A 57671-nucleotide genomic window follows, 5' to 3' on the forward strand; every position below is an offset into this window, starting at 1 on the left:
CAACTGTTGTCCCCCTGTACAAGGCAGGTTACCCACGCGTTACTCACCCGTCCGCCACTCAGTCAACAAATCGTCACCCCGAAGGGATCGTAATAAGTTGCTTCGTTCGACTTGCATGTGTTAAGCACGCCGCCAGCGTTCATCCTGAGCCAGGATCAAACTCTCATGTTAAAAAGTTTAATTCCGAATCAGTATAAAACTGACTTGTTTACTAATAAAGGTTTCGTTTCATTAAGAAACTTAAATGAATTTCAAGGATACATGTTTTAAAAACTTGTATTAATTCAAGGTTTGTTTCACTGTTCAGTTATCAATCTTCTCTTTGTTGTTGCCCTCAGCAGCAACTCGTTTATATTATCACGATTGAAGCTTTTTGTCAACAACTTTTTTATTTATTTTTCTTGAATTTCTCAGAAAACTCAAGTGCTGAGCTCTTGTGAGTCAGCTTGTAAATAGTAACATCTGGATGACTGTTTGTCAAGCACTTTTTACTATTTTTGTTGTCGCTTTTTGGTCATATTCACAGTCTTGTTGACCGCTTGCTATGCCCTTACGACAGCTTGTTTATAATATCAAACGGACCATAACCTGTCAACATCTTTTTGCAATTTTTACAAGATTTTTTTCAGAGCTTCAACAGCGTCATTTTGAGTGGCCCAACTAGTTGCAATTCTGATGACTGTATGAGTGTCATCATACTTCTCCCAGAAGCCATAAGCCACCTCTTTACCAAAGGCTTTTAACTTCGAATTATCCATTACAACAAAGATTTGGTTAGTAGGGTTTGGTACATATAGTTGATAGCCTTTTTCAACCAATGCTTTTCTAATAGAAGAAGCACATTCTACAGCATGCTTTCCCATCTTCATGTATAAGTCATCTGTAAACAAAGCTGCAAACTGTATTCCAAGCAATCTGCCCTTAGCAAGCAGTGCACCGTGCTGTTTTATTTGAGTGATCATATGCTTAGGTGTATTTCCTTTTGTGAAAACTACCGCTTCTCCAAAAAGAGCTCCAACCTTTGTGCCTCCAATGTAAAACACGTCAGACAAAGCTGCTATATCTTTCATGGTTATATCATCAGCTGCTGCAAGCCCATAGGCGAGTCTGGCTCCATCTATGAATAATGGTATTTCATATTCTCTACATATAGAAGAAATATCCTCAAGCTCTTGTTTAGAATATAAAGTACCGTATTCTGTTGGGTATGATATGTATACCATTCCAGGATTAACCATGTGCTCTGCGCTCTCGTCAGCATAATGATCTATAAGCATCTGCTTTAATTCTAATGGAGCTATTTTGCCATCGTGGCCTGGTATAGTAATAACCTTATGCCCGCTATATTCGATTGCACCTGCTTCATGGACTGCAACATGACCTGTAGCAGCTGCAACTACACCATCACAGTTTGATAGTATAGAATCAATTACAGTTTGGTTAGTTTGGGTTCCTCCTACCAAAAAGTAAATATCTGCATTAGGGCAATTGATATATTGTCTTATCTTTTCTTTCGCTCTATCACAATAATCGTCCTCGCCATAGCCAGGTGTGGATTCCATGTTAGTTAATGTAAGCGCTTCTAGCACCTTAGGGTGGCAGCCTTCTGCATAATCACACGAAAAATACAACATAACAAAACCTCCTCAAATATACATATATACAAAAATAGGCAACCGCTTTCGCGATTGCCTTATGTAACGCAGAGGGTGGGATTCGAACCCACGCGCCCTTGCGGACAAACGGTTTTCAAGACCGCCTCGTTATGACCACTTCGATACCTCTGCATGTGTATCTCTCGAACACGAATAGTATAATATCATCCCACACCTTGGATGTCAATAAAAAACGGGAAGTTTTTTCGAAAAAATATATATTCAGAAAATTGCGACAACACTAGGGTTTTACTAGCGTTATCGCTTCTTCATTTATCGTTTGTTACGAAGTATTGCCTCACCAAAAGCAACATCCTCTGGAGTAGTGACTTTTATGTTAAGATAAGAGCCTTCAATCATGTGTACATCATGGTTAGTAGCCTTTTCTACAACCATTGCATCATCAGTAATTGAAGTATCTGCATCAGCAATAACTTTATCGTATGCACCACGAATAAGATTATATTCAAAGCACTGTGGAGTTTGAACAATCCACACGTTGCTTCTATCAGGTGTATCTAATACCTTTCTGTGGCTATCAGTTATCTTAACTGTATCCTTCGATGGCATACCAACAACACAAGATTCATAAAGTGCTACAGCAGACATGCATCTATGGATGATGTCTATAGATACAAAAGCTCTTGCACAATCATGAATCAAAACATAACCGTCATTTATAGCCTGTAGGCCTGCGTATACTGAGTTGTAACGTTCTTCTCCGCCCTCAACTATGGCTATACATTTATCTATGTGATAGCGCTCAATGATTTCCTTTCGACATTTTTCTACATCTCCAGGGGCAACAACTAACACTATCTGAGTAACCTTACTTTCCTGAAAGGTTCTTAGACAATGCACCATCAGAGGAGCCCCTCCCATATTCATGTATTGTTTTGGAATATCCTGTTCCATACGCTTGCCACTACCGGCTGCTAAAACTATTGCTGTGAATTTGTTCATTTTATCTTTCGCCTAATTTTAAATTTGGTATTGCGTTTAGATCCCAGCCATCACGTTTGCCAGCTAAAAATTCATAGTATGCTGCTGCACCAATCATAGCTGCATTATCTGTACATAGTATTGGAGATGGGTGGTAGAATTTAACGCCCTTTTCTTCACACATCTTTTCCATTGCCTGACGTAAAGTTTGGTTAGATGCAACGCCACCTGCAATGGCAAATTTGTCCATGCCAAACTCATCAATAGCTAAAGCTGCATGGTCACATAATGTATCGATTACAGTCTGCTGGAATGAAGCTGCAATATCTTTATCGTTTATTGTTTCGCCCTTCATTTGAGCGCCGTTGATGTAGTTGAGTACCTGTGATTTAAGTCCACTAAATGAAAAATCATAGACTCCATCTGATACCTTAGGTCTTGTGAAGGTGATAGCCTGTGGATTGCCTTCGTGGGCAGCCTTTTCAATCTTTGGACCACCTGGATATCCCAAGCCTATTGCACGTGCCACCTTATCAAAAGCCTCACCTGCTGCATCGTCTCTTGTACGTCCTAAGATTTCGTATTTACCATAATCTACTACTCTTACAAGATGAGTATGACCACCTGATACTACAAGACATAAGAAAGGTGGCTCTAAATCTTTGTTTTCGATATAGTTAGCACTAATGTGTCCTTCGATATGATGTACACCAATAAGTGGTAATCCCTGTGCAAAAGCAATAGCCTTCGCTTCAGCTACACCTACTAAGAGTGCACCAACCAAACCAGGGCCATAGGTAACAGCTATAGCATCCATGTCTTCTAAGCCCATGTCTGCATCTTCAAGAGCCTGTTCTATAACCTGATTAATTCTTTCTATATGCTTTCTTGATGCGATTTCTGGAACAACTCCACCGTATAGAGTGTGGAGCGGTATCTGAGTAGATATGACGTTACTTCTAACATCTCTTCCGTTAACAACAACTGCTGCTGCGGTTTCATCGCAGGAGCTTTCTATTGCAAGTATTTTTATTTCTTTAGTATCCATTTACTTCGTCCTCTGTAGACAGCCTCCATGTAAGGATTTTCCAATTACCGTTGGAATCCTTTCTAAGGCAAAAATCTTCGTAGGTTCTATCGTAAGTGCTGCCTTCCCTGATGAAATAGTAAGTAGAAAGGAAAGCGCAGTCGTATCCATTAACCTTTTTGTATTGAACCTCGTTTGAATCACTTACTGTGCTAGAAACGATGACTCTGTTACGATTTTTATAATCCTCTATCTCAAGAGAAAGTGATGCGAGATAAGTATCCTTTGGATTGTATTTAAGGAGCTCATCATCCATAAGCATTCTAGCCTGTTCGGCCATTTTTTCAAGTTCCTCTTGAGTATAATCCTCTGCATAATAGGCTGAAATTATTCGGTTGTACCATTTTACCACTGCCCTTGGTGTGGCAGGATATTCCTTAGTAAAATTCTTTGATGTAATAGCTTGAACTTCTGAAAGTTCAACGTTTGATTCTGATGAAGCAGAATCGTTTCGGCGTGACAAATACGCATAGTACCCCACAATAAGTGTCACCATACAGATTATTGCAATTCCTATTCGTATCGCCTTTTTCATATTACTCCTCCGCAAAATCAAGTTCTAAGAACTTGCCGTCTTCCCCCAAATAAGCCTGTGGAAAAATATCACAGACTGCTTTCATGTATCTTTTATGCCCCGTCATTGATGGCGAAAAATGTGTAAGCCAAAGCTCTTTTACATCTGCATCCTTTGCAACTTTAGCTGCCTCGTAGAAAGTCATGTGCTTGTTCTGACGAGCCTTTGCAAGCTTATCTTCTTCGGCATACATGCCTTCGCAGATAAATAAATCCGATTTCTTAGCTGCTTCCACCAGCGATTTAGTTGGTCTGGTGTCTGTGCAATATGTAACCTTAAGGCCCTTTCTGGCGCTGCCCATAACCATATCCGGTGTATAGGTTTTGCCTTCAAACTCAACTGTGTTTCCTTTTTGAAGTGGATTCCAGAGAGTTACTGGAAGGCCAAGGTCTCTAGCTGTTTCTACATCGAATCTTCCCTTTCTAGGAATATCGACTGAATAACCATAACATAAAACATTATGGTTAACCTTAAATGCATGAATATGATAGCCTAGGATTTCGAAATATTCTTCATCCTGCTGCAATTCATGAAACTTTATCTCAAAGGGTAGCTCTGGGGCAATCACTCTTAAGGAGTTGACTACTCGCTCTAGCCCTTTTGGACCGACAATTGTTACCGGCTCTGTTCTATCGGAGTTACCCATAGAAAGTAAAAAGCCTGGTAAGCCGCTGACGTGGTCTGCATGATAATGGGTGAGACAAATCAACGAGATTGGATTTGGGGAGAAGCCTGCTTCTCGCAGTGCTACCTGTGTTCCCTCGCCACAATCTATAAGTAAGCCTTCGCCATTAAATCTTAATAAGCATGAGGTCAGCCATCTATTAGGAAGAGGCATCATGCCTGCTGTTCCCAACAAACAAACATCTAACATCTATAAATCCTTTCAAGTTACTCAAATAATTAGTCTTTCTCTCGCTTGTTACGCTCACAATATTATATACTCTTTCAGTCGCTAAGATGCTCCTTACAGAGTATATAATATTGTGAACTACAAGCTATTTTTACTCTTCTAATGTAGGCAGAATTTAATATACGCTCAGTCGCTAAGATGCTCCTTGCAGAGTATATTACATTGTTAGCTACAAGCTACTTTTACACTTCTTATGCAGGCACAAATTTTGTTTACGCTTTATTCCTCCATACGGTATGACATGCAGATTGCATCCTCGATGGGGTTGGAATAGAAGTATTTGCGTTTGCCGATTTCTTCGAAGCCTAGACTATCGTATAGGGTGCGGGCTGGGGTGTTGGAAACTCGGACTTCTAAAAATACTGTGTCTACTTTTTGGGATTGTAGTTGGTCAAAGGCGTAGTGCAAGAGAGCTTTAGCTATTCCCCTTTTGCGATAGGCTTCGGCCACTACAATATCTGGAAGTTCCGATTCTGGTGGTGTTAGGTAAAACACTGCAAAGCCTGCTATAGCATCATCCTCAGAGGCCACGACTACAAATGCGTGGTCTGAGTGAATCGCTTCTAAGTAATTATCCTTGTGCCATGGGTTTGACATGGCTGATTCTTCTATAGCAACGATTGCATCTACATCGGAATCGGTAGCGTATCTATATGTAAGAGCCATTAGGCTTTTCCTTCCTTTTCAAGACGCTCTCTTTCTGCCTGAGATAATCTAAGGTATTCAGGGCGGTGTTCAGCTGCTGTATCGCATTCGCCGTTCTTGTAATAAATCATACCAAGTGAAGCAACTGATGAAGCGTGCTGTCTGTTAAGATGTGCTGGTGCAAATCTGTATGGAACAGTAATTAATTCTGCGATGAGATCCTTGAATACAGGAACTCCATCGCCAAGAAAAGTAACCGCCTTACCTCTTTCGTTAATATCTGCAGCTATTTCATGGAAATCTACTGCACACTGAGGGCGCTCAACCTTAAAGCTTCCATCCTCTGCAAAGGAATATAAGCCTGTGTAGACCTGGCCCCTTCTGGCATCCATGATAGGGCAGATTATTCCACTGTTTCCCCACATGTTAAATGCTATGGCATCAACTGTTGGAACGGAAACGATAGGAAGTCCTAAGGATAATCCTATTCCCTTTGCAGTAGCTGATGCTATACGAAGTCCTGTGAATGAACCAGGGCCTGCTGCAACTGCTATTGCATCTATCTGGTTTAAGTCTAATTCAATCATTTTAGAAAGCTCATCTAGCATTGGAAGCAATGTCTGAGAATGAGTCTTTTTGTAGCCAGTAGTGTATTCTCCTACTAAATTATCATCCTCTACAACTGCAACTGATGCAACTAAGCCTGAACCGTCTATTCCTAATATCTTCATTTTAAATGCTCTCTATCGTAATCTTGCGATAGTCAAATCCTTTTTCTAAATTTTTCTCTATGGTAACACGTGTATAGCTTTCTGGCAAAATATCTTCAATGAGGTTAGCCCATTCGATAAGAGATACGCCGTCACCATAGATGTAATCCTCATATCCGATTTCATCCATCTCTTCGATATCGCCTATACGATATACGTCGAAATGATAAAATGGCAATCTGCCTGTGTCATACACCTGAACTATTGTAAATGTAGGGCTGCAGATTGGTTCGTCAATCTGAAGACCTTTAGCAAAGCCCTGGGTGAAGACTGTTTTGCCAACGCCTAAATCTCCTATGAGAGTGAACACCTGACCAGGTACTGACTGTTCAGCAAGCTTAATGCCAAGTGCTTCTGTTTCTTCTGGTGAATTGGTTTCGATTATTTTAGTCATTTTATTTGTAATTTATAATCCTCTACATGTGATTTGATAAAGTTAACTGTTTCATCGTATTGAGACTGGATGTCTGTTATAGGGATGATGTATGCATTAACTCTGTTACTGTAAATTAAGAGATATCCCTTCCAGGTGGAAATCTTGTAAACATATTCCCATGGCAGAACCGCTGGTTCGTCAGCCGATGGAGAAGAAATGTAGATTCCATCATCTTTGAGTTCGTATGTAATAGGATATGAAAAGACCTCCTGCTGCATCTGAGCCTTTACTCGAAGCTTTAAAGAAAGAGGTATATACATCAAAAAGATGATAGCTAAAAGAGGATAAAACACCTTATATAATGGTGATAAAACTGAAAATCTAAGTATCCAAACTACAATCAGCAGAACGAATAAAACTACTGATAGGATTCCCTGCGAACCGCTGTAGGAATGGTGTAGATTGAACCTATATAAGTCTTCCTCTTTTATTTTTACACTGAATTTAATATTCTGTCCCATATTCCATTAATCTCCCAATTATTTTTTATTTTATCATATTTTTGAAGAAAATAAAAATAGAGCGAGTCGAAACCCCTAACGACTCGCTCTTATCCCATTTCTCCTAAAAAGCACATTGGCTGTAACTTTCTCTAACTGATATACAGTATAGGAGTATTGGTGATAATTGTCAATCAAAAAGACTGTTTGCATACACATTTTGTTGAATTGTAACAATTTCAACATATTATTTATGTATATGATTACAATAAGGATACACCCTCATCCGTCTGCTGCGCAGACACCTTCTCCCAGAGGGAGAAGGCTATTTTTTATTAAGCTTCATAGTGAGGGCGATGCGACCCTTCTTTTCATCTACAGAAATAACCTCTACATCTACGATATCTCCAACGGATACAACCTCAAGTGGATGCTTGATGTAACGGTCTGTCATCTGTGAGATGTGTACAAGTCCATCCTGGTGAACGCCTATATCTACGAAGGCACCAAAATCGATTACATTTCTAACTGTTCCCTTAAGCTGCATGCCAGGCTTAAGGTCCTTCATTTCAAGAACATCACTCTTTAAGATTGGACGTGGCATATCTTCACGTGGATCACGTCCTGGCTTTTCTAATTCTTTGATGATATCCTCCAAAGTCATCTCACCAATGCCAAGTTCTGTTGATAACGCCTTGATATTTTGGATGCTCTTGTGGATATCCTTTAATGTGCCTGCTGCAATATCCTTTGTATCAAATCCAAGCTTTTCAAGAAGTGCTTTTGCAGCATCGTAGCTTTCTGGATGAACTGCAGTTGCATCAAGAGGATTTCTTCCGCCTGTGATACGCATGAAACCAGCGCACTGCTCGAAAGCTTTTGGTCCAAGCTTAGGAACCTTCTTAAGCTCTGCTCTGGAATTGAAGCGTCCGTTTGTTTCACGGTATTCAACAATGTTCTTTGCAAGTGTTTTGTTGATTCCTGAAACGTATTCTAATAGAGATGCTGATGCTGTATTTAAATCTACACCTACAGCGTTAACGCATGTTTCTACTACTCCTGCTAATGTTTCATCAAGCTTCTTTTGATTCATATCGTGCTGGTACTGACCAACACCAACAGACTTAGGGTCAATCTTTACAAGCTCAGCAAGTGGATCCTGAAGTCGACGAGCCATTGAAGTAGCTGAACGCTGTCCTACATCAAAGTTAGGGAACTCCTCTGTAGCAAGCTTGCTGGCAGAATAAACTGATGCACCTGCTTCGTTAACGATAACGTATTCTACCTTCTCTGGAATCTCCTTTAGCATATCAACGATGATTTGCTCTGATTCACGGCTGGCTGTACCGTTACCAAGTGAAATGAGCGAAACGTTGTACTTTTTAATAAGCGCCTTGATTACCTTTTTAGTTTCCTCGACCTTATTCTGTGGAGCTGTTGGGTAAACTACTGTTGTATCAAGTACCTTTCCTGTTGCATCTACAACAGCAATCTTACAGCCTGTTCTGAAAGCTGGATCCCAGCCAAGTACATTACGGCCAGCGATTGGAGGCTGCATAAGTAACTGAGTTAGGTTCTTTCCGAATACCTTGATTGCGCCATCCTCTGCCATCTCTGTAAGATTGTTACGGATTTCGTTTTCAATAGATGGTGCGATAAGTCTTGTATATGCATCTTCGATTGTTGCTGTTAATGCCTGATTCGTATTTACGTTATCACGGCTGATAACCTTCTTTTCAAGATAGCGTAAGATATCATCTACTGGTGCTTCGATAGAGACCTTAAGAATCTTTTCCTTTTCGCCACGGCTAAGGGCAAGGATACGATGGCCTGGAAGCTTAGCAATGGCTTCATCATAATCGTAGTAATTTTCGTAAACTGATTCAGCTTCTGCATCCTTTGCCTTAGATACGATTCGGCCGTTTTTGAAAGTCTTTTCTCTAATCCATGTACGATAATCCGCATCATCAGAAATAGCTTCTGCGATGATATCGCAGGCTCCGGCTATAGCATCTTCTGGAGTATTAACATCCTTTTCAGGATTGATGAAAGCCTTAGCCTCTTCTTCAAGAGACTTGTCTGTCATCTGTAACATAATTATATTTGCAAGAGGCTCTAACCCCTTTTCCTTTGCGATGGTTGCACGGGTACGTCTCTTTGGACGATATGGACGATATAAATCGTCTACTGCAACCTGTGTTGTTGCCTCTAAAATAGCCTTCTTTAATTCTTCTGTTAAAAGTCCCTGTTCCTCGATTGAAGCAAGACATGTAGCCTTCTTCTCTTCGAGATTACGTAAATACGATAATCTTTCTGAAAGAGTACGAAGCTGTTCGTCATTAAGACCTCCTGTAGCTTCCTTTCTGTATCGAGAAATAAATGGAACTGTGTTTCCCTCATCAAGCAATTTAATCGCAGCATCAACCTGCGCAACTCGAACCTGAAGTTCTGATGCAATCTGTTTAGTAATATCCATGTTGTAACTCCTGTATTTTATTTATTAAACAAAAAAGCTTTTGTTTTATTTGATATAAATCTAGCTGCTAAAGATGCAAGCCATGTGATAATGACACAGGCAATAAACAATGCAGCAATATCTCTATGATTATATTCGCTTACATCTAATTGTGAGTAGAACAAAATCATGATTCTGTGATGAGTAAGTATTACATACCAGCTGATACCAGACAGATATGTAACGGCATTATAAAATCTACTGCCCTCTTTAAGATTTACATCTTTTAGTGCAATAAACATAACTACGCTCCACAGAAAATATATAACTTCCATTGGTGCTTCCGCTACTCTGATGAATGCCAATGATTCAACATAGCCGTATAGGCAATGATAGACAAACACCAATACAGAAAGTATTGCGCATACTATTCTTACTGGTTTTGATATCGCTTTATCTTTTAGTTCTTCATGAAGAAGCATGCCCACATAAAAATACACAATGATCAAAAGAGGATTCATCAACTGTGTATATGCAAATGGATTGTAGAAGAACATAAAAATGATGTACCAAATAGTTAATACAGCCAATGTGATATATCTAAATTTCTTAAGTAGCCATGCTAAAACAGGGAATAGTAAATAGCAAATTACTATACATGACATAAACCATTCACCGATAAGGTAAAAGTTTGGCATAATTAGCTGCTTTATTCCATCCATACCAAGTAAGGTCCATATGAACAGCTTAAGTGGTGTATGTCTTCCAATGACTTCATTGTTAACTAAGAAATGTGCAACAAACATTAAGGTATAGGTTACATAAAATGGAATAAACAAGCTCTTAAATCTTCTGATATAGTATTTTTTAACGGGAATTTCGTCCTCTTTGTTATACATAAGAGCATAACCAGAAATGATAAATAAAAACAAGCTGGCTGGACGAGCCAAAATATTAAAGAAAAAATTATAGCCCAAAATAGCACCGTCAGTGCCTTGAGCAGTTACAATATACTCTACAAAAAAGTGGTATATAAAAATAAATACCACTCCTATATCTCTTAAAATATCTAATCCGATGATTCGTTTTTTCATCATTACACTCCTAGAATAATTATTCTAGATAAGTATATATAAAATTTAATTTGTTAGCAACTTTGTAAAGACACCTCATCCGCCCCTGCGGGGCACCTTCCCCTCAAGGGGAAGGCTTTTTTTGTTTATACTGCTTCTACGTTTCGAGTTGCTACTACGTCTACGCCAGTGCCGCAGACATCTTTTACTACTACATCACCGATGTGGATTGGTGCATGCATTACTGCTGCATCGATTTCTTTCATTACTGCATCGATTTTATCCTTTGGGATATTGCTTGCAGTTTTTACTGATACACGTGGTTTATCTCCACCAAGTATAATTGCTGTTGAAGTAACTGTTCGCTCTGGATGAGTTACCTCGTTCCTTGCGTATTTGTCACCAATACCACAAGTGTTTCCTGTTACAGAAACTACCTCACCGTTTTCTAATTCTACTGTTATCTGACATCCCATTGGGCAGCCGATACAGGTTAACTCTCTCTTTTCCATTATCTTCGCCCTCCTTTTACTCGTTCTCAATCTTTACTGTGATTTTCTTTAATCCTGGCTTTTCGGCAAGCTTGTCCTTAAGAAGGATTACCTGCTCCATTTCGCCTGGTGCCATGATTCGTTTTTTGTTATGCATTACTCTTTCATCGTCAAAGTAAACACTTACATAAGAATCCTTGAAGACTGCCCCTACTCTGAATCTTACTGTGAGCTTGTCGTCCATTCTATCTACATCGATTGTAGATGGAACTGTGTAGCGGGCACCTTCTGTTGCAACGATTTCGATTTCATTTGAAGAGCCTTCTGAAAGCTCACCCTTGATAAATTTGGCAGCATTCTTGCCTGCTCTGTCTGCTTCCTCTGAAACGTAATCAACAAGGTCATGTACGTGAAGTACGTTGCCGCAGGCAAACACGCCTGGAATATTAGTTTCAAGGGATTCGTTTACAACTGGGCCGCTTGTGATTGGGCTCATCTCTACCCCTGCATTTCTTGAAAGCTCGTTTTCTGGAATGAGTCCGCAAGAAAGAAGTAAAGTATCACAGGTGTATCTTTCTTCTGTTCCCGAAATTGGCTTTCCGTGATTATCAACCTCTGCAATAGTTACAGCGGTAAGGTGCTCCTTGCCCTCAATATCTACAACAGTGTGGCTAAGCTTAAGTGGAATACCAAAGTCATCCAGGCACTGTACGATATTTCTCTTTAACCCACCTGAGTATGGCATAAGCTCGGCAACAACCTTTACCTTTGCCCCCTCAAGTGTCATACGACGAGCCATGATAAGTCCGATATCACCAGAACCCAGAATAACTACCTCACGGCCTGGCATATAGCCTTCGATATTAACAAGGCGCTGTGCTGTACCTGCGGAGAAGATTCCTGCTGGTCTGTAGCCTGGAATGTTTAAAGCTCCTCTTGGACGCTCTCTGCATCCCATTGCAAGGATTACTGCACCAGCCTTAATCTGATACATTCCATCTTCACGGCTCATGGCTGTGACAACTCTATCCTCAGAGATGTCCATTACCATTGTGTTTAATTTATATTCGATTTTTGCATCAAGTACTTTTTCAATGAAACGATATGCATATTCTGGACCTGTAAGCTCCTCCTTGAAGGTATGAAGACCAAATCCGTTATGAATGCACTGATTTAGGATTCCTCCTAATTCCTTATCTCTTTCTAAAATAAGAATCTTTTCAACACCAGCATTTCTTGCTGATATTGCGGCTGCGAGACCTGCTGGGCCACCGCCTACGATTACGATATCATAATTAGTCATTAGTTGTTGCCTCCCTTCTGATTCTTGGTGCGTTCCATTACGATATTTGAACGTCCACCACTCTTTGTAATCTCCTCATAAGGAAGACCTAATTCTCTGTGGAGAATTTCCATTGTCTTTGGTGAGCAGAAGCCTGCCTGACATCTTCCCATACCAGCACGTGTTCTTCTCTTAACACCATCTAGAGAACGAGCGCCAAGTGGTCTGTGGATGGCGTCTAAAATTTCTCCCTCTGAAATTGATTCACATCTACAAATAATATTTCCATAAGCTGGATTTTTCTTTATTAGTTCATTTCTTTCTTCAATTGATAAATCTGCTGGATTTAATATATCCTTTCTAGTGCTAATCCAATTAGCCTTCTTTGAAAGCCCCATCATATCCTTTAACATATTTCCTACCATCTCACCGATTGCTGGAGAAGATGTTAGGCCTGGAGATTCGATAGCTGCGCAGTCGATAAAGTGTGGTGCACCATCAACCTCGCCAATGATGAATTCGTGTCTTGCCTCGTGAGCACGAAGTCCTGCAAATGATGTGATAACCTTTCTCATAGGAAGATTCTTTACGTGATCATTTGCCTTTGCAATTAAATCTCCAATACCCTCTGCTGTTGTATTTGTTCCTTCTTTGTCATCAATATCAATAGCAGTTGGTCCAACAATAAGGTTGCCATGAACAGTAGGTGATACAAGTACGCCCTTACCAAGATTTGTTGGCTGTGGGAAGATTGTGTGGGATACATGATTGCCGACCTCTTTATCAAGTAAGCAGTAATCACCTCGTCTTGGAATGATTTCGATTTTGTCATCATCCTTGCTTACCATATTGTGGATTACGCCTGAATAAACACCTGCTGCATTAACAACATATCTTGTCACATACTCGCCATTGTTGGTGCGAATATGCCATAAACCTTCTTCATCTTTTTTAACGTCTTCGACCTTAGTATTAAATCTGAAATCAACACCGTTCACGTTAGCATTCTCAGCCATTGCAATGTTTAGCTTGAATGGGCAGATTATGCCACCTGTCGGTGCAAGTAAAGCTCCTTCAACATTATCAGAAAGGTTTGGCTCAAGCTCCAAAGCCTCCTCGCGAGTTAGGATTTTCATATCCTTAACGCCGTTTTTGATTCCTCTGTCGTAAAGGTCCTGAAGTCCTGATAATGCTTCCTTGTGAATGCATACAACCATGGAACCATTTCTTTTGAACGGGATGTCCAAATCACGGCAGAGGTCATCCATCATTTCGTTTCCACGTACATTTAATTTTGCCATCAAAGATCCTGCAGCTGCGTCAAAGCCTGCATGTACAATTGCTGAATTAGCCTTTGATGTTCCTTCGCAAACATCCTCACATTTTTCTAGAACACAGACGTTTGCTTCATATCTAGAAAGCTCTCTTGCAATTGCGCTGCCAGAAACGCCTGCGCCTATGATTATGACATCATACAACATAATTTAATCTCCTAACTTTAAAAATTTTATAAAAAAAGGAGTCGGCAATTAGACGCATCTCATCATGCGTTCAATACCGACTCCAATCCTCAGTGTATACAATAGTTTAGTTTTAAAATGGTTCCAGTATTGAATACTGAAAAACAAACATGGTTAAATTGATTAAGCTAATCTCTTAGCCAAACATCTGAGCTGCTGCAAGTGCATTGTAAAGAAGTGATGCAACAACACCGCCGCAGATAGGTGCTACTAGTGGAATCCAACCATATCCCCAGTTAGCGTTCTTCTTACCAAAGTTTGGAGCAAGAAGCTGATATGCTAAACGTGGAGCAGAATCTCTTGCTGCGTTCATTGCGTATCCTGTAAGGCCACCAAATGAAGCACCACAAGCTACGATTACGCCATATACAAGTATCCAAGATACGTTAGACTCGCCAGCTGCTCCTGGAATAAGAGCAAGTGTAAATACAAGTACAAATGTAGCTACAAACTCTGAAAGGAAGTTAAGTGTTGGGTTTGGAATTGAAGGTGCTGTACAGAAGCATCCTCTAACTGTATCATCGTTGCCTGTAGCATTGATGTGGTCATGATAGAGAAGGATAAGAATAGCTGCTCCAACAAAACCGCCAAGAAGCTGTGCAACAATCTGTCCTGGAACTGTACTCCAGTCACCTGTTCTAAGTGCGATTCCAATTGTAACTGCTGGGTTGAATGCTGAAGGGCATCCTGTGAATCTGCTCATTGCAAATGCAGGAACCATAACTGCCATTCCCCAACCGATAAGGATATGGACTGCTCCGCCGCCCTTAAAGCCTGACTTCTCCAAATTCACATTACAGCAAACGCCATCACCAAGTAATACTAGAATAATTGTACCAATAAATTCTCCCAAATATACTGACATATACATTTACCCCCTAATATTTAGTTTTTTATTAACTACGCGCCCTCATCAGTCACCTTCGGTGACAGCTTCCCCCGAAGGGGGAAGCCTATTATTCCTTAGCCCATCCGCGGGTTGCGGCTACGGCTTGTGACCAGCCTTTGATGCACTTGTTACGTGTCTCATCTGACATTTCTGGCTTGAATTCTTTATCAACGGCCCAGTTCTTGATAACGTCTTCTTTGCTCTTCCAGTAGCCTACTGCAAGACCTGCCAAGTATGCTGCTCCCATAGCTGTTGTTTCTACACAGCTTGGGCGAAGTACGTTAGTGTTGATAATATCTGACTGGAACTGCATCAAGAAGTTATTGTTTGATGCACCACCGTCAACCTTAAGTGATGTAAGATGCTTTCCTGAGTCAAGCTCCATAGCATGAAGTACATCATATGTTTGATATGCAAGTGATTCAAGTGTTGCTCGGATGATGTGATATTTGTTAACACCACGAGTAAGACCTGTGATTGCTCCACGTGCGTATGGATCCCAATATGGAGCACCAAGACCTGTAAATGCAGGTACAACGTAGCATCCGTTTGTATCCTTAACACGAGTTGCGAAGTATTCTGAATCTGGTGAAGAATCAACAATCTTTAATTCATCACGGAGCCACTGGATAGCAGCACCAGCAACGTATACAGAACCTTCAAGTGCGTATGTAACCTTACCATCTAATCCCCATGCGATGGTTGTAAGAAGGTCATTCTTAGAGAAGATAGGCTTCTCACCTGTGTTCATAAGCATGAAGCAACCTGTTCCGTATGTGTTCTTTGCTTCGCCTTCGTTGTAGCATGTCTGTCCGAAAAGAGCCGCCTGCTGATCACCAGCAGCACCAGCGATACGGATAGGACCACCGAAGAACTCTGGGTCAGACTCACCATAGATGCAGCTAGAAGGCTTAGCTTCTGGAAGCATGCTCTTTGGAATCTCAAGAATCTGGCAAAGCTCATCATCCCACTCAAGTGTGTTGATGTTGAATAATAATGTTCTTGAAGCGTTAGAGTAATCTGTAACGTGTACCTTGCCCTTTGTAAGCTTGTAAATTAACCATGAATCTACAGTACCGAAGCAAAGCTCGCCTTTTTCCGCTCTTTCTCTAGCACCTTCAACGTTGTCAAGTATCCAGCGAATCTTTGTACCTGAGAAGTATGGGTCAAATTTAAGACCAGTCTTCTGCTGGAATTTCTCAACGATTCCTGGGATCTTTCCCTTCATCTGCTCAGCAAAATCTGCTGTACGACGGCACTGCCAAACAATAGCGTGATGTATTGGCTGTCCTGTTGCTCTATCCCAAACAATAACAGTCTCGCGCTGGTTTGTGATACCGATTGCTGCGATATCTTCAGCTGAAGCGCCTACCTTCTGCATAGCTGCACGAGCTACAGAAAGCTGTGTCTGCCAAATTTCGTTAGCGTCATGCTCAACCCAACCTGGCTGTGGGAAATACTGTGTAAACTCCTTTTGTGCAACAGAGCACATCTCACCTTTTTCGTTGAAAAGGATACATCTGTTACTTGTTGTTCCGGCATCTAATGCCATTACGTATTTTGCCATTATTTCTCCTCCTTCTTTTGCCTTATGGCTATAGTTAAGTTATAGGAGTTACGAATTGCATCTAAAGCTGCCATACTGCCTCGTTAGTGGTTGATACGGCAAGCACCCCATTATTTAGTGCATTCATAACATCATCACGGTCGCTTACAAGCCCTCCAGCAAGAACTGGAACTCGGCTGGCTGCATTTACCTTCTTTATTACCTTTGGAAGAAGAATTCCAGGTAGTATTTCGATGACGTCCGGCTGTGTAACACCATGCTTATCCTGCTTTTCGATATTAACTAGCGCCATGCTGTCAATAACAAAGTATCTAAGCACTGTGTATAAGCCTAACTCCTTTGCCCTTCCGATGAGATTCCCCTTGGTGGTGATAATACCATCCGCCTTGGTATTATTTTTTATGAAATCGACTGAAATTTCCTTGGAATTATTAAGGCCTGTTATAAGGTCTATGTGAACCATTGCGATTTTTCCTGAATCCTTTATACGTTTTACGATTCCCTCTATCGTACAAACGTCCCCATATAATATAAAGATTATTTCACAATCTGTTTCAATGGCTTTTTCTAATCCCTTGTCGTCCTTTATGGCTGCAATAACTGGATTAGCTTCCAGTTTTTCGATGAAAGCTCTATGCATTATTTATACTCCTTTGGATACCCCTATCTCCTGCCTTAAGGCACAAAAAAAGAACATGCCTATAGACCAAAGAGCTCATCTCTTTTTCACAGCCACATTCTCATCTCTCACGGGCATTTATTAACTTTTGTAAATAAATAATAACGCACATGTAGGTGAATTTCAACATATATTTTTCACAAATTGCACATTTTCTGTACATATTTACCATTTTTGTCACTTTCAATAATTCCGGAGTCAAGATTAAATGCACAATGCACAAAAAAGCTCTGACATGGTATATACCACATCAGAGCTTCTATTTTAATCATTATTTCTGTGCTGAAATTATAGTGTCATAAAGATCTGTGTATTCTTCAAAAGCCTGTAGATTTGGATATTTTGCTTTAATTTCATCTGTTGTTCTAAACAAAAATCCTGCCTTTGAATTTTCAATCATTCCCAAATCGTTATAGCTATCGCCGCTGGCAATAGTCTGGAATCCGCATGACTGAAGTGCCTTTACGGTTGTAAGCTTTGTTTTATCACAACGCATTTTATAGCCTGTGATTTTGTCATCATCTGAAACTGTAAGCTCGTTGCAGAATATGGTTGGGTAGCCAAGCTTCTTCATAAGAGGCATAGCAAACTGTGAAAATGTATCACTAATAATTATGACCTGACCATTTGCTCTAAGCTTGTCTAAGAAATCCTTTGCACCAGGCAATGGGTCAATCTTTTCGATTGTTTCCTGAATTTCCTTTAAGCCTAGGCCATGCTCATTCAAAATATCTATACGATACTTCATAAGCTTATCGTAATCAGGCTCATCTCTTGTAGTCTTCTTAAGCTCTGGAATGCCTGCGGCATCCGCAAATTCAATCCAGATTTCTGGAACTAAAACTCCCTCTAAATCCAAACAAGTAATATACATAACATCTCCTTATATATTATACGGCGCACATAAGTACTACATGCTCCCGGAGGCCACCTTCCACACTTTCGTTCCGGTCCAGTAGGTCCTCACTCGGTATGGAGCCTTCCTCCTCGCGCTTGCCAATACTATGTTGCGCCTTACATATCAAAAATGCTCATTTAAATTTTACAGTTACAAAAATATACTTCCTAGAAGAAACGGATAACGCTTTTGACGCCGCCAAGGGCTGCCTTACGTTCGTTGAATTCAGATTCAGTCATTTCTTCAGTAACGAATGCTGTTTCGTCATCTAAATCTAAATCTGTATAATGTACGTTTTCAAATTCGTTTTCGATATTAGACTGAAGAGCTGATGTACGAACGAAATATTTAAAGCGCTGTTCGTTTGGATTTGCTAATTCAAGATGTTCATTAGCCCATCCAATTCGTACATGCTTGTCTGTATTTCTTGCTAAGAATACAAGATCGCCTACTACTGCTGATGCTGTAGGGAGCGCCCCTGCTCCAGCACCATAATAAAGAGATTCGCCAAGCATATTACCGATTACAGCAACTGCATTCATAACCCCTGATACATGATAAAGCATCTGCTCTGGCTTAACCAAAAACGGTGCTACTCTACAAGAATAGGTGTCACCCTTTTTGACTGAACGCGCCACAAGCTTGATGCTGTAGCCCATAGATTTAGCATATTTAAAATCAGTAGCGGAAATCTTACTGATCCCCTCTGTAGGAATTTCTTTATAATCAACATTTTTGCTAGCAATTATAGATGTAAGAATCGCAAGCTTACGGCAGCTGTCGTGTCCCTCAACATCGGCTGTAGGGTCCTTTTCAGCATAGCCTAATGACTGAGCTTCAGAAAGGATTTCATCATAGTCACTGCCAAACTGCTCCATGTTTGTAAGCATGTAGTTAGTTGTTCCGTTGCATATAGCTGCGATTTCTTCGATTACGTCGCCTGTAAGACATGCTGTAAGTGTACGAATTATTGGGATTCCACCGCCTACAGCTGCTTCGAACACGAAGTTGGTGCCATGGTCTTTGGCAATTTTCATAAGCTCAGCGCCTTTATCAGCTACAAGCGCTTTGTTAGAAGTGGTTACTGATTTGCCGGATTCTAACATCGCCTTAACAAATGAAAATGCTGGCTCAACGCCGCCCATAGTTTCAACAACAAGCTTTACTTCTTTGTCCTTAACAATATCCTTGTAGTCCTTCACAAAACAATCTGCGTGTGGGTCATCAGGGAAATCTCTTAAATCCAGGATATATTTTAAATCCAATGATTCTCCTAGTCGTTCCTTGATGATGTCTCTGTTAGTGTCTAAAACTTTCGCTACACCAGAACCGATTGTTCCATATCCCATAATTGCTACTTTCATGCTGTCACTCCCTTGCTAAAATTTTTACATAATGAACACCTTCAACATTTTCAATGGCACTTACCAAATCTGCATAGTCCACTCCTGTTTCAGGAATCTTTACAGATAATGTAAGTGATGCTGAACCGCCAACAGGTACACTTTGATGTATGGTGAGTATATTAACTTTAAACTCTGCGATCTCGTCCAAAACTCTAGACAGGATACCCGGTTCATCAGTTAATTGAATAACAACATTGACCGTCTTTCCTTTTGTATCTTCATGGAAAGGGGTAATATCGTCCTTATACTTATAGAAGGAGCTACGACTAATTCCTACTAATTCAGTAGCTTCCTGAACAGAACATTTCTTTTCTTCTATAAGTTTTTTTGCTGCAACCACTCTAAGCAATACATCGGGTACAGCCTTCTCTTTCAAAACATAATAGGTTGTTTTGTCTGCCATAATCCCTCCGGTGTGTCTGTCTGACAAGCACATTTGTCCTTGTTCAGAAGATAATAACATTTATCAATATATAAAGCAAGTTAATCTGTATCCATTGTTCCTCTATCTGGACAACCCAAAGAGAGCCACTTTAGATACGCATTCATGAACGGTGTGAGCTTTCCATCAAGAACTGCATCGGCATTTCCTGATTCCTCACCTGTTCGCAAATCCTTAACCATTTTATATGGTTGTAGTACATAAGATCTAATTTGATTTCCCCAGCCTATTTCCGATACTTCGCCTCGGATTCCACTGGCAATCTGAGCGTTTTCCTCCTGCTTCAAAAGAAGGAGCTTAGTTTTCAACATCTGCATAGCTTTATCTTTATTCTGATGTTGACTTCGTTCATTCTGGCAAGTAACAACAATTCCTGTAGGGAAATGTGTAATACGGATAGCCGAGCTGGTCTTGTTGATATGCTGACCACCTGCACCTGATGAACGATATGTATCAATTCGGATATCGTCATCCTTTATTTCTACATCTACATCCTCCTCAATATCTGGCATTACATCGCATGACGCAAAGGATGTTTGACGTTTGCCCTGAGCATTGAATGGCGAAATACGAACCAATCGGTGGATACCCTTTTCAGATTTCAAAAATCCGTAGGCATTTTCACCATTTACCTGGAAGGTAACGGATTTTATTCCAGCTTCATCACCTTCAAGATAATCTAATTCTTCTACCTCGAAGCCTTCGTCAGCGGCCCATCTTGAATACATTCTATAAAGCATCTGTACCCAATCGCAGGCCTCTACGCCACCGGCACCTGAATGCAGTGTTACGATAGCGTTATCTCCATCATATTCACCAGAAAGTAATGTCTTCATGCGTAGCTTATCAAGGGAATCTTCGAATTCCTCAATTAATACTGCTACTGTATCTACTATTTCCTGGTCTTCTTCTTCATTTCCTAATTCAATATAATCTTCTACTTCCTGATACAGCTCTTCTATCTTATCCATTACAGATACATCATCCTTCATGGACTTTAGTTCTTTCATCTTAGTTGTAGATACTGCTGCATCTAGCCAAAAGTCAGGAGCTTCCATTTCTCGCTCCAGTTCCTCTATACGAGCTTTTTTGGCTGCGACGTCAAAGTGAATCCCTCACTTCCGTCATAGAATTTTTTTGCGACAATAGTCGCTGTTTGAACTGATCTAGTTCTATCACGAAATCACCTCTTTTCTCGCCTGTTATGCTCTCAAGCAACCCTAGTCTTTGGCTCGCCCGTTACGTTCTCAAGCAGCCCCAGTCTTTGGCTCGCCCGTTACGCTCTCAAGCCTTAGTATTACACGCTCGACTAGATGTCTCGCTTAGTAATACTAATGCTTGATAGCTACGGGCTACTTATAATACTTAGATGCTTGATAGCTACAGGCTATTTATACATGTTTAGATGCTTGATAGCTACAGGCTACCTTACATATTTGCCGTGCGACTTACTTTGACAATACCTCTAATGCCTTTTGGATTTGGTTGTCGAGGGTTACGTCGTATTTGTCGTCTGGGGTGCCCTGGAATTCGTATTCTAATTCGATGTCTGGGGCGATGCCTTTGCCGTGGATGCTATCTCCACTTGGAGTGTAATAGGTTTGTGTTGTAAGCTTTACAGCCGAACCATCACTGAGTGGAATTGTTGATTGAACAATTCCCTTTCCAAATGTATTAGTGCCAATGACTGTACCGTAGTTAAAATCACGGATAGCACCAGTAAAGATTTCTGCAGCTGAGGCTGTGTTACCATTTACCAACACAACTACAGGAATGTTCTTTTGACTCTTGTCGTCAGATGTGTAATCTTCTCTGTTTCCTGCTTTATCCATTGTATATACTACAGTGCCCTCTGGAAGAATGTAGTCTAACATATCTACTACTGAATCTACAAGACCACCGCCGTTATTTCGCATATCATAAATAACAGATGTCATACCCTGCTTTTCCAAATCCTCGTATGCTGCTACGAAATCATCATAGGTATGTTCTGTGAACTGCGATACTGCAATATATCCAACATTGCTATCTAACATTTGATGCTCAACAGTAGGTGTTGAAATAGATGCTCTTGTACAGGTTACATCCTTTTCTTCTCCATCTCTGTTGATTACAAGCTTAACGTCTGTACCTTCTTCGCCTCGGATGTGCTGTACAAACACATCTAAATCCAAATCAACTGCCATTTTCCCATCTGCAGAAACGATTAAATCCCCTTCCTTAAGGCCGGCCTTTTCTGCTGGAGTATTAGCATATACCTTTGTAATGGTAACCTCTCCGGTCTTTATATCCTTTTGAAGAAGAGCACCGATACCAGCGTAATTACCAGTAAGAGTCTGCATTAAATCCTCGTATTCTTCTGCTGTATAATATGCAGAATATGGATCATCCAAGCCCTCTAAAAGGCCTTTGTAAACACCATTTACAAGATCTTCATTATTAATATCTTTATAGTAATAGTTTTGAAGAATGTAGATAAGCGTCTCAAGCTTTGTTGCTGAACCATTCTGAAGAGCCCCTGATGCTTCAGTGAGCTTATCATTGTTGATTTTTTCAATAACATCTGTTGATGATTCATTAATTGTTGAGGTTCTTGATGAAACAATGCACAACAATCCTACAAATGCTAAAGCAGCGCCAAGCATTACGCCAATAATAAGACTTACAACTACTGGCCACTTCTTTGGCTTCTGCTGAACTTCTGGTATGATTTCTGAGTCGAATTCTGTATTCATCTTAATGCCTTTCTTATCTCATAATATTGACAAAGTGCCAAAGCATACGCCAAGGCACTTTAAATCATAAACAGTATACTAAACTCTAAGGTGCTTATGCAATGTCACCCTTGAACCAATCCAGCCGATTCCTATACCAAGTAAAAGTGATATTGGTACCAATGTTTTGAATATAGTTTCAACTGGAATGAATGTAACCATGTTGCTAAGGAAATTGAATTCAGAGGCTGCATATTTAATTACTCTTCCATATATAAAATATAGAAGAATAAGTGGTATAGCAGAACCAATCAATCCAATGAAAATACCTTCGACAACGAATGGTTGTCTAACGAAGGCATCCTTTGCTCCAATCAGTTTCATAATTGCGATTTCTTCTCTTCGAACGGAAATACCTACCATAACTGTGTTGCTAATCAAGAATACTGATACAGCAAGAAGTATGATAACTATAGCCATCGAAACTATTGTAATAGCTTTATTTATATCAGTAAGTGTCTTTGCAGCCACTTCAGATTTATTAACCTGTCTAACTCCGTCTAATCCTTCCAAATAAGAAACAAGTGTAGATTGCATTGCTACATCTGAAAGGTAGATTTCGTAGTTTGCTGAGTTTGCTAATGGATTATCATCAGTAAAACCAGCTGCAAGCTGTGGATTATCTCCGAAATATTCTTCCTGATAATCAGCCCAAGCCTGTTCAGCAGATATGAAGTCGTAACGTGCTACCTCAGGTCTTTTGGAAATTTCCTTTCCAATTTCTTCAATACGTGCCTGAGATGTTCCTTCTTTAAAGAAAACAGTAACTGCAACACCCTCTTCAGCTGTCTTAACCATAGCCTGGAAATTAGTTCCCAAAGAATAGAAGATACCAAATAAGAAAATACAGGCTGTCATAGTTGCTATAGAAGCAAGGGAGAACATTTTATTACGCCAAACATTCTTTAGGCCTTGACCTACATTATAAATATGAGTACTAATCTTCATAGTCATCACCTCCAACGTCGCTGACTACCACGCCCTTTTTGATGGTGATAACCCTTTTATTCATTGTTCTTACGATTTCCATATTGTGAGTAACAACAAGAACCGTTGTACCCCTTTGATTGATTTCCTCAAGGAGCTTCATAATTTCCCATGTGTTGTCACTGTCAAGGTTTCCTGTAGGCTCGTCTGCCAAAATGATTTTGGGCTCGTTTACGAGAGCGCGGGCAATAGCTACACGCTGCTGTTCTCCACCAGATAACTGGCTAGGACGAGATCTGTATTTAGCTGCCAAGCCAACCATTGAAAGAATATTAGGAACCTTCTTTTTAATATCTCTGTTGGATGACTCAACTACCTTCATTGCAAATGCAACATTTTCATAAACATTACGGTCTGGAAGAAGTCTAAAGTTCTGGAACACAACTCCAACGTTTCTTCTGTACATTGGAATCTTTTTATGAGTTACCTTCTTTAAATCCTGTCCATTTATATAAATCTTACCTTTAGTAGGTTCTAATTCTTTAAGGAGCAATCTGATAAGGGTAGATTTGCCCGAACCACTATCTCCTACTATAAAAACAAATTCGCCGGGATCAATATGAATAGTCACATCTTCTAGGGCTGGCTTGCCAACCTCATATGACTTACTAACGTGATCTAATCGTATCATTAAAACTTCTCATCCTCCATATACTTCATGTACTTAACTACCATAAGAGCAATCTTGAATGTGATAGCATCTTCAAATACTCTTAAATCAAGGCCTGTACTCTTCTCTAACTTATCAAGACGATATACTAAAGTATTACGATGTATGTATAGCTGTCTTGATGTCTCAGAAACGTTAAGACTGTTTTCGAAGAATTTGGCAATAGTAGTAAGTGTCTCCTCATCGAAATCATCTGGAGACTTGTTATCAAATATCTCTGAAATAAACATTTTGCAAAGTGGTATAGGAAGCTGATAAATAAGACGGCCAATTCCAAGTGCTGAATATGCAATGATACGCTTATCACTAAAGAATATCTTTCCGACATCCATTGCCATATTAGCTTCTTTGTATGAACGAGATACTTCCTTTATTTCACCAACAACTGTACCATATGAAACACGAATATTCTTAGAGTCCTTATCGTGGAATGCATCAATAATAACTGCTGCAATCTTTTCTACATCTTCGTAAGTATCGTTTTCCCCAAGTTCCTTTACTACGATTATATTGTGCTCATCAACAGCAGTAACAAAATCCTTTGTTTTGCCACCGAAGACAGAACGTACTCTATCTAATTCATCCCCGTCCTTGTCAGGACCTACTTCTACAATCATAACAACTCTTCGTGCGTTAATATCCACATGAAGCTTCTTAGAACGATTGTAAATATCAACAAGAAGCAGATTGTCTAAAAGAAGATTCTTAATAAAGTTATCCTTATCGAATCTTTCCTTGTAAGCAATCATTAATTCCTGGACATGGAATGCTGCTATCTTACCAACAGTAGATGCCTCCTCACTATCCCCATGTGCAAGAATTACAAATTCAAGCTGAGTATCATCAAATACTTTGAAAAAATGATAGCCTAATGCTACCTGACTATCAGCTTCAGATGCCGCAAATACAGCAACTGCATCTGACAACTGCGCCGTGTCATTAAATGTGGATGCACATACAACTCCATCTGCATCAGTAACCGCCAAATCTATTTTTGTAAGCTGATGTAAGCCTTCGATTGTATTTTGCATGATTTGATTAGAAATCATATGGATTACCTCCCGATTATATATGCAATATTAACAATGCCAAAACTGTTTTTTGCATACAAATTCACATAACCTATGCCCATTTTAATATAAATAACCAAAAAAGGGAATAGCAAACTGAGATTTATTTATGCAAATTCACAAGTCTCAATATATTTACATATCCGTGAAGCTTTTGTGAAAAGATATTTAAATCAGATTATTGTCTGATAATAGACACTATTTTCTGATAGGTGTATCGCGCTTTTAAAGTCAAGCTTTTTTAGCAATTTGCTCAGTTTTGTCGATTTAGTCCAAAACATACGTTTCTATAAATTGTGGATAACTTTTCCTAATTTTTCACATTTTCTGTGGATAAAGTGGATAAAAGGTTTACAAGTCCGTTTTTTCGCATTATTTTTATAAACTATTGTTGAAAAATAATTACATTTCCACACTTTTATAAATTATATCTCTTTTTAACTTGTAACTTTTTTGTGCACTTTTTAAAGAAATGCTATTAAACTATTTTATATTATTTTCAGACAATTGTTCATACTTTATATCAGATATTATTATAATACGTATTTGCTACAACTTAAAGGTTTTCGTAACTTTATTATGTTAAAAAAAGGCGCCGCTTCTGCGACGCCTAATAATTCGTTTATTAGAAGATTCTTCTGATTGCAAGAATCTGCTTGTAGTTAACATTTGAGTATGTGATACCAGTTCTTGCATTTGAAGCATGAAGTAATGTTCCGTTACCAGCATAGATACCAACGTGACCTGAGTAACATACGATATCACCTGGCTGCATCTGATCATAAGATACACCATAACCTACGCTACGCATTGCGCTAGATGAATGAGGAAGACCAACACCGAATGCTGAGTAAACGCTCATTACGAAACCAGAACAATCTGTACCACCTGTAAGTGAAGAGCCACCGTAAACATATGGGTTACCAACGAACTGTGCACCATAATTAACAACTGAGCTTCCGTTTGAACCAGATGGAGCTGAATAATGCTTTCCTTCTGATGATGAAGACTTAGAAGACTTTGCTGCAGATGCTGTAGCCTTTTCTGCTGCTTCCTTAGCTGCCTTCTTATCAGCCTCTTCCTTAGCAAGACGAGCTTCCTCGTGTGCCTTAGACTCAGCTACTGTAAATTCTGTTGAAATATCAACATAATCTGTACTGATGTAACCATCACCTGCATCACAGGAAACCTTAACCCAGCCTGAATCTTCCATTGACTCATCGATGATTGTAAGATCATCACCTAATGGAAGTAAATCTATAACGGCTGAATCTGTGCTAGCCTGCTCTCTAACATATAATGTCTGAGTATTAACTGTAGCAACTCTTCGTGACATTTCCTTAGCAAGTTCTTCGTTACCCTGTACTACGAATTCGCTCTTAACATATCCTGTTACATCACCAGATGTGATGCAAACCCAAGTACCATCTTCAGCTTCAACTGTTTCTGAAACTGTACCTGCAGATTTGTTATAAAGCTTTCCGACATATTCGCTATCAGCTGAAGCGCTTTCACGAATATATACATAATTATCAACCTGAGCGATTGCTATGTTAGCGTATGGATTTTCTGCTGTGGCAACCCACTCTGACTCATTCTCAGCAAGCTGAGTTTCGGTAGAGATATTAGTTGCGTTAGCAAGCATATCATTAACTGAAAGCTGTGCGCCAGCAAATGCTGTGAAGTTGGTGGTCTCAAGAACACCAGTAGCACTTGAAAGAGCGCTGACACCTGATGTAGCGCTAGCAGCATCAGAGCAAAGTGAAATGCTTGATGCGACAACACATGCAGCAAGTGCATAGCTTACAGACTTTGTAATCTTAGAATTCATTTTGTAAAAAACCTCCGAATTTGTTACAAACTTATTACAACTGTTTTAAATTATATAGGTTAAATGTATATATGTCAAGTTTTACTTTACCTAGACTTTATATATAAAAACAGCTTATTAAGATTTGTAATAATTTGGTAAACTAATTATTTTGAAAAAAGTTTTGAATAGATGTAATAGCATTAGCTCCATCTGCAGTGGCTGTAATAACCTGTCTAAGCTGTTTTGTTCTCACATCACCAGCGACATATATACCTTCCTTAGATGTTTTACAGGTTTCATCAGCGACTATATATCCCTTAGAATCCATGTCTACTAAATCAGATAGGAAGCCTGTATTTGGAACAGTTCCAACAGCTATAAATATTCCATCGACTTCAAGCTTACTGTTTTCTTCAGTCTTTTTATTATGAAGATTAATTGCAGAAACAGCGGTTGCTCCCTCTATAGATTCAACTACAGTATCATATATTATTTCTATATTATTTATAGAATTAACTTTGTCCTGTAGAACCTTAGCACCTCTGAATTCATCTCTTCTATGAATAAGGTATACCTTGGTACAGAATCTTGATAGATAAATGGCATCTTCTAAAGCAACATCGCCGCCACCTACAACAGCTACTGTCTTATCCTTGAAGAATGCCCCGTCACAAGTAGCACAATAAGAAACGCCCATTCCAGAAAACTCTTCTTCTCCTGGACAGCCCAGCTTCTTATTTGAAGCTCCTGTTGCAATTATTATTGTTTTCGCTTCGAAAGTCTGCTTCTTAGTGATAAGCTCTTTTGTTTCACCCTTATCTACAATAGAAGTAACTTTTCCTCTTGCGAACTCTACCCCAAGCTTTTCACAGTGATTTTTCATGGCGTCAGCAAGCTCTGTTCCTGATGCTCCTGGAAAACCTGGATAATTATCGATTTCGTAAGTATTAAGAATCTGTCCACCGCTGATTGAGCTGGTATCAAGAACTAATATATCAAACCCCGCTCTTTTCCCATAAATACCAGCAGCAAGCCCTGCTGGGCCTGCCCCTATAACTATCACATCATAAATCATTATTCTTCTCCGATTTTATTACTTTATTGCTATAGCTTCTGCCTCTAGCAAAACGTCCTTTGGAATACGTGCAACTTCGATGCAAGAACGTGCAGGAAATGGCTCTGGAAAATATTTTGCATATACTTCGTTAATAGCTGCAAAATCATTCATGTTTTTGATGAAAACTGTAGTCTTAACTACGTTTGACATAGATGTGCCAGCTGCCTCAAGAAGTGCGCTCATGCTCTTGAATACTCTGTCTGCCTGTGCTGCTGCACCTTCAGGTATTTCTCCTGTGGCTGGATCAACTGGAATAATTCCTGATGTATAAACCATTCCATTTACCTCAATAGCCTGTGAGTATGGGCCGATTGCTGCTGGTGCTGATGTTGTAGAAATCACATTTTTCATTACATTTTCCTCCTGCTTTACGCCAAATCTAATTGTCTGCTTTACGTATTTTACCACCCTCTAAAGTGATTTTACGTTCCTTATAGAGTCTTCCTATTGCACGCTTGAAAGCAGCCTTTGAAAGACCTGTTTCTCTTTTTATAACCTCTGGAGAAGCCTTTTCTGTAAATGGCAATACTCCAGCATAGCTATCAATTAAATCTAAAAGGGCATCTGCATCATCTTCCATCTGAATATATGCCTTATCGCGAATAGTAACATCGCACTTACCATCTTCTTTAATGCCAGTGATTCTGACCATGATTACATCGCCGATTCTGTATTTGCTAACATCCTCGTGACGTGGAATCATAGCTGAATATTTATCCTCTAAGGCTACGAAGGTTCCAAAATCATGACCGAACTCATAGATTCTTGCTTCTACCTCATCTCCAACCTGATATGGTGGCTTCTTAGAAAGCATTTCGTATAAGCCCTTCATGCTTGCGCATAATCTTTCGCTTTTATCGATGTAAACTCTGACTAAGATTTCATCGCCCTCTGATGGCTGTCTGGTCATTTCCTTGAATGGAAGGAATAAGTCCTTTTCCAATCCCCAGTCTAAGAAGGCGCCTACCTTATTAAGTTGGCTGACAGTAAGCACCCCCATCTGCCCCAATGTAAGCTTTGGTGTAGATGTTGTAGCTATGAGTCTGTCCTTTGAATCCTTGTAGACAAATACCTGGATTTCATCTCCAATAGAAAAGTTCTCTGGTACCTGCTTTTTTGGAAGCAGTACTCTCTCCTCTCCATCAGATAGATATACTCCGAATTCTACCTTCTTTTGTATTTTAAGTTTTTGAATTTCACCTAATTTCATTATTTGTACTCCACAATTGTAAATACTTCGTCATCCTTTTTAAGAACGACTTGATAACCTGTTTCTAATTTTACCAAATATACATCTAGTTCATCAAATAATAATGCAGCTTTTTTATAGCTGATATTGATATTAGAAAATTCCTGGCTTGGAAGGAATCTTCTGGTGACATCTATATAGAAGGAGTTATTCATATGGCCGTTAGTATCAATGTGTGTTTCCCCTACAGTAAATGTACCGACCTTTTCGCCTTCATTGTTATAGTGAAGCTTAGGTCTCTTGAAATCAAATTGAGGTCTATCTGGATCCTCCGGATAAGCTGCTGCAATTTGTTCGTTTATTCTGGCAGGTCTAAGATTTTTGATATCCATCAATACCCAGAGGGAATCAGCGTATATTAATACTTCTCCTGCTTCATCACATATAGTGTAAATACGGCGAGCCATCATTCCCCTAACCTGATATGGGTATGTAGCAATGGTAATCTTTTCTAAATACTTAGGCAACCTATTGATATGAATTTCGTAACTGGTAACAAACCAGCCTCTATCTAAAGGTGCAAGATAATTAACACCAACGCCTACATCGTCAGAATGAAAGCAACTACAATCCTGCATATAATTAACAAGACTGAAATATGTAAGGTTAAGATTTGAATCCACTTCACTATAGCTAACTCTGTCTCTGTATTTATACATATGTGCTCCTTTATCATCTAATGAAAAATTGTAAAAAAAAGACCTAAGCAAATAGCTGCTTAGGTCTAGCTGGCCCACAAGGATTCGAACCTTGAAATGACGGAGTCAGAGTCCGTTGCCTTACCATTTGGCGATGGGCCAATGTCTTTTGTTTTTTTGCCGCTTTGCCGCGTCAACGAATGTTATTATAAGGCCTACTTTTGAAAAACGCAAGCATTTTTTTCATATTTTTTTCACTTTTTTAAAATTTTATTAGCGAGCCCTCTAAAATCGCGTATTTTACGGCATTTTCCCATTCGATTTTTGCTGCTCCAGCAGTCTTGTCTGCGATCTTTTTTTCAATTTCTTCAATTTTTTCTGTTGGAACCACCGAAAAAATTTTTACGTCAGCACCAAAATCTGTATTCAAAATCGGAAGATCTCCTTCGCGAAGAACATATTCTATTTTTCCGTAGCCATTATAGTCGGTAGAAATTGTACATGGCTTACCATCCTGAGGCTCAAGAATCTGGCACGCCTTAAGTCCTTCCTGCACTGCACCCTGATATGCTCTTACAAGTCCGCCTGTACCAAGAAGAACGCCACCAAAATATCTGGTGACGACCACAACGCAATTATGAATGTTCTCTCTAAGTAAAACGTCTAACATTGGTCTTCCAGCAGTCTGCGCTGGTTCCCCATCATCATTACATCTGGTTATTTCATTATTAGGACCAATCACAAAGGCAGAGCAATTGTGTCTTGCATCCCAAAATTCCTTTTTCTTAGCTGCGATAAAATCTGTAGCTTCCTGTTCTGTTTTAACTGGACAGATGTGAGCAATGAATCTGGACTTCTTTTCCTCTATCTCTCCCACTCCGCCTTCATATATTATTTTATAGCTCTTATTTTCCATAGGTTTATTATAATTGATAATTTTGGTATAATGAAGTCTAAATTGGAGGTTATTATGAATTACGGAAAAGAAAATGCAGCTAAGCAAACCGCCAAACTTACAGGACGTAAGAAACGTAAGCGACATAGTGCAGGTCTTGCCATTATTCGCTTATCACTTATATGCATCGTTTCTGTTGTTTTAGCTGGTGGTATTTTTGCTTACCTCTATGCAAAAGATTTAATAGACCAGTTACCAGACGTATCTACTATAGATATATCCCCTACTGGTTACATGAGTACAGTTTTTGATTCAGATGGAAATGAGATTGAAACACTGGCTTCTACAGGTGCAAATAGAACCTATGTAACTTTAGACGAAATACCTATTGATTTGCAGCATGCTTTTGTTGCTATCGAGGATTCACGTTTTTATGAACATAACGGTATCGATCCACAGGGTATTATAAGAGCAGCCGTTGATGGCGTTTTAAATGGTTTTCATTTTTCACAGGGTGCTAGTACTCTTACTCAGCAGTTATTGAAAAATAACTATTTCACCACATGGACTTCTGAACGTACTAAGCTTGACAGTATCAATAGAAAGATACAGGAACAATACTTAGCCGTTCAGCTTGAAAAAATCACTAAGAAATCAGTGATTTTGGAAAACTATCTAAACAGTATTAACTTAGGTCAGAATACACTTGGTGTTGAGGCTGCAGCTGAAAGATATTTTAATAAATCTGTTTCAGATTTAACTCTTTCGGAAAGTGCAGTAATCGCTGGTATTACTCAAAACCCATCAAAGTATAATCCTATTACTCATCCAGAGGAAAACGCAAAGCGTCGCAAGAAGGTTTTAGGCGATATGCTTAAGCAAAACTACATCACTCAAAGCCAATATGAAGAAGCTTTGGCAGATGATGTATACGACAGAATTCAAGTGTTGAATACTGAGAACGCAACAACATCTACTTCTTATTTTGTTGATGCACTTACAGATGAAATCGTAAATGATTTGCAGGAAAGATTAGGCTACAGCGAATCTGAAGCTTATTCATTATTGTATTCAGGCGGATTGTCTATTTATTCTACACAGGACACTGCCATCCAGAACATTGTTCAGGAAGAAATAAACAACACAGCAAACTACAAAAACATTGAGAAGGTTTCCTTCTCTTACAGATTGACCATTAACAAGGCCGATGGCACTACTGCCAACTATTCAGATATCACAATGCTGAACTACATCAAGGCAAGCAGTTCAAGAAGCAATCTTGAATATGATTCTGAAGAAGAAGCCGCTGCTGCAATTGAAGAATACAAAGCAGCTGTTATGGAAGAAGGCGACGAGGTTGCCGGCGAATCTGTCACCTACACACTTCAGCCTCAGGCTGCAATGACTATCATGGATCAGTCTACAGGCCATGTGGTAGCAATGATAGGTGGACGTGGCGATAAGACAGCCGCTAAGACACTTAACCGTGCAACAGGTATTACCAGACAGCCTGGTTCTACATTTAAGATTATTGCTTGTTATGCCGCTGCTCTTGATGCTGGCGGAATGACACTTGCTTCAGTTGAAAACGATATGCCAACTACATACGCAGATGGTACATCACTTAAGAACTACAACAACAAATATCTTGGCTGGACTAACATAAGAACAGCCATTACTAATTCTATTAACGTTGTTACAGTAGAGGTTATTCAAGATATCGGTACAGGTCTTGGTTATCAGTACGCTAAAGATTTAGGAATCACTACATTATCTGATAAAGATAACAATGCAGCCCTTGCTCTTGGTGGTATCACAAAGGGTGTTACTAATCTTGATTTGACTGCCGCATACGCTACCATAGCAAACGGCGGTGAATACAACACTCCAGTGTTCTATACAACCGTTGTAGACCATCAGGGTAACATTATCCTGGATAACAGAGAGAACGCCTCTAGACGCGTTTTAAAGCCTACTACAGCATGGCTTCTTACAAGTGCCATGAAGGATGTTATGACATCTGGAACTGGTACAGCTGCTAATTTTGAAGGAATGACTGTTGCCGGAAAATCTGGTACAACAACAAAGAACAAAGATACTGTATTTGCTGGCTTCACACCATACTATACAGGCGTCATTTGGGGTGGATATGACGATAATACACCTCAAAGCTATACAACATACTCTAAGGTTATTTGGAAGGCCGTAATGAGCCGAATTCACCAAGGCTTGGCCAACAAGGATTTCACAATGCCAAACGACATTGTAGCAGTTCAGGTTTGTAGAAAATCTGGAAAGCTTGCGATTCCTGGAGTATGTGACCATGACCCACGTGGTTCAATGGTTTACACTGAATACTTCGAGCGTGGCACTGAACCTACAGTAACTTGCGATAAGCATTATTTAGGATATGTATGTACACAATCACACATGTTTGCAAATTCTACCTGTCCTAACTATGGCGGCGTATTTATTGTTGATGGCGCCCCTGGTTCAGAGGACGAACCATTTGCAGTTAATGCAGCAACCTTCGGACAGTATTGTCCTCTACATCCAGGTGAACCACTTCCTAACTCAGGACAGCTTGGAGGCGGCGAATCCGTTGAAGGCGAAGGCAAGATTGAAGTTGTTGGTGGTGAATAGAATTAAATATAAAAAAACACCCCGTAGGTAACAAGCTATAATAAAACCCTGCTTCACATATTAGTGATGCAGGGTTTTAATTATGCTTGTGACCGTAACGGGGTGTTTTTTTATTTCATTATACCTCGAAAATCATATCGCCGTAGCTTGGCATTGGCCAAGATTCCTTGTCTACAATCATCTCTAAGGCATCTACAGGAGCACGAAGCTCATCCATAGCCTTTACAACCTCATCATGATAATAGTTAGCCTTTTCACAGCTAGAAGTCTTCATAGCATATGCCTTCTCGTTCACCTGCTTGAGATTTACGAGAGCTTCTTTTGCTTCCCTAAGGTAATTAGATACCTTGATTAAAAGCTCCTTCTGAGTGCTTACATCGGCCTCAGGGCAAGCATCTGATATTGTTCCAATTGAAAGTCCAAGCTCTGTAGCATAGCTGATTACAGCTGGAATAATCTGCTTAGAAGCCATATCTATCATTGTACGAGCTTCGATATTAATTGACTTAATATACTGCTCATATTCGATTTCTGCACGAGATTCAAGCTCTACCTTTGAGAATACCTTAAACTTCTCAAACATAGAAACTGTAGCATCTGTTGTAAGAGCAGGAATGGCATCAACAAATGAATTAATGCTTGGTAAGCCTCTTCTCTTAGCTTCTTCAATCCATTCATCTCCGTAGCCGTTTCCATTGAATACGATACGCTGATGGTCTGTAGCAAGCTTCTTAATCATATCGTGAACTGCGCCATCAAAATCCTTAGCTTTCTCAAGCTCATCACAAGCATCGCAAAGTGCCTCTGCCATGATTGTGTTAAGAACTACATTTGGCTCACCAACAGAATCCTGTGAACCAACCATTCTGAATTCGAATTTGTTTCCAGTGAAAGCGAATGGTGATGTACGGTTTCTATCTGTAGCATCCTTTCTGAAATCAGGAAGTGTTCTAACACCTGTTTCAAGCTTTTCACCCTTTTTAGATTTAGTAGCTGTACCAGTAGAAATGAGCTGTGTTAAAACGTCCTGAAGCTGCTCTCCAAGATATACTGAAATAATAACTGGAGGTGCTTCATTTCCGCCTAATCTTTGGTCGTTACCAACATCTGATGCTGATTCTCTAAGAAGGTCAGCATGTAAATCTACTGCCTTAAGTACAAGGCAAAGGATTAATAAGAACTGAATATTTTCGTGTGGTGATTTACCTGGCTCAAAAAGATTGATACCATCATCTGTTACAAGAGACCAGTTATCATGCTTTCCAGAGCCGTTAACACCATTAAATGGCTTCTCATGGAGAAGACACTGTAGACCATGACGGTTAGCTACCTTTCTGAGAGTCTCCATAATGATTTGGTTATGGTCAACTGCCACGTTACACTGTGCATAGATAGGTGCGAGCTCGTGCTGAGCTGGTGCTACCTCGTTATGCTGTGTCTTTGATGATACACCAAGCTTCCAAAGCTCAATGTTTACGTCACGCATATAGGCCTCAATACGCTCTGGAATAGCACCGAAGTAATGGTCGTCCATCTCCTGTCCCTTAGGAGGCATAGCGCCAAATAAGGTGCGTCCTGTGTACATCAAATCTTTTCTGGCAAGATACATTTCGCGGTCAATAAGGAAGTATTCCTGTTCTGCACCAACTGAAGGTGTTACACGCTGCGATGTGGTGTTTCCAAATAATCTAAGTAAACGAATAGCCTGCTCAGATAAAACCTCCATAGAACGAAGTAATGGTGTTTTCTGGTCAAGTGCTTCGCCAGTGTATGAACAGAAGGCTGTTGGTATGCAAAGTGTGGCACCTGCAGCATCCTGTCTAACAAAGGCAGGGGATGTTGGGTCCCATGCTGTATAGCCTCTAGCCTCAAATGTGGCTCTAAGACCTCCTGAAGGGAATGAAGAAGCATCTGGTTCACCCTTGATAAGCTCCTTACCAGAAAAGCTCATAAGAACCTTTCCGCTAGGAAGTGGTGCCGAAATAAATGAATCATGCTTTTCAGCAGTGATTCCTGTAAGTGGCTGGAACCAGTGTGTATAGTGGGTTGCTCCCTTTTCAATAGCCCACTCCTTCATCTCATGTGCGATAACATCAGCAGTTTCCAAATCTAACTCTTCTCCCGCAAGAATAGTCTGCTTTAACTTCTGATAAGTCTTCTTTGGGAGACGTTCCTGCATAACACTGTCGTTAAAAACATTCTCACCAAAGATGTCTGCCACATTAAAATATTCTTCCATGTATAAAGTATCCTTTCCCATAACATATATAAAGAAAGACAATCAGCACAATATACCGATTGTCTTTCCATAGTTCAACTAAAAGCTAAACCGGTAAAAGGTTTAAGCCTTTCCAACTGAACCAAAAAGTTCCATCTTTTCTTTAACTGTAGCCTTGATAGCTTCTGTACCAGGAGCAAGAAGCTTACGTGGATCAAATCCCTTACCTTCAAGATCCTTACCTGCTTCGATGTACTTACGTGTTGCATCAGCAAATGAAAGCTGGCACTCTGTATTAACGTTGATCTTAGAAACACCAAGCTCGATAGCTTTCTTGATCATATCAGCTGGGATACCTGTACCACCGTGAAGTACGAGTGGCATAGCACCTGTCTTCTGCTGGATAGCATCAAGTGTCTCAAATGAAAGTCCCTGCCAGTTTGCTGGATACTTTCCGTGGATGTTACCGATACCAGCTGCAAGCATATCAACACCAAGATCAGCGATTGTCTTGCACTCGTTAGGATCAGCACATTCGCCCATACCTACAACGCCATCTTCTTCACCACCGATTGAACCAACTTCGCACTCGATTGAAAGGCCAAGTCCGTGAGCTACGTTAACAAGCTCTGTAGACTTTGCAAGGTTCTCCTCGAATGGATAGTGTGAACCATCAAACATGATAGATGTGAAACCAGCCTTAATGCACTTGTAGCATCCTTCGTATGTACCATGATCAAGGTGAAGTGCTACAGGAACTGTAATTCCGAGCTCCTCGTCCATAGCGCGAACCATAGCTGCAACTGTACCGAAGCCTGTCATGTACTTACCAGCACCCTCAGATACACCAAGGATTACAGGTGAGTTAAGCTCCTGAGCTGTAAGAAGAATGGCCTTTGTCCACTCAAGGTTGTTAATGTTAAACTGGCCTACTGCATAGTGGCCTGCTTTTGCTTTATCAAGCATTTCTTTTGCAGAAACTAACATAAATTATTCCTCCATATATGCGTTTTTGGATTCTTAAATAGAACCCTATCTAACGGAAATTTTAACATAATGGAAATTTCTATTCAATAGCTATTTCCAATGCACCTTTTTCATCTACGACGGAAACCACCTTATGATTTCCTCCAAATTCACCATCTAAAGTCCATGGAACCTCTTCACTACATGTGAAACGAATTGATGAGGTTTGGAAAGAATATACCATATCTGAATCTGGGATAATTCCTGTCATGAAACCTATTATTTCATTAAGCTCCATTGGGTTACGTGGCATTTTGATAAGAGTAGCTTCAAATACTCCATCATTTAAGCCTATATCACCTCTTATGATTCCCTGGAAACCGCCAACTGATTTAGAGTTAGTAATCATTCCATAGATGAATTCATCGTATACAACATTTCCATCATATTCCACCTGCATTCTAAATGATGGAATATCTCTAAGCTGTTTAGCGCCTTCGATAATGTACGCTGCGTGTCCTAGAACATTTTTCATATCCTGCGGTGTGGCATATGAAACTTCTGTAAAAATACCAAATGCAGCTACATAAACAAATGAATCCGAATTAAAGTTACCTATGTCACATGGGAATAGATTATCGGATACACTGATACGCGCTGCATTCAACATATTCTTATCTATGCCAAGAGAATTTCCGAAATCGTTTGTAGAGCCTGCTGGAATGTAGCCAATAGGCTTTCTTTCAGCTACTGGTAGCTGCATCATTCCTGTGACAACCTCATCCAAGGTGCCATCTCCTCCAGAGCAAACGATTCTATCAAATTCCTTAGCTCTTTCAATTGTCTGTTTGGTGGCATCTGAACCAGCCTGTGTAATATGCACACTAACCTGGTAGCCAGCCTTAATCATAATGTCTAGGATGTCAGCAAGATGCTCCTTTATTTGCCCCTTACCAGAACGGGGATTTACTATAAATAATAATCTCTTTGACATATAATCCTCTTTAAATTTATTTTGTAAGGAAATCAGAAAGTTCAGCTACTGCCTTTTCTTCATCATCACCACTTGCATCTATAACTACTGTCTGTCCTGAAGCTAGTACCAAACTCATCATTCCCATAATACTCTTAGCATTTACCTTCTTTTCATCCATCTCAAAATAGATTGAACTTGCAAACTGGTTTGCCAACTGTACTAGATGAGCAATAGGTGTGGCTTCCATTGAATTTGACATCTGAATTGTAACTTCTTTTTGCATGACGTCCTCCTGAAAAACTAAAAACCTTAGCTGACTTATCTGTATTCTTCTGCTATTTTAGCCAGCTTTTTCAATCGATGATTTACTCCCGATTTACCAATAGGTGGATCCAAATACTGTCCTAATGAACCTAGCGGTGTATCTGGATATTCTAATCTGACTGCTGCAATTTCCTGAAGCTGAACAGGTAGATTCTCAAGGCCTAATCTTTGGTCTATAAGATTAATATCTTCTATCTGTCTGACAGCTGTACTAACAGTCTTACCTATATTGGCAGTCTCGCAATTTACTTTGCGATTTATTGTGCCTCGCACTTCCTTAACTACACGAATGTTTTCAAGCTCCATAACTGAATGAGCTGCTTCCATCACTCTAAGGATTTCTACGATTTGAGCGCCTTCTTTAATGTATACAACGTATTTGCCGTTTCGTTCGACATGTTTCGCATCTACATCAAAAGCGTTCATCGCATAAACCAACTGAATGGCCTGTGATTCTTCTGAGCAAACGATTTCGAAATGATATCCCTTGTTAGGGTCAGATATCGAACCTGCTGCTAAGAATGCGCCTCTAATAAATGAACGTTTACAGCATGGCTGCTGAATTATTAAATCGTTCACTTTAGAGCTGTCTTCATCTAGCTTAATCATTTTTATAGTCTCTAAATAAACAGCTTCAGTAAGTGCTGTGACATCTTTTCCTATATTACGTGTTTTATTTAATAAAGTAAAGACTTTTCTTTGTAATGCATCATCCGAAATACTTTTGTGTATATTTACGCCATGCATTAGAAAAATCCCAGCAAGCTCAGCAATAATGCAATGTCTGCTCTTTGGGATTATCGAAAAAAGCTCTTCTTTTACGTCTTTTGAAAACGACAATTACTTTCCTCTCAAGGCATCTTTTCCTATATCACGATGCTCTATTTTAAGTCCATAGGACTCGTCACCATTAAGTGCATTAAATATTTCATCAGCTAAGCAAACACTTCTGTGTTTACCGCCAGTGCATCCCACTGCAATGACAAGCTGATTCTTTCCTTCTTTTATATAATTAGGAATCAAAAACTTGATTAAATCTGTAGTCTTTTCAAGGAAGGTCTGGGCCTCGTCGTATTTTAATACGAAATCCTTGATAGGCTGATCATTTCCTGTAAAAGGTCTAAGGTCTGTATCATAGTATGGATTTGGAAGGAATCTTACATCAAATACAAGATCCGCATCCTCTGGAATTCCATATTTGAAACCAAAGGAAATGATTGTAATAAATAAGCTTTTATAGTCTACATCATCAACAAATATTTTTTCAAGCTCAGCCTTAAGCTCTCTTGTTAGAAGATGTGTTGTGTCAATAACGTAATCTGCTTCATCACGCAAGAAGCCGATTGATTCTCTTTCTTTTACAATACCTGCAGCAATTCTTTCTCTTCCTGAAAGAGGGTGATTTCGTCTTGTTTCTTTGTATCGTTTTATAAGAACATCATCCTCAGCATCAAGGAAAAGTATAGAAAATAGCTTCTTATCGTTATCTAGCTCCTGCAGAATGTCCGGCAACAGCTTCATAGCCCTGCCGTTACGAACATCAATACCAACTACAATTTTCTCGTCAAATGCGCCGTTTTCTGCCAATTCCACTACGCTCTTAAGTAATTGTATAGGCAAATTATCCACACAGTAATATCCCATATCTTCAAGCATTTTAAACGCAGTATTTTTTCCTGCTCCTGACATTCCTGTGAGAATTAGTAACTTCAATTGATGTCCCTCCCTATAATTCTGACTTCCGGAGTAAGATGAACTCCAAACATTTCAAAAACAATATCGTCTACGTCGTGCATGAGCTTAAGCACATCTGCCGCTGTTGCTTTGTCCTTGTTAATAACAAATCCGCAATGCTTTTCAGATACTTGTGCTCCGCCTACACTATAGCCTCTAAGGCCCGCATCGTCAATAAGCTTTCCGGCAAAATATCCCTCTGGTCTTTTGAATGTAGAACCAGCGCTAGGATAATTAAGTGGCTGCTTTGCAGTACGCTGTGCTCTGATGTCGTCAATCTTTGCCTTGATTTCGGATTTATCTCCTGGCTGAAGCTTGATTACCGCTGAAAGCACATAGCCGCCTTTTTCCATAAGTGAAGAATGACGATAAGAAAGCTCAAGCTCCTCAGGTGTCATTGTCTTCTGTTCAAAATTCTCTGTTAAAACTAAAACAGATTCTAATACATCCTTCATTTCCCCGCCATAGGCGCCTGCATTCATATAGACTGCTCCGCCTATAGTACCTGGGATTCCAGACGCAAATTCAAGGCCTGTAAGCCCGTTATCAGCTGCTGTATTTGCAACAGTTGACAACATAGCTCCAGCCTCAACAATCATTTTTTCACCATCTATAGTAATACCTGCTGATTTCTTTCCAAGAGATATTACTACACCTTCTATTCCCTTATCAGATACTAACAGGTTGCTACCATTACCAATCATAGTAAAAGGCACATCCTGTTCTTTAAGGAACTGAATAAGCGAAATGATAGAAGGATAATCAGGTTCAACATAAATATCCGCAGGGCCACCTATTCTAAAAGTGGTGTGGCCCTTCATTGGTTCCTCTGTAAGAATTAACGCATCCTTAAATTGCTCATTTAAAGCTTCTGCAAGCTTTTGATATTTATCATTAAGCATACTTAATAAACGCCTCGTATCCTAATAGTGCTTCGTATAAATCAACCTTTGAAATGATTTCACATGGTGCATGCATTGAAAGAACTGCTACACCTGAGTCAATAACCTGCATGTTATAGTTACCCATGATGTAAGCGATTGTTCCGCCGCCACCCTGGTCTACCTTACCAAGTTCTGCTGTCTGCCAGCAAACGCTATCCTTATCCATGATAGCACGAACCTCTCCAACGTACTCTGCTGAAGCATCGTTAGAACCGCTCTTTCCTCTAGCGCCTGTGTATTTGTTAAATACAAGACCACGTCCAAGATAAGCTGCATTGTTCTTTTCAAATGCTGAAGCATAGTTTGGATCAAGTGCTGCAGAAACATCTGATGAAAGAACCTTTGAGTTTGTAAGAGCACGGCGAACCTTAAGCTCTGAATAATCTCCTACACAATTGTAAAGTTCAGCTAAAGTGTTCTCGAAGAACTTGGACTGCATACCTGTTGCACCAACTGAGCCGATTTCTTCCTTATCTACAAGAAGAGCACATGCTGTTCTTGTAAGTGTCTTTGTTGTGTTAACAAGTGCCATGAATGAAGGGTATGCACATACTCTATCGTCATGACCATAGCCTAAAATCATAGAACGGTCAAAACCAAAGTCACGAGCAGGACCTGCTGGAACTACTTCGATTTCTGCTGAAATGAAATCCTCTTCCTCGATATCGTACTTATCCTTGAGGAGCTTAAGAATGTTCTTCTTAACAGATTCCTTTTCCTTCTCGCCCTTTTTATCGAAGCCTGGGATGCTTCCTACGATTACGTTAAGGTCTTCACCTTCAACAACCTTAGCACCCTTTTTATCCATCTGGTCAGCTGCAAGGTGGATAAGAAGATCTGAAATACCAAATACTGGATCTGACTCGTCTTCACCAACGTTTACCTTTACAACTTCACCTGTTTTCTTTACAAGAACACCATGGAGTGCAAGTGGAATAGTAACCCACTGATACTTCTTAATTCCACCATAGTAATGTGTATCAAGAAGTGCCATATCTGTATCTTCATAGAGTGGATTCTGCTTTAAGTCCATTCTTGGGCTATCGATATGTGCACCAAGGATGTTTAAACCGTTTTCAAGTGGCTCAGAACCAATGTTGAACATAGCAAGCATCTTGCCCTTATTAGCAGCGAATACTTTATCACCAGCCTTAAGCTTTGTGCCGTTAGCGATTACATCGTTTAAATCTAAATAACCAGCCTTCTTAGCCTTTTCAACGAAGAAATCAACACATTCTCTTTCAGTCTTACACTGAGAAAGGAACTGTCTGTATTCCTCACCAAATTTCATAACCTTTTTTACATCTTTTTCAGATGTATACTTACTCCATGCGTTTTTGCGTTCCATAAATCTAAAACTCTCCTGTTAACCATTAATATTATTTTGAACTCGTCTATATAGCTCCTCTGCGGCGTTATATCCCATCTTCTTTTGACGATGGTTAACTGCTGCAGCCTCACAAATAATAGCGAGATTTCTACCTGGTCTGATTGGAAGTGAGTGACATGTAACATCAATTCCTAAGATATTCATGTATTCATCTGTCATTCCAAGACGGTCGTATTCCTTTTCCTTTGACCAATCCTCAAGCTTGATAACTAAATCGATACGCTGCTCATCCTTAACAGCCTCAACACCATAAAGAGATTTAACATCGATGATACCGATTCCTCTAAGCTCAATTAAGTACTGAGTGATTGAAGGTGCGCGTCCGTATAATCTTTCGTTATTAGGACGACGGATTTCAACTACATCATCAGATACAAGTCTGTGTCCTCTTCTAATAAGTTCAAGTGCTGCCTCTGACTTACCAATTCCTGATTCACCTGTAATAAGAAGACCTTCACCATAAACATCAACAAGTACACCGTGGATTGTAGTGTATGGTGCAAAATCCATGTTAAGTGAATAGATAAGTGCTGACATGAATTCTGATGTAGCACGATCTGTACCAAGTACAGGAATCTTTGCCTTATTGGCCTCCTCCAAAATTACATCCTCTGGCTTTTCATCTCTACAATAAATAACACAAGGGATGTCATATGAAAAAAGCTTTGCGAAGCTTTCTGCCTTTTCTTTATCACTCTTCTTTGCTAAATATGCTGTTTCTACGTTTCCGATTACCTGGATACGACTTGGCTCGAAATGCTCGTAAAAACCGTGAAGCTGAAGAGCTGGTCTGTTGACATCAGCGACTGTGACCTGTGAATCCTCAAGATTTAAATCTGGTGTATAGTTTTTAAGATTAAATCTTTCCTTAACTGTAGCTACAGTAACAAATTTGTTAGTTGCCATAAAAACCTCCGATCAGTATTGAAATCTTTAACTATTGTAGCGTATTTTCTTCTGAATTAACAGTGTGAAAGTAATTGTATACATTTTCTGCCGCCTCTTTTGACATGGATTCTGTGTCCATTAAATCTTCTAGGGAAGCGGCCGCCATTTTTTCGGCAGAAATGTATTTTTTCATAAGGGCTTTTCTTCGTTTTGGCCCTATTCCTGCAATGTCATCCAAGAAGCTGTGAACCTGCCCCTTGCTACGCAAGCTTCTATGATATTCAATAGCAAATCTATGTGCCTCGTCCTGAAGTCTGGTGATAAGTTGGAAGCCCTCAGAATGAGTATCTATAGGCAGCTCCATATCCTTATAATAAAGGCCTCTTGTTCTATGATGGTCATCCTTTACCATGCCTGCGATTGGTATGTGAAGTCCTAATTCGGCCATGACCTGTTCTGCTATATGGACCTGACCTTTACCACCATCCATCATGATTACATCTGGAAATTTGGTGAAGCTATCTTCTATTACACCACCATTTTCCTCTAATTCCTCAATACCGTGTGAAAAACGTCTTGTAAGGACCTCATGCATTGATGCGTAATCATTTGGACCTTCAACTGTTTTAATCTTGAATTTGCGGTAATCTGAGCGTTTAGGCTTACCTTTTTCAAATACAACCATTGAGCCTACTGACTGGAAGCCAGAAATATTTGATATATCATAAGCCTCCATTCTGCTTGCCCCTGGAAGATTAAGAAGGTCGGCGATTTCTTTCATGGCGCCGATAGTTCTGCCCTCTTCCTTTTTAATTTTTTCTCTATCCTGATCAAGGACCATCTGAGCATTCTTAGCCGCAAGCTCAACAAGCTTGTGCTTAGTGCCTGCCTTTGGAGCCTTAAGATATACTCTTGCGCCCTTTTTGTTTGTAAGCCAAGTTTCTATTAGATTGGCCTCTTGCATATCAAACTGAACGAATACCTCCCTTGGAATGAAAGGTGTTCCAGTGTAATAATCCTTTAAGAAATATTCCAGTAAATCCTCATCTGTGTCATCTACTCTAACATTAATGAAGAAATGCTCGCGTCCTATCATCTTGCCACCACGGATAAAGAATACCTGTACTACGGCATCCTCCTTGCCCTTAGCCATGGCGATAATATCTCTGTCCTCGCCATCCAGCTGAGTAGCCTTCTGTCGGCCTGCACAAGCCTTTACAGATTCTATCAAATCTCTGTAGATGGCTGCTTTTTCAAAATCCATGTCCTCAGATGCCTTTTGCATCTTTGCCTTAAGGTCTTTGATGGTATCGAAGTAATCTCCATTCAAAAAGTCGATTACCTTATCTACGTTTTTACGATATTCCTCTTGTGGAACATTTCCCTGACAAGGGCCAAGGCACTGGTCTATATGATAATTAAGACATGGTCTTGTCTTTCCAAAATTCTCTGGAAGCTTTTGATTACATGTGCGGATTTTATAAAGTTTTCGTACTAAATCGATGGTATCGTGAACAGCTCCTGCCGATGTGAATGGTCCGAAGAATTTGCTGCCGTTCTTTTTCATCCTTCTAGAAAACAATACCCTAGGATAGGCTTCTGTGACTGTGACCTCAATGTAAGGATAGGTCTTATCATCGCGAAGCATGGTGTTGTACTTTGGACGATATTCTTTAATTAAATTGCATTCTAAAATAAGAGCCTCAAGCTCAGAATCTGTGACAATGAATTCGAAGTAATCGATATTTGCCACCATCTGTTTTTTCTTGAGCCCCTCATCATGGCTTGGCTGGAAATACTGTCGCACTCTGTGTTTCAGAGACAGTGCTTTTCCAACATATATAATTTCGTCGTTTTTCCCGTGCATTAGATAAACTCCCGGTTGGTCCGGGAGTTTACTAAGGTCTTCTTCAGTTACCATAAATTACTCATCAAAAATGTTGTCTGTTACCACATTCATTGGATCATTATCTGTATCAAAGAATGTGCTTGTTGATTCCTTCTTTTCTTCAGGCTCAGGGATTCCCTTAATCTCTCTAAAGATTTTCATGAATTCCTTACCTGTAATTGTTTCGTGTTCAAACAGATAATCGGAAATCTTATCTAAGCATTCCATGTTATCTGTAAGGAGTTCCTTTGCCTTTGCATATGCATCGGTTATCATCTGAAGGACTTCGTCATCTATCTGGGCTGCTGTATTTTCGCCGCAGATAAGTGAAGCTCTGCCGTCCAAATACTGGCTTTCAACAGTAGCAAGTCCCATCATTCCAAATTTATCTGACATACCAAAGCGAGTTACCATTGCCCTGGCAATCTTCGTTGCCTGTTCAATATCGTTTGCAGCACCTGATGTGTATGTGCCGAATTTGATATCCTCAGCAGCACGTCCACCCATGTAAGTAACAATCTTGGCAATAAGCTCGTCCTTTGTTTCAAGGAACTTCTCCTCCTCAGGAGTCTGAAGTGTGTAACCAAGGGCACCCATAGTACGTGGAACGATTGTAATCTTCTGAACTGGCTCAGCATCCTTCTGAAGCGCTGATACAAGAGCGTGACCAACCTCGTGATAAGAAACGATTTTGCGTTCCTTCTCGCTCATGGCTCTGTCCTTCTTTTCCTTGCCACCTACGGCAACAAGCTCGAAGGCTTCGAATAAATCCTTCTGTGTAACGTATTTTCTCTTTGCCTTAACTGCAAGGATGGCTGCTTCGTTAATAATATTAGCAAGGTCTGAACCTACAAGACCAACTGATGCAAGTGCAAGTGCATCCAAATCAACAGATTCATCCATCTTAACATCCTTAGAATGAACCTTAAGGATTTCAAGACGTCCCTTCTGATCTGGCTTATCAACGATGATACGTCTATCGAAACGACCTGGTCTAAGAAGCGCCTTATCAAGTACCTCTGGTCTGTTTGTGGCTGCAAGAATAAGAAGACCCTTGTTAGAATCAAATCCGTCCATCTCTGAAAGGAGCTGGTTAAGTGTCTGCTCACGCTCGTCGTTTCCACCGCCGTAATGAGCGTCTCGGCTCTTACCGATGGCATCAATCTCATCGATGAATACGATACATGGTGCTACCTTCTGTGCCTCCTTGAAAAGGTCACGTACACGAGATGCACCAACACCAACGAACATTTCTACGAAGTCAGAACCTGCAAGTGAGAAGAATGGAACTCCTGCCTCACCAGCAACTGCCTTTGCAAGAAGTGTTTTACCTGTTCCTGGAGGGCCTACTAAAAGTGCGCCCTTAGGAAGCTTAGCACCGATATCTGTATATTTCTTAGGATTGTGAAGGAAATCAACCATTTCCTGAACTGATTCCTTAGCCTCATCCTGTCCAGCTACATCCTTAAATGTAATGCCTGTAGCGCGCTCCATGTTGTAAAGCTTGGCATTTGATTTGCCAACGCCCATTGGACCGCCGCCCATCTTCTTCATAAAGAAGCCTAAAAGCACCCATAAAAGAACTAATGGCAATACAAATGAAAGAATATTGTAGACGATAGCAGCTGTTGAATCAGCTATTGTTCCATCAATATCTATATTGTGCTTTTTAAGGAGAGGTAGTAATTCATCATCTCTGATATAAGCAGTATAAAGCTTTGTCTGCTGTGGCTGTCCAGCGCTTTCATAGAGCTGATTAAGCTTTTCTGCCTTCTCCTCGGAAAGGCCGTAGGTTTCACCTTCTTTAAGAGTGATGTTAATAACATCATCCTTAAACTTAACCTCTTCAACCTTGTCCTCTTCAACCAAATTCAAGAATTCAGTGTAAGTGATTTCCTGATTTGGAGAAGTGTTGGCGCCCTTATACATCATACTAGTAAAGAACAACGCTACAAGTATTAATATTCCTAATGTATAAAAAGGCTGACGATTATTCTTCTTGTCTCCACCATTTTGGTTATTATTATTTTCGTTCACATCTGCCTCCATTTATCTAAATTTACATATTCTAATTTATCATAAATGAAAAAAAAAGTAATGGTTTTAATAAAATTTTAATACATATAAATAAAAAAGCCATCTGGATGATTTTAATACTCCAGATGGCCTGTTATTATTTAGATAAAATTTCTGTATCGTTTGTGAATTCTGTTCCTGAAACCTCTTCAAACTTATGTAAGAGATCCTCGATAGAAAGATTTTTCTTTTCTTCTCCGCTGATATTAAGAATTACTCGACCTTCGTTCATCATGATAAGTCTGTTACCGTAGGTGATTGCATCACGCATGTTGTGAGTAACCATCATAGCTGTAAGATTATGCTCCTTAATCAGCATATCTGTTATTTCAAGAACCTTAGCGGCTGTCTTTGGATCAAGGGCTGCTGTGTGCTCATCTAAAAGCAACAGCTTTGGCTTTTGGATAGTTGCCATAAGAAGTGTCAAGGCCTGTCTCTGTCCGCCAGAAAGCAATCCTACCTTCGCTGTAAGTCTATCCTCCAAGCCAAGGTCCAGCTCCTTTAACATTTCATGATATCTATCTCTTTCCTTTTTGGTTACACCCCAGCTAAGTCCTCTTAGCTTTCCACGTCTTGCAGCCAAAGCCATGTTTTCGTCTATCTGCATGTTTGCGGCTGTTCCTGTCATAGGATCCTGGAAAACTCTTCCTAAATATTTTGCACGCTTGTGCTCAGGAAGACCTGTTACATCGATTCCATCGATTTCTATTTTCCCACCATCTACTGGCCAAACTCCTGCAACAGCGTTAAGGAATGTGGATTTACCTGCACCATTACCACCGATGACAGTGCAAAACTCTCCTTCTTCAAGGTGAAGAGTTGCGCCATTAAGTGCTACCTTTTCGTTGATTGTACCTGGGTTGAAGGTCTTTTGTAGGTTAAAAGCATTAAGCATTGTGCTGACCTCCTCTCTTTGCAGCCTTTGAAAATGAACTGTTTGCTTTATTCTTTAGATAAGGAACTGCAAGGAATATAGCTACTATAATAGCTGTAAATAGCTTCATATCGTTTGCTGGCATCTTTAACCAAAGAACTATAGCAATGAAAATGTAATAAAGAATACCGCCTATAACTACGAAGCTAAGTGATAATGCAAAGTTCGATTTCTTTTTGAATAATGCCTGGCAAAGCACATCTCCTATGATGATGGATGCAAGTCCGATTACGATTGCACCTCTTCCCATATTCACATCCGCATTACCATTAAACTGTGCAAATAATGCGCCTGCAAAAGCCACAATGGCATTTGAAATAACAAGACCAAAGGCCTTCATTACATTGACGCTGATTCCCTGTGCCTTAGCCATGGCTGGATTTGTTCCAGTGGCACGAAGAGCAGAACCCATTTCTGTTCCGAAATACCAATACATGATTGCAATAATGATAGCTGCAAATACAAGAACTGTAATAAGAGCATCATTCTTATATCTAAGTGATATTGCAAGATTATATTTATCAACTGAAATTGGTGTATTTGGCTGATTATTTGCAATTCGAAGATTTATAGAATACAGTGCAAGCTGAGTAAGAATTCCCGCTAAAATATCAGGGATTCCAAACACAGTGTGTAAAACACCTGTGATAAGTCCGGCCAATGCGCCTGCTATAAAGGCAAGCACTAAAGCCAAGCCCCAAGAATGGCCTGATATAATCACCATCGCGGCTACAGCTCCACCTGTCGCAAATGAGCCATCTACTGACAGATCTGCAAAATTAAGTAATTTAAATGTAATGTAAATGCCAAGAGCCATTATTCCGTATATTATGCCTTGTGCTACAGTACCTGGCATTCCTGCAATTAATGTTTCAATTCCCATACTTAAACTCCAAAGAGCAAGGCGTAGGTGCCTTGCTCTACTTTATTTTTCTTATTTTTAATCCATTTCTATTGCTACATAGTCATCAGGTAATGTAATTCCTAATGCTTCAGCAATCTTTGGATTGTATTCCTTTGTGAATTCTGTTGCATATTCGATTTCGTAGGTAGCTGGGTCTTTTCCGTTTGCAAGGATTTCATAAGCCATAAGACCTGCATTATATCCTATATCGTAATATGAAATTGAAAGTGTTGCGATTCCACAACCTTTGCAGATTCCCTCTTCACCTGCAATAATTGGCACCTTAGCAGTAAGAGCAATGTTGTTGATTGTTTCAGCTGCGTTAGCGGCTACATTATCTGTTGGCACATAGATAACATCGCTTGCTCCGCATGCTGACTGAACTACTGTACCTACATCTGCGGAATCAGCAAAAGTGTAATCCGTTACATTGTATCCGTAATCTTCAAGATACTTTGTCATTTCCTTAGCCTGATATAAAGAGTTTTTCTCGCCTGAGCAGTAGATTAAACCAACCTCTTTTGCATCAGGGAAAAGTGAATGAAGCATTTCAGCCTGGCCATCAAGTGGTGCTAAATCAGAAGTACCTGTTACGTTGACGCCTGTTGCTCCGCTCCAATCCTCAATATCAAGTGCTGATGCGTAATCTGTGATAGATGTGGCAACGATTGGAATAGTGCTTGTTGCTGTTTCGCATGCCTGAAGTGCTGGTGTGGCATTTGCCATAATCAAATCAACGTTATCTGAAACGAATGTATTGGCAATTGTTGCACAAGTAGCATTATCGCCTGATGCATTTTCTACTGTGATATTCACATTATCCCCAAGCTTTTCCTTAAGAGCATCTGTAAATCCCTGAGTTGCTGTATCAAGGGCTGGATGCTGAACAAGCTGGATAACCCCAACATTATATGTTTTTGAATCATCAGTTGTTGCTGTTTCTTCTGTCTTAGTTGTTGCAGCTTCCTTCTCTTTTGCGGCATCTGTTCCACATGCCACCAAAGACATTGCAAGTGACAGCGCTATTAATGAACTAACTATTTTTTTCATAGCTGCCTCCTCCTTGTTGAATATTTAATGAGTTCACTTTAGCACTTTTATCTGCTAAAGTCAATTGATATTATAAAAGGAGTCTTTCGACTCCTTTTACTTATAGATGATGGATATATTCCCCATTAAATTGTTTGTCTAACTTTCTACAGCAATAATACAATCCTGGTACTAAGAAGATTACTGCAAACAGCCATGCTACTGGGCTAGCCCAAATCGCTCCTGAAAAGCCTATCATTGGAACAAATGTAAAGGCCACTAAGATTCTTGCAATCATTTCCATTACACCTGAATAGATTGCGAAGGTCGAAAAGCCCATGCCTTGGATTGCAAATCTAAAGATATTTACAGCAGCAAGTAATGTGTAAGTTACACCATTTGCCAGTAAAAACATCATAGCTTGTTCTATTACGATATCTGTAGCTGTGAATAGACGTAAAATATATCTTCCCGCAAAAATCAGCACTATGAAAATGAAGACTGCATATATAGTTCCAATTAGCTGGGCCGTCCATACACCCTTTTTAACTCTTGGAATATTCTTTGCTCCTACATTTTGACCTGCGTATGTTGCCATTGTGCCACCTAACGCATCAAAAGGACATACTACAAACATAGAAACCTTTGAACCTGCAGTCATGGATGCTACGGCTATTGTTCCAAGTCCATTAACGGCTGTCTGTAATATAACAGAGCCAATGGCTGTAATGGAATACTGTAATCCAAATGGTATACCCATGGATATAAGGACCTGGCTATGATGTTTGCCTAACTTTAAATCTCCCTTACTTAATTTAAGAATAGGAAATTTCTTTTTCATATATATTAGACAGCTAATTCCAGCAATAAACTGTGACATTACAGTTGCAAGAGCTGGGCCATCAACACTCATTCCAAGAACTATGATGAAAACTATATCGAGTACCACATTTATGCCTGCGGCCATTATCAGGAAGTAGGTAGGTGTTTTACTATCCCCTAATGAACGCATAATACCTGCCGTTAGGTTATATAAAAATGTTACAGGAATTCCAAAAAAGATGATGGAAATATATGAATATGCTAAATCGATAATATCATCAGGAGTTTGCATAATTACAAGAATCTGGTAACAGAAAATACTTACAAGTGTTGTGATTACCACTGCAAATATACCAGACATTATTATCGAATTACCCACAAATTTACGCATGGAATCATAAGATTCTGCACCGAATCTCTGAGCTACTGGTATTGCAAATCCTGAGCATATTCCCATGCAAAATCCGTTTATAAGAAAGTTTATAGAGCCAGTAGAACCTACAGCCGCTAAAGCACTATCGCCTAACGTTTGGCCTACAATTATTGTATCAACCAGATTATACATCTGCTGAAACAATAAACCTGCAAGCATTGGGATAGAAAATCCTAGAATTAAACCTAGAGGGTTTCCCTCAGTCATTTTCTTTGTTGTATCAGCTGCCATATTATATCCTCATTTTCTTTTAACTCTTACCCTAATATTACATCAGTTTTTATCATAAAGATAGTATTATATTTTTAGATTACTATAAAATATTTTAGGATAATATGTGAAATGTGTATAAAAAAAGAGCTAAGACATACGTCTTAGCTCTAATTAGTTCTGATTAAACTAACTCAAGAACAACTTCCATAGCTGCATCGCCCTTACGTGGTCCGATCTTAACGATACGTGTGTAACCACCCTTGCGATCAACATACTTTGGAGCGATCTCATCGAATACGAAGTTAGCCATGTCAACCTTGTGAGTCTCAGACTTCTTTGTACCCTTTGCTGTAGGTGTGTAAAGAACCTGCATCATCTGACGACGAGCGTGAAGTCTTGAAGGAGCATCCTTCTTGATCTTCTTGTCTACTGTATCATAAACAGTAACCTTCTTACCATCTACAACTTCCTTAACTCTCTTACCATCTTTATCCTTACGAGCTACCTTAGCCTGAACTGTAACTTCTTCGAAGTTATCCTTTTCCTTAACGCCAAGAGTAATGATGTGCTCAGCAAGCTTTCTTACTTCCTTAGCCTTAGCTTCAGTTGTAACGATCTTGCCATGATAAAGAAGCTCAGTTACCTGGTTTCTTAAAAGAGCTTTTCTCTGTGATGATGTTCTGCTTAATTTTCTGTACTTTGCCATTTTGCTTTCCTCCTTAAAACGTGCCGCAGGTGCTCATCGGTCTTACCCCGCAACTTTGGTGATGGAAAGTATACACGGATGTGCTCATCGGTCTTATCTTCCATGCATTATTTCCTGGTTATAACTTAAAAACTAGTCTTCAAGCATTCTGAGTGAAAGACCAAGTTCACTAAGTTTCTGTTCTACTTCTTCCATAGACTTGCGACCAAGGTTACGAACCTTCATCATGTCCTCAGGGGACTTGTCGCAAAGTTCTGCTACTGTATTGATACCAGCTCTCTTTAAGCAGTTGTATGAACGAACTGAAAGCTCAAGTTCATCAATGCTCATTTCAAGAGTCTTACCTGTTGTATCATCAGGCTTGTCAGCGATAACGCTAAGATCCTGTGCAGCATCTGAAAGATTTACAAAAAGATTTAAATGCTCGCTGAGTACCTTTGCAGCCATAGAAACAGCTTCATCAGGACCCATTGTGCCGTTTGTATATACATCAAGTGTAAGCTTATCGTAATCAGTTACCTGACCCACACGAGTATCTTCTACTGTCATGTTTACACGCTCTACTGGTGTGTAGATTGAATCTACAGCAATCTTTCCGATTGGTGTATCAGGTGTCTTGTTCTTATCAGCAGAAATATATCCACGATTCTTTGTGATTGTAAGCTCCATGTAAAGCTTGCAGTCATTACCACCATTAAGATGAGCGATAACGAGATCTGGATTGATGATTTCAATATCAGAATCAACCTGGATATCAGCTGCTGTAACAACGCCTTCACCCTCGAACTCAATATAGGCTGTCTTAGGCTCATCAGAACTGCTGTTATTTCTGATGGCTAATTCCTTAATGTTCATAACGATTTCAGTAACGTCTTCCTTTACTCCAGGAATAGCACTGAACTCATGAAGGACGCCTTCAATCTTTATCTGGCTAACTGCAGCACCTGGCAGAGACGAAAGCATAATTCTACGAAGTGAATTACCAAGTGTTATACCGTATCCTCTCTCAAGAGGTTCAACAACGAATCTGCCGTATTTTTTGTCCTCAGAAATCTCTGCGATTTCAATATTTGGGTTTTCAAAATTTAACACTACATTGCCTCCTTAAAATATTTACTAGACTCTAAAAAACAGAATATTAAATAATATTCTGCATCTTTGCTTACTGCCGCATAGTAAAATTGTAACAAATCGCACTTATACAAGCAAGCTTGTATAAGTGCTTTTTGTAAACATTCACTAAAAATTATTATTTTGAATATAACTCGACGATAAGCATCTCGTCTACAGGAACATCGATCTGCTCTCTGTTAGGAAGCTCTTTAACTGTACCCTTAAGGCTCTCAGCATCAACATCAACCCACTCTGGAGTTGTTCTACCAGCTGTAACCTCTGTGATATCCTTAAATCTCTGAAGGCTCTTAGACTTCTCGCGAACTTCGATAACGTCTCCAGCCTTTACAAGATATGAAGGAACGTTTACTGGCTTACCATTTACAAGGAACATCTTGTGATCAACTACCTGACGAGCTTCTCTTCTTGTACGAGCGAATCCCATACGGAATACTACGTTATCAAGACGGCTCTCAAGCATTGTCATAAGGTTTTCACCTGTCATGCCCTTCATACGGTCTGCCTTCTCATAATAATTACGGAAAGGCTTCTCAAGTACGCCATAGATAAACTTAGCCTTCTGCTTCTCCTGAAGCTGAAGTGCGTACTCTGACTTCTTTCCTCTTCCTCTATTTTTTTGTCTGTGTGACTTCTTATCATATCCTAAAAATGTAGGATCTAAATCAAGAGATCTACATCTTTTAAGAACTGGTGTCTTATTAACTGCCATTAGATTTCCCTCCTAATTAGACTCTTCTACGCTTTGGTGGACGACATCCGTTATGTGGAACTGGAGTAACATCCTTGATTGTAAGAACCTGAACGCCGTTTGCATCGATTGCTCTGATTGCAGCTTCACGTCCTGAACCTGGTCCCTTTACGAATACATCTACACTCTTTAAACCGTGAACTAATGCAGCCTTAACTGCTGTCTCTGCTGCCATCTGTGCAGCGTATGGAGTAGATTTTCTTGAACCTCTAAATCCTAGACCACCAGCACTTGCCCATGAAAGAGCATTACCCTGAGCATCAGTAATTGTAACGATAGTGTTATTGAAAGATGCCTGAACATGTACCTGTCCGTGTTCAACGTTTTTCTTTACACGCTTTTTTGTTGTCTTCTTTGCAACTTTAGCCATAATTAAACTAACCTACTTTCTTTCTATAAAATGATTTACTTCTTCTTATTTGCTACTGTACGCTTTGGACCCTTACGAGTACGAGCGTTTGTCTTAGTCTTCTGTCCACGAACAGGAAGACCCTTTCTATGACGGATTCCTCTATAGCATCCGATTTCCTGAAGTCTCTTGATATCAAGGGCAACTTCTCTTCTAAGATCACCTTCTACAGTCATTGTCTCATCGATAACTGTGCTGATTTTCTTTACTTCATCATCAGTTAAATCCTTAACACGTGTGCTAGGATCAACGCCAGCTGCCTCAAGAATCTTGTTTGAGCTTACTCTACCAATTCCGTATATGTAAGTTAAACCAATTTCAATTCTCTTGTCTCTTGGTAAATCTACACCTGCAATACGAGCCATGTGTGTTTACACCTCCATAAAAATTCTACTTTAATTAACATTATTGATATAAGTGATACAGCTCCGAAAAATCGGCCTGAAATGTGTGTATCCCCATATCTGGAACGTTGGCCTCGGTATGATAGGCCTATTTATTATGAACAGCCTAAATTAGATACACTTTAGACTGCAGCCGCACATAATAAAATGCATCATAAACTAGTCAGATTAACCCTGACGCTGCTTATGCTTAGGGTTTTCGCAGATAATACGAATGCTACCCTTTCTTTTGATGACCTTGCACTTCTCGCACATAGGCTTTACAGAAGATCTTACTTTCACGATGTTCCTCCTTTCCATGCCCTTTTATTCAAAGGTTGTGGTCAATCTATAATTTGAACATTCTAAAAACGTCCGCTTAATAGTATAGCGACCGTTTAATAGTATGTCAATAACTTTTTTACTTATCTCTCCAAATAATTCTTCCCTTAGAAAGATCATATGGACTCATCTCGATTGTTACCTTATCACCAGGTAAGATTCGGATGTAGTTCTGTCTTAACTTTCCACTGATGTGAGCAAGAATCTGATGACCATTTTCAAGCTCTACCTTAAACATAGCGTTAGGAAGTTTTTCAACAACTACTCCTTCAACTTCAATAACATCTGCTTTAGACATCTTCGTTCCTCCTATTATAACTTTTAAGAATTCTTTTAATTTTCACATCATCTAAAGTCTCAACATCATTTATGTCTTCAAAAACATTAGATGGAATATTTTTAATAAGCTGTAAATGAATTTTCTTTTTCTTCTTAGGCTTTGACATAAGCTTTGTAGTTCCATTTGCAAGATAAAAATAATTTTCATCTTCGTTAACTACAACGTAAACCTGTTTCTTGTCATGTCCAGCTTTTGAAGTAGCAAGCATTAAATCCATTTATTTCCCTCCGGATTTGCAAGTTCTGTAGGTGTGAGTGTCAGGATTTCAGGAGCACCATTAGTAATCACAATTGTGTTTTCATAATGTGCTGATAATGATTCATCCATTGTAACAACAGTCCATTCATCATCCATCCACGCCACATCTGGGCTACCAGCATTTATCATAGGCTCTACGGCCAATGTCATACCTGCCATAAGCTTTGGACCTTTTCTAAAAGGTCTTTTGAAATTTGGAATTTCTGGAGCTTCGTGAAGGCTAGTACCAATTCCATGACCAACCAAATCTCTAACCACTCCATAACCAAAGCTTTCAGCATAATTTCCTATGGCACCGGATATATCATACAAATGATTTCCTGCCTTCGCATATTTCATACCTTGGAAAAATGATTGACGAGTTCTTTCTATAAGAAGTCTCGCTTCTTCACTGATTTCTCCAACAGGTACTGTTCTGGCAGCATCTGAATGATACCCCTTATATAGAACGCCTGTATCTAAGCTTACGATATCGCCATTAACCAAAATTCTATCATCTGTAGGTATACCGTGAACGACTTCATCATTAACAGAAACACATACACTTGCTGGATATCCGTATAACCCTTTGAAATTTGGTTCACAACCATAACTTCTGATGACTTCTTCACCAAGCTTATCTACATCTAATGTAGACATTCCTTCGTGAATCTCTTTAGCTAATGTTTCGTGAACCTGGGCAAGTATTTTACCAGCTTCTCTCATTAATTGAATTTCTTCTTCAGTTTTAATAGTTATAGGCTCACTCATCTTAAGCTCCTAATATAGAAGTGATATCCTCAAATACTTTTTCCATTGGCTGTGTACCATCTACAGATTTAAGGATGCCTTTACCCTGATAATACTCAATTAATGGTTGAGTCTGGTCATGGTAAACATCAAGTCTCTTCTTAACTGTTTCTGGCTTATCATCATCTCTGAGAACAAGCTGACTACCACATGTATCACATACACCTTCTTTTTTAGGTGGAATAGATACGATGTGATATGTTGCGCCACAATTTAAACATGCTCTACGACCTGACATTCTGTTGATGATATTCTCATCTGGAACATCAACATCGATAGCATAGTCCATAGCCTGGCCAATCTTTGTAAGAGCAGCATCAAGTGCTTCAGCCTGTGGAATTGTTCTTGGGAATCCATCTAATACAAATCCATTTTTAGCATCATCCTGTGCAATGCGGTCCATTACAAGATCACATGTAAGTTCATCTGGAACAAGCAAACCTTGATCCATGTATTCCTTTGCTTTCTTGCCAAGATCTGTACCATTTTTAATGTTAGCGCGGAATATATCACCTGTCGAAATGTGAGGGATAGAATACTTTGAGGCAATCTGCTTTGCCTGTGTACCTTTGCCTGCACCAGGTGCACCTAACATAATAATCTTCATAATCAAACCCTCCTGCGTGTTTGTCTATTTAACACATTAAGAGATACGCAATATGCGTATCTCTCTAAAGTGTTAATGATTATTAATCATTTAAAAAGCCTTTGTAATTACGAACCATCATCTGTGATTCTACCTGCTTAAGTGTCTCAACGATAACACCAACAATAATGATGATTGATGTACCACCAAATGAAAC

At 39.7% G+C, this 57671-nt stretch carries 58 protein-coding genes, 2 tRNA genes and 1 rRNA gene (1 of these 61 running past the window's edge); 1 reads left to right on the plus strand and 60 read right to left on the minus strand.

The annotated features are described in order from the left end of the window. The 34 genes from G611_RS0101710 to G611_RS0101875 form a co-directional block, all read right to left on the minus strand. Positions 1 to 171: ribosomal RNA gene (locus G611_RS0101710) — 16S ribosomal RNA — on the minus strand; the annotation flags it as partial. 440 nt (positions 172 to 611) lie between these two features. Then, positions 612 to 1634: a threonine aldolase family protein gene (locus G611_RS0101715; RefSeq protein ID WP_028242139.1), complete on the minus strand. Its 1023-nt coding sequence runs from the start codon at positions 1632 to 1634 to the stop codon at positions 612 to 614. 67 nt (positions 1635 to 1701) lie between these two features. Beyond that, positions 1702 to 1787, minus strand: a tRNA-Ser gene (locus tag G611_RS0101720). A gap of 141 nt (positions 1788 to 1928) precedes the next feature. Continuing rightward, positions 1929 to 2618, minus strand: a complete 690-nt coding sequence (gene ispD, locus G611_RS0101725) for a 2-C-methyl-D-erythritol 4-phosphate cytidylyltransferase (protein ID WP_028242140.1) — start codon at positions 2616 to 2618, stop codon at positions 1929 to 1931. Between the two features lies 1 nt (position 2619). Continuing rightward, complete coding sequence (gene tsaD / locus G611_RS0101730) at positions 2620 to 3645, minus strand: tRNA (adenosine(37)-N6)-threonylcarbamoyltransferase complex transferase subunit TsaD (RefSeq protein ID WP_028242141.1); 1026 nt, start codon at positions 3643 to 3645, stop codon at positions 2620 to 2622. Further along, entirely contained in the window at positions 3635 to 4219 is a 585-nt protein-coding gene (locus tag G611_RS0101735) for a DUF6715 family protein (RefSeq protein WP_028242142.1), read from the minus strand. Before G611_RS0101735 ends, tsaD begins: the two co-directional genes overlap by 11 nt. Before the next feature lies 1 nt (position 4220). Next, positions 4221 to 5132, minus strand: a complete 912-nt coding sequence (locus tag G611_RS0101740; RefSeq protein WP_028242143.1) for a ribonuclease Z — start codon at positions 5130 to 5132, stop codon at positions 4221 to 4223. 258 nt (positions 5133 to 5390) lie between these two features. Continuing rightward, entirely contained in the window at positions 5391 to 5837 is a 447-nt protein-coding gene (rimI, locus tag G611_RS13575) for a ribosomal protein S18-alanine N-acetyltransferase (protein ID WP_036947825.1), read from the minus strand. Then, positions 5837 to 6547, minus strand: a complete 711-nt coding sequence (gene tsaB, locus G611_RS0101750; RefSeq protein ID WP_028242144.1) for a tRNA (adenosine(37)-N6)-threonylcarbamoyltransferase complex dimerization subunit type 1 TsaB — start codon at positions 6545 to 6547, stop codon at positions 5837 to 5839. Before tsaB ends, rimI begins: the two co-directional genes overlap by 1 nt. A 1-nt stretch (position 6548) precedes the next feature. Then, positions 6549 to 6980 (minus strand): tRNA (adenosine(37)-N6)-threonylcarbamoyltransferase complex ATPase subunit type 1 TsaE, encoded by a 432-nt coding sequence (gene tsaE / locus G611_RS0101755; RefSeq protein WP_028242145.1) that lies wholly within the window; start codon positions 6978 to 6980, stop codon positions 6549 to 6551. Continuing rightward, the gene (locus G611_RS0101760; RefSeq protein ID WP_028242146.1) at positions 6977 to 7483 is read right to left on the minus strand and encodes a YcxB family protein; all 507 of its coding nucleotides are present in this window, start codon (positions 7481 to 7483) and stop codon (positions 6977 to 6979) included. The genes tsaE and G611_RS0101760 overlap by 4 nt, the downstream gene beginning before the upstream one ends. A gap of 304 nt (positions 7484 to 7787) precedes the next feature. Then, on the minus strand, positions 7788 to 9938 hold the full coding sequence (locus tag G611_RS0101765) for a Tex family protein (protein ID WP_028242147.1): 2151 nt from the start codon (positions 9936 to 9938) through the stop codon (positions 7788 to 7790). Positions 9939 to 9955: 17 nt separating this feature from the next. Further along, positions 9956 to 11011, minus strand: coding sequence for an acyltransferase family protein (locus tag G611_RS0101770; protein WP_028242148.1), 1056 nt, complete (start codon positions 11009 to 11011; stop codon positions 9956 to 9958). Positions 11012 to 11136: 125 nt separating this feature from the next. Further along, a complete protein-coding gene (locus tag G611_RS0101775; RefSeq protein WP_028242149.1) occupies positions 11137 to 11502 on the minus strand; it encodes a DUF1667 domain-containing protein in 366 nt (121 codons plus the stop codon). A gap of 16 nt (positions 11503 to 11518) precedes the next feature. Then, on the minus strand, positions 11519 to 12784 hold the full coding sequence (locus G611_RS0101780; protein ID WP_028242150.1) for an NAD(P)/FAD-dependent oxidoreductase: 1266 nt from the start codon (positions 12782 to 12784) through the stop codon (positions 11519 to 11521). Next, complete coding sequence (locus G611_RS0101785; RefSeq protein WP_028242151.1) at positions 12784 to 14241, minus strand: NAD(P)/FAD-dependent oxidoreductase; 1458 nt, start codon at positions 14239 to 14241, stop codon at positions 12784 to 12786. Before G611_RS0101785 ends, G611_RS0101780 begins: the two co-directional genes overlap by 1 nt. A gap of 178 nt (positions 14242 to 14419) precedes the next feature. Further along, a complete protein-coding gene (locus tag G611_RS0101790; protein WP_028242152.1) occupies positions 14420 to 15148 on the minus strand; it encodes an MIP/aquaporin family protein in 729 nt (242 codons plus the stop codon). A 91-nt stretch (positions 15149 to 15239) separates the two neighbouring features. Further along, on the minus strand, positions 15240 to 16739 hold the full coding sequence (gene glpK / locus G611_RS0101795) for a glycerol kinase GlpK (protein ID WP_028242153.1): 1500 nt from the start codon (positions 16737 to 16739) through the stop codon (positions 15240 to 15242). 61 nt (positions 16740 to 16800) lie between these two features. Next, positions 16801 to 17379, minus strand: a complete 579-nt coding sequence (locus G611_RS0101800; RefSeq protein ID WP_028242154.1) for a glycerol-3-phosphate responsive antiterminator — start codon at positions 17377 to 17379, stop codon at positions 16801 to 16803. Between the two features lie 310 nt (positions 17380 to 17689). Continuing rightward, entirely contained in the window at positions 17690 to 18292 is a 603-nt protein-coding gene (thrH, locus tag G611_RS0101805) for a bifunctional phosphoserine phosphatase/homoserine phosphotransferase ThrH (RefSeq protein WP_028242155.1), read from the minus strand. A 191-nt stretch (positions 18293 to 18483) separates the two neighbouring features. Beyond that, positions 18484 to 19680, minus strand: a complete 1197-nt coding sequence (locus G611_RS0101810) for a homoserine dehydrogenase (protein WP_028242156.1) — start codon at positions 19678 to 19680, stop codon at positions 18484 to 18486. Positions 19681 to 19684: 4 nt separating this feature from the next. Beyond that, a complete protein-coding gene (locus G611_RS0101815) occupies positions 19685 to 20125 on the minus strand; it encodes an ACT domain-containing protein (protein ID WP_028242157.1) in 441 nt (146 codons plus the stop codon). Between the two features lie 80 nt (positions 20126 to 20205). Continuing rightward, a protein-coding gene (gene prfB / locus G611_RS0101820; RefSeq protein ID WP_155942225.1) for a peptide chain release factor 2 occupies positions 20206 to 21343 on the minus strand; the annotation gives its coding sequence in 2 pieces (ribosomal slippage) (positions 20206 to 21267 and positions 21269 to 21343; 1137 coding nt in all). 269 nt (positions 21344 to 21612) lie between these two features. Continuing rightward, positions 21613 to 22899: a S41 family peptidase gene (locus G611_RS0101825; RefSeq protein ID WP_051195010.1), complete on the minus strand. Its 1287-nt coding sequence runs from the start codon at positions 22897 to 22899 to the stop codon at positions 21613 to 21615. A gap of 78 nt (positions 22900 to 22977) precedes the next feature. Continuing rightward, the gene (ftsX, locus tag G611_RS0101830) at positions 22978 to 23886 is read right to left on the minus strand and encodes a permease-like cell division protein FtsX (RefSeq protein ID WP_028242160.1); all 909 of its coding nucleotides are present in this window, start codon (positions 23884 to 23886) and stop codon (positions 22978 to 22980) included. Continuing rightward, entirely contained in the window at positions 23876 to 24556 is a 681-nt protein-coding gene (gene ftsE / locus G611_RS0101835; protein WP_028242161.1) for a cell division ATP-binding protein FtsE, read from the minus strand. Before ftsE ends, ftsX begins: the two co-directional genes overlap by 11 nt. Further along, a complete protein-coding gene (locus tag G611_RS0101840; protein ID WP_028242162.1) occupies positions 24556 to 25644 on the minus strand; it encodes a PucR family transcriptional regulator in 1089 nt (362 codons plus the stop codon). Before G611_RS0101840 ends, ftsE begins: the two co-directional genes overlap by 1 nt. Before the next feature lie 646 nt (positions 25645 to 26290). After that, positions 26291 to 27496, minus strand: coding sequence for an SH3 domain-containing C40 family peptidase (locus G611_RS0101845; protein ID WP_051195011.1), 1206 nt, complete (start codon positions 27494 to 27496; stop codon positions 26291 to 26293). 142 nt (positions 27497 to 27638) lie between these two features. Beyond that, complete coding sequence (trxB, locus tag G611_RS0101850) at positions 27639 to 28553, minus strand: thioredoxin-disulfide reductase (RefSeq protein ID WP_028242164.1); 915 nt, start codon at positions 28551 to 28553, stop codon at positions 27639 to 27641. A gap of 18 nt (positions 28554 to 28571) precedes the next feature. Next, entirely contained in the window at positions 28572 to 28946 is a 375-nt protein-coding gene (locus tag G611_RS0101855) for a RidA family protein (protein WP_028242165.1), read from the minus strand. Positions 28947 to 28974: 28 nt separating this feature from the next. Next, a complete protein-coding gene (locus G611_RS0101860; protein WP_028242166.1) occupies positions 28975 to 29805 on the minus strand; it encodes a S1 RNA-binding domain-containing protein in 831 nt (276 codons plus the stop codon). Further along, positions 29805 to 30503: an acyl-[acyl-carrier-protein] thioesterase gene (locus G611_RS15540; RefSeq protein WP_028242167.1), complete on the minus strand. Its 699-nt coding sequence runs from the start codon at positions 30501 to 30503 to the stop codon at positions 29805 to 29807. Before G611_RS15540 ends, G611_RS0101860 begins: the two co-directional genes overlap by 1 nt. 69 nt (positions 30504 to 30572) lie before the next feature. After that, positions 30573 to 30644, minus strand: a tRNA-Gln gene (locus tag G611_RS0101870). Between the two features lie 100 nt (positions 30645 to 30744). Continuing rightward, positions 30745 to 31398 (minus strand): YigZ family protein, encoded by a 654-nt coding sequence (locus G611_RS0101875; RefSeq protein WP_028242168.1) that lies wholly within the window; start codon positions 31396 to 31398, stop codon positions 30745 to 30747. A 54-nt stretch (positions 31399 to 31452) separates the two neighbouring features. Here G611_RS0101875 and G611_RS13580 point away from each other — a divergent pair, with 54 nt between their 5' ends. Further along, entirely contained in the window at positions 31453 to 34020 is a 2568-nt protein-coding gene (locus G611_RS13580) for a transglycosylase domain-containing protein (RefSeq protein ID WP_051195012.1), read from the plus strand. A 118-nt stretch (positions 34021 to 34138) separates the two neighbouring features. On the opposite strand, the gene G611_RS0101885 is transcribed toward G611_RS13580, so the two are convergent. The 26 genes from G611_RS0101885 to secY form a co-directional block, all read right to left on the minus strand. Then, a complete protein-coding gene (locus G611_RS0101885) occupies positions 34139 to 36259 on the minus strand; it encodes a glutamine synthetase III (protein WP_028242169.1) in 2121 nt (706 codons plus the stop codon). Between the two features lie 102 nt (positions 36260 to 36361). Further along, positions 36362 to 37225 (minus strand): class II fructose-1,6-bisphosphate aldolase, encoded by an 864-nt coding sequence (fba, locus tag G611_RS0101890; protein WP_028242170.1) that lies wholly within the window; start codon positions 37223 to 37225, stop codon positions 36362 to 36364. A gap of 79 nt (positions 37226 to 37304) precedes the next feature. Further along, the gene (locus tag G611_RS0101895) at positions 37305 to 38198 is read right to left on the minus strand and encodes a diacylglycerol/lipid kinase family protein (protein ID WP_028242171.1); all 894 of its coding nucleotides are present in this window, start codon (positions 38196 to 38198) and stop codon (positions 37305 to 37307) included. Positions 38199 to 38214: 16 nt separating this feature from the next. Further along, complete coding sequence (locus G611_RS0101900; RefSeq protein WP_028242172.1) at positions 38215 to 38463, minus strand: HPr family phosphocarrier protein; 249 nt, start codon at positions 38461 to 38463, stop codon at positions 38215 to 38217. A 35-nt stretch (positions 38464 to 38498) separates the two neighbouring features. Further along, positions 38499 to 39344: a DNA-binding protein WhiA gene (gene whiA / locus G611_RS0101905; protein ID WP_028242173.1), complete on the minus strand. Its 846-nt coding sequence runs from the start codon at positions 39342 to 39344 to the stop codon at positions 38499 to 38501. Then, the gene (gene rapZ, locus G611_RS0101910) at positions 39345 to 40217 is read right to left on the minus strand and encodes an RNase adapter RapZ (protein WP_028242174.1); all 873 of its coding nucleotides are present in this window, start codon (positions 40215 to 40217) and stop codon (positions 39345 to 39347) included. After that, positions 40214 to 41140 (minus strand): UDP-N-acetylmuramate dehydrogenase, encoded by a 927-nt coding sequence (gene murB, locus G611_RS0101915; RefSeq protein WP_028242175.1) that lies wholly within the window; start codon positions 41138 to 41140, stop codon positions 40214 to 40216. The genes rapZ and murB overlap by 4 nt, the downstream gene beginning before the upstream one ends. Then, on the minus strand, positions 41133 to 42530 hold the full coding sequence (locus G611_RS0101920; RefSeq protein ID WP_028242176.1) for an aminopeptidase: 1398 nt from the start codon (positions 42528 to 42530) through the stop codon (positions 41133 to 41135). The genes murB and G611_RS0101920 overlap by 8 nt, the downstream gene beginning before the upstream one ends. An 18-nt stretch (positions 42531 to 42548) precedes the next feature. Further along, positions 42549 to 43478 carry an HPr(Ser) kinase/phosphatase gene (gene hprK / locus G611_RS0101925; protein ID WP_028242177.1) on the minus strand — a complete coding sequence of 310 codons (930 nt, stop codon included), beginning with the start codon at positions 43476 to 43478 and terminating at the stop codon, positions 42549 to 42551. 31 nt (positions 43479 to 43509) lie between these two features. Beyond that, positions 43510 to 45381 carry an excinuclease ABC subunit UvrC gene (uvrC, locus tag G611_RS0101930; protein ID WP_028242178.1) on the minus strand — a complete coding sequence of 624 codons (1872 nt, stop codon included), beginning with the start codon at positions 45379 to 45381 and terminating at the stop codon, positions 43510 to 43512. 3 nt (positions 45382 to 45384) lie between these two features. Then, entirely contained in the window at positions 45385 to 47385 is a 2001-nt protein-coding gene (gene ftsH / locus G611_RS13585; protein WP_330362009.1) for an ATP-dependent zinc metalloprotease FtsH, read from the minus strand. Positions 47386 to 47521: 136 nt separating this feature from the next. Next, a complete protein-coding gene (locus G611_RS0101940) occupies positions 47522 to 48319 on the minus strand; it encodes an ABC transporter ATP-binding protein (protein WP_028242179.1) in 798 nt (265 codons plus the stop codon). Continuing rightward, positions 48312 to 49241: an ABC transporter permease gene (locus tag G611_RS0101945; RefSeq protein ID WP_028242180.1), complete on the minus strand. Its 930-nt coding sequence runs from the start codon at positions 49239 to 49241 to the stop codon at positions 48312 to 48314. Before G611_RS0101945 ends, G611_RS0101940 begins: the two co-directional genes overlap by 8 nt. 57 nt (positions 49242 to 49298) lie before the next feature. After that, positions 49299 to 50312 carry an ABC transporter substrate-binding protein gene (locus tag G611_RS0101950; RefSeq protein ID WP_028242181.1) on the minus strand — a complete coding sequence of 338 codons (1014 nt, stop codon included), beginning with the start codon at positions 50310 to 50312 and terminating at the stop codon, positions 49299 to 49301. 100 nt (positions 50313 to 50412) lie between these two features. After that, positions 50413 to 51777, minus strand: a complete 1365-nt coding sequence (locus tag G611_RS0101955; RefSeq protein ID WP_028242182.1) for an MATE family efflux transporter — start codon at positions 51775 to 51777, stop codon at positions 50413 to 50415. Between the two features lie 163 nt (positions 51778 to 51940). Further along, positions 51941 to 52465, minus strand: coding sequence for a bL17 family ribosomal protein (locus tag G611_RS0101960; RefSeq protein WP_028242183.1), 525 nt, complete (start codon positions 52463 to 52465; stop codon positions 51941 to 51943). Between the two features lie 132 nt (positions 52466 to 52597). Then, positions 52598 to 53557, minus strand: a complete 960-nt coding sequence (locus tag G611_RS0101965; protein WP_028242184.1) for a DNA-directed RNA polymerase subunit alpha — start codon at positions 53555 to 53557, stop codon at positions 52598 to 52600. Between the two features lie 157 nt (positions 53558 to 53714). After that, positions 53715 to 54308, minus strand: a complete 594-nt coding sequence (gene rpsD / locus G611_RS0101970; protein WP_028242185.1) for a 30S ribosomal protein S4 — start codon at positions 54306 to 54308, stop codon at positions 53715 to 53717. Positions 54309 to 54324: 16 nt separating this feature from the next. Continuing rightward, the gene (gene rpsK / locus G611_RS0101975) at positions 54325 to 54717 is read right to left on the minus strand and encodes a 30S ribosomal protein S11 (RefSeq protein ID WP_015548335.1); all 393 of its coding nucleotides are present in this window, start codon (positions 54715 to 54717) and stop codon (positions 54325 to 54327) included. A 35-nt stretch (positions 54718 to 54752) separates the two neighbouring features. Beyond that, positions 54753 to 55121 (minus strand): 30S ribosomal protein S13, encoded by a 369-nt coding sequence (gene rpsM / locus G611_RS0101980; RefSeq protein WP_028242186.1) that lies wholly within the window; start codon positions 55119 to 55121, stop codon positions 54753 to 54755. Positions 55122 to 55328: 207 nt separating this feature from the next. Then, positions 55329 to 55442 (minus strand): 50S ribosomal protein L36, encoded by a 114-nt coding sequence (rpmJ, locus tag G611_RS0101985; protein WP_004604068.1) that lies wholly within the window; start codon positions 55440 to 55442, stop codon positions 55329 to 55331. A 118-nt stretch (positions 55443 to 55560) separates the two neighbouring features. Beyond that, positions 55561 to 55779, minus strand: a complete 219-nt coding sequence (gene infA, locus G611_RS0101990) for a translation initiation factor IF-1 (protein ID WP_015548337.1) — start codon at positions 55777 to 55779, stop codon at positions 55561 to 55563. Then, positions 55772 to 56038 (minus strand): hypothetical protein, encoded by a 267-nt coding sequence (locus G611_RS0101995; protein ID WP_028242187.1) that lies wholly within the window; start codon positions 56036 to 56038, stop codon positions 55772 to 55774. The genes infA and G611_RS0101995 overlap by 8 nt, the downstream gene beginning before the upstream one ends. Then, on the minus strand, positions 56029 to 56829 hold the full coding sequence (gene map, locus G611_RS0102000; RefSeq protein WP_028242188.1) for a type I methionyl aminopeptidase: 801 nt from the start codon (positions 56827 to 56829) through the stop codon (positions 56029 to 56031). Before map ends, G611_RS0101995 begins: the two co-directional genes overlap by 10 nt. A 1-nt stretch (position 56830) precedes the next feature. Next, entirely contained in the window at positions 56831 to 57475 is a 645-nt protein-coding gene (locus G611_RS0102005; protein WP_028242189.1) for an adenylate kinase, read from the minus strand. An 82-nt stretch (positions 57476 to 57557) separates the two neighbouring features. Then, positions 57558 to 57671 carry the 3' portion of a preprotein translocase subunit SecY gene (secY, locus tag G611_RS0102010; RefSeq protein ID WP_028242190.1) on the minus strand. 1206 nt of this gene lie beyond the right edge of the window, so only the last 114 of its 1320 coding nucleotides appear in the window; its start codon lies off the right edge, out of view; the stop codon is at positions 57558 to 57560.

Origin of the sequence: Pseudobutyrivibrio ruminis AD2017 (assembly GCF_000424305.1) — a bacterium.
Classification (GTDB): Bacteria; Bacillota; Clostridia; order Lachnospirales; family Lachnospiraceae; genus Pseudobutyrivibrio; species Pseudobutyrivibrio ruminis_B.

Coding starts and splice junctions, on each gene's coding strand:
- G611_RS0101775 (WP_028242149.1), bottom strand. CDS start 11,502: ATGGAAAAGAGAGAGTTAACCTGTATCGGCTGCCCAATGGGATGTCAG.
- G611_RS0101790 (WP_028242152.1), bottom strand. CDS start 15,148: ATGTCAGTATATTTGGGAGAATTTATTGGTACAATTATTCTAGTATTA.
- G611_RS0101855 (WP_028242165.1), bottom strand. CDS start 28,946: ATGAAAAATGTGATTTCTACAACATCAGCACCAGCAGCAATCGGCCCA.
- G611_RS0101845 (WP_051195011.1), bottom strand. CDS start 27,496: ATGAATTCTAAGATTACAAAGTCTGTAAGCTATGCACTTGCTGCATGT.
- G611_RS0101735 (WP_028242142.1), bottom strand. CDS start 4,219: ATGAAAAAGGCGATACGAATAGGAATTGCAATAATCTGTATGGTGACA.
- tsaB (WP_028242144.1), bottom strand. CDS start 6,547: ATGAAGATATTAGGAATAGACGGTTCAGGCTTAGTTGCATCAGTTGCA.
- G611_RS0101770 (WP_028242148.1), bottom strand. CDS start 11,011: ATGAAAAAACGAATCATCGGATTAGATATTTTAAGAGATATAGGAGTG.
- G611_RS0101825 (WP_051195010.1), bottom strand. CDS start 22,899: ATGAATACAGAATTCGACTCAGAAATCATACCAGAAGTTCAGCAGAAG.
- fba (WP_028242170.1), bottom strand. CDS start 37,225: ATGTTAGTTTCTGCAAAAGAAATGCTTGATAAAGCAAAAGCAGGCCAC.
- G611_RS0102005 (WP_028242189.1), bottom strand. CDS start 57,475: ATGAAGATTATTATGTTAGGTGCACCTGGTGCAGGCAAAGGTACACAG.
- G611_RS0101920 (WP_028242176.1), bottom strand. CDS start 42,530: ATGGAACGCAAAAACGCATGGAGTAAGTATACATCTGAAAAAGATGTA.
- ispD (WP_028242140.1), bottom strand. CDS start 2,618: ATGAACAAATTCACAGCAATAGTTTTAGCAGCCGGTAGTGGCAAGCGT.
- uvrC (WP_028242178.1), bottom strand. CDS start 45,381: ATGGTAACTGAAGAAGACCTTAGTAAACTCCCGGACCAACCGGGAGTT.
- G611_RS0101955 (WP_028242182.1), bottom strand. CDS start 51,777: ATGGCAGCTGATACAACAAAGAAAATGACTGAGGGAAACCCTCTAGGT.
- G611_RS0101715 (WP_028242139.1), bottom strand. CDS start 1,634: ATGTTGTATTTTTCGTGTGATTATGCAGAAGGCTGCCACCCTAAGGTG.
- G611_RS0101815 (WP_028242157.1), bottom strand. CDS start 20,125: ATGGCAGACAAAACAACCTATTATGTTTTGAAAGAGAAGGCTGTACCC.
- glpK (WP_028242153.1), bottom strand. CDS start 16,739: ATGGCAAAATACGTAATGGCATTAGATGCCGGAACAACAAGTAACAGA.
- G611_RS0101810 (WP_028242156.1), bottom strand. CDS start 19,680: ATGAAAGTAGCAATTATGGGATATGGAACAATCGGTTCTGGTGTAGCG.
- murB (WP_028242175.1), bottom strand. CDS start 41,140: ATGCTTAATGATAAATATCAAAAGCTTGCAGAAGCTTTAAATGAGCAA.
- trxB (WP_028242164.1), bottom strand. CDS start 28,553: ATGATTTATGATGTGATAGTTATAGGGGCAGGCCCAGCAGGGCTTGCT.
- G611_RS0101945 (WP_028242180.1), bottom strand. CDS start 49,241: ATGGGAATTGAAACATTAATTGCAGGAATGCCAGGTACTGTAGCACAA.
- ftsX (WP_028242160.1), bottom strand. CDS start 23,886: ATGAAGATTAGTACTCATATTTATAATGTAGGTCAAGGCCTAAAGAAT.
- G611_RS0101760 (WP_028242146.1), bottom strand. CDS start 7,483: ATGGGACAGAATATTAAATTCAGTGTAAAAATAAAAGAGGAAGACTTA.
- rpsK (WP_015548335.1), bottom strand. CDS start 54,717: ATGGCTAAAGTTGCAAAGAAGACAACAAAAAAGCGTGTAAAGAAAAAC.
- hprK (WP_028242177.1), bottom strand. CDS start 43,478: ATGGCAACTAACAAATTTGTTACTGTAGCTACAGTTAAGGAAAGATTT.
- G611_RS13580 (WP_051195012.1), top strand. CDS start 31,453: ATGAATTACGGAAAAGAAAATGCAGCTAAGCAAACCGCCAAACTTACA.
- G611_RS0101885 (WP_028242169.1), bottom strand. CDS start 36,259: ATGGAAGAATATTTTAATGTGGCAGACATCTTTGGTGAGAATGTTTTT.
- G611_RS0101840 (WP_028242162.1), bottom strand. CDS start 25,644: ATGATTTCTAATCAAATCATGCAAAATACAATCGAAGGCTTACATCAG.
- rimI (WP_036947825.1), bottom strand. CDS start 5,837: ATGGCTCTTACATATAGATACGCTACCGATTCCGATGTAGATGCAATC.
- G611_RS0101950 (WP_028242181.1), bottom strand. CDS start 50,312: ATGAAAAAAATAGTTAGTTCATTAATAGCGCTGTCACTTGCAATGTCT.
- rpsM (WP_028242186.1), bottom strand. CDS start 55,121: ATGGCTCGTATTGCAGGTGTAGATTTACCAAGAGACAAGAGAATTGAA.
- G611_RS0101875 (WP_028242168.1), bottom strand. CDS start 31,398: ATGGAAAATAAGAGCTATAAAATAATATATGAAGGCGGAGTGGGAGAG.
- G611_RS0101800 (WP_028242154.1), bottom strand. CDS start 17,379: ATGCATAGAGCTTTCATCGAAAAACTGGAAGCTAATCCAGTTATTGCA.
- map (WP_028242188.1), bottom strand. CDS start 56,829: ATGAGTGAGCCTATAACTATTAAAACTGAAGAAGAAATTCAATTAATG.
- G611_RS0101895 (WP_028242171.1), bottom strand. CDS start 38,198: ATGTCAAAGAGATTATTATTTATAGTAAATCCCCGTTCTGGTAAGGGG.
- G611_RS0101780 (WP_028242150.1), bottom strand. CDS start 12,784: ATGACTAATTATGATATCGTAATCGTAGGCGGTGGCCCAGCAGGTCTC.
- thrH (WP_028242155.1), bottom strand. CDS start 18,292: ATGTATATTACTTGTTTGGATTTAGAGGGAGTTTTAGTTCCAGAAATC.
- G611_RS0101960 (WP_028242183.1), bottom strand. CDS start 52,465: ATGGCAAAGTACAGAAAATTAAGCAGAACATCATCACAGAGAAAAGCT.
- ftsE (WP_028242161.1), bottom strand. CDS start 24,556: ATGATACGATTAGATCACGTTAGTAAGTCATATGAGGTTGGCAAGCCA.
- tsaD (WP_028242141.1), bottom strand. CDS start 3,645: ATGGATACTAAAGAAATAAAAATACTTGCAATAGAAAGCTCCTGCGAT.
- G611_RS0101740 (WP_028242143.1), bottom strand. CDS start 5,132: ATGTTAGATGTTTGTTTGTTGGGAACAGCAGGCATGATGCCTCTTCCT.
- G611_RS15540 (WP_028242167.1), bottom strand. CDS start 30,503: ATGTATAAATACAGAGACAGAGTTAGCTATAGTGAAGTGGATTCAAAT.
- G611_RS0101900 (WP_028242172.1), bottom strand. CDS start 38,463: ATGCAAAAAGAAGTTACAATTCAGATGTCAAATTCAATGGAAGCCACA.
- G611_RS0101765 (WP_028242147.1), bottom strand. CDS start 9,938: ATGGATATTACTAAACAGATTGCATCAGAACTTCAGGTTCGAGTTGCG.
- G611_RS0101940 (WP_028242179.1), bottom strand. CDS start 48,319: ATGCTTAATGCTTTTAACCTACAAAAGACCTTCAACCCAGGTACAATC.
- G611_RS0101860 (WP_028242166.1), bottom strand. CDS start 29,805: ATGAAATTAGGTGAAATTCAAAAACTTAAAATACAAAAGAAGGTAGAA.
- rpsD (WP_028242185.1), bottom strand. CDS start 54,308: ATGGCAGTTAATAAGACACCAGTTCTTAAAAGATGTAGATCTCTTGAT.
- G611_RS0101995 (WP_028242187.1), bottom strand. CDS start 56,038: ATGGATTTAATGCTTGCTACTTCAAAAGCTGGACATGACAAGAAACAG.
- infA (WP_015548337.1), bottom strand. CDS start 55,779: ATGTCTAAAGCAGATGTTATTGAAGTTGAAGGAGTAGTTGTTGAAAAA.
- tsaE (WP_028242145.1), bottom strand. CDS start 6,980: ATGACTAAAATAATCGAAACCAATTCACCAGAAGAAACAGAAGCACTT.